At 71.4% G+C, this 57199-nt stretch carries 49 protein-coding genes and 1 tRNA gene (2 of these 50 only partly in view); 11 read left to right on the top strand and 39 right to left on the bottom strand.

The features are described from left to right. From ACFV3I_RS17845 to ACFV3I_RS17820, 6 genes are all read right to left on the bottom strand, one after another. On the bottom strand, nt 1–1025 hold the 5' portion of the coding sequence (locus tag ACFV3I_RS17845) for an FAD-dependent oxidoreductase (RefSeq protein WP_378823868.1). The gene continues 550 nt to the left of window position 1, outside the view; only the first 1025 of its 1575 coding nucleotides appear in the window; it begins with the start codon at nt 1023–1025; its stop codon lies beyond the left edge, outside the window. A 14-nt stretch (nt 1026–1039) separates the two neighbouring features. Then, complete coding sequence (locus ACFV3I_RS17840) at nt 1040–1918, bottom strand: FAD:protein FMN transferase (protein ID WP_378823866.1); 879 nt, start codon at nt 1916–1918, stop codon at nt 1040–1042. Nucleotides 1919–1933: 15 nt separating this feature from the next. Further along, complete coding sequence (locus ACFV3I_RS17835) at nt 1934–2404, bottom strand: FMN-binding protein (RefSeq protein WP_136036315.1); 471 nt, start codon at nt 2402–2404, stop codon at nt 1934–1936. 81 nt (nt 2405–2485) lie between these two features. Beyond that, nucleotides 2486–3520, bottom strand: coding sequence for a ribose-phosphate diphosphokinase (locus ACFV3I_RS17830; protein ID WP_378823863.1), 1035 nt, complete (start codon nt 3518–3520; stop codon nt 2486–2488). A 7-nt stretch (nt 3521–3527) separates the two neighbouring features. Continuing rightward, on the bottom strand, nt 3528–4958 hold the full coding sequence (gene glmU, locus ACFV3I_RS17825) for a bifunctional UDP-N-acetylglucosamine diphosphorylase/glucosamine-1-phosphate N-acetyltransferase GlmU (RefSeq protein ID WP_136030420.1): 1431 nt from the start codon (nt 4956–4958) through the stop codon (nt 3528–3530). Nucleotide 4959: 1 nt separating this feature from the next. After that, a tRNA-Gln gene (locus ACFV3I_RS17820) sits at nt 4960–5031 on the bottom strand. A gap of 114 nt (nt 5032–5145) precedes the next feature. Between ACFV3I_RS17820 and ACFV3I_RS17815 the strand changes: the two genes are divergently transcribed. From ACFV3I_RS17815 to ACFV3I_RS17800, 4 genes are all read left to right on the top strand, one after another. Next, entirely contained in the window at nt 5146–5658 is a 513-nt protein-coding gene (locus tag ACFV3I_RS17815) for a GNAT family N-acetyltransferase (protein ID WP_378823861.1), read from the top strand. Then, a complete protein-coding gene (locus ACFV3I_RS17810) occupies nt 5655–6149 on the top strand; it encodes a MarR family winged helix-turn-helix transcriptional regulator (protein ID WP_136030425.1) in 495 nt (164 codons plus the stop codon). The genes ACFV3I_RS17815 and ACFV3I_RS17810 overlap by 4 nt, the downstream gene beginning before the upstream one ends. A 73-nt stretch (nt 6150–6222) precedes the next feature. After that, nucleotides 6223–6972: an SDR family oxidoreductase gene (locus ACFV3I_RS17805; RefSeq protein WP_136030427.1), complete on the top strand. Its 750-nt coding sequence runs from the start codon at nt 6223–6225 to the stop codon at nt 6970–6972. Nucleotides 6973–7037: 65 nt separating this feature from the next. Beyond that, on the top strand, nt 7038–7961 hold the full coding sequence (locus ACFV3I_RS17800) for a pseudouridine synthase (RefSeq protein ID WP_247981952.1): 924 nt from the start codon (nt 7038–7040) through the stop codon (nt 7959–7961). An 18-nt stretch (nt 7962–7979) separates the two neighbouring features. Here the strand turns inward: ACFV3I_RS17800 and ACFV3I_RS17795 are convergent, their stop codons facing one another. The 6 genes from ACFV3I_RS17795 to ACFV3I_RS17770 all read right to left on the bottom strand — a co-directional run bounded on the left by ACFV3I_RS17795 (nt 7980) and on the right by ACFV3I_RS17770 (nt 15231). After that, nucleotides 7980–8639: a methionine ABC transporter permease gene (locus ACFV3I_RS17795; RefSeq protein WP_136030431.1), complete on the bottom strand. Its 660-nt coding sequence runs from the start codon at nt 8637–8639 to the stop codon at nt 7980–7982. Further along, on the bottom strand, nt 8639–9682 hold the full coding sequence (locus ACFV3I_RS17790) for a methionine ABC transporter ATP-binding protein (RefSeq protein WP_136030433.1): 1044 nt from the start codon (nt 9680–9682) through the stop codon (nt 8639–8641). Before ACFV3I_RS17790 ends, ACFV3I_RS17795 begins: the two co-directional genes overlap by 1 nt. A gap of 103 nt (nt 9683–9785) precedes the next feature. Next, a complete protein-coding gene (locus tag ACFV3I_RS17785; RefSeq protein ID WP_378823859.1) occupies nt 9786–10688 on the bottom strand; it encodes a MetQ/NlpA family ABC transporter substrate-binding protein in 903 nt (300 codons plus the stop codon). A gap of 125 nt (nt 10689–10813) precedes the next feature. Next, on the bottom strand, nt 10814–12580 hold the full coding sequence (locus ACFV3I_RS17780; protein WP_378823857.1) for a Na+/H+ antiporter: 1767 nt from the start codon (nt 12578–12580) through the stop codon (nt 10814–10816). A 41-nt stretch (nt 12581–12621) separates the two neighbouring features. Continuing rightward, entirely contained in the window at nt 12622–14445 is a 1824-nt protein-coding gene (locus ACFV3I_RS17775; RefSeq protein ID WP_378823856.1) for an ABC-F family ATP-binding cassette domain-containing protein, read from the bottom strand. Between the two features lie 45 nt (nt 14446–14490). Then, the gene (locus ACFV3I_RS17770) at nt 14491–15231 is read right to left on the bottom strand and encodes an alpha/beta fold hydrolase (protein WP_136045695.1); all 741 of its coding nucleotides are present in this window, start codon (nt 15229–15231) and stop codon (nt 14491–14493) included. A 102-nt stretch (nt 15232–15333) separates the two neighbouring features. Here ACFV3I_RS17770 and ACFV3I_RS17765 point away from each other — a divergent pair, with 102 nt between their 5' ends. Then, nucleotides 15334–16710, top strand: a complete 1377-nt coding sequence (locus tag ACFV3I_RS17765) for a DUF222 domain-containing protein (RefSeq protein WP_378823854.1) — start codon at nt 15334–15336, stop codon at nt 16708–16710. A 327-nt stretch (nt 16711–17037) separates the two neighbouring features. Beyond that, a complete protein-coding gene (locus ACFV3I_RS17760; RefSeq protein WP_378823853.1) occupies nt 17038–18285 on the top strand; it encodes an MFS transporter in 1248 nt (415 codons plus the stop codon). A gap of 152 nt (nt 18286–18437) precedes the next feature. Here the strand turns inward: ACFV3I_RS17760 and ACFV3I_RS17755 are convergent, their stop codons facing one another. The 6 genes from ACFV3I_RS17755 to mgrA all read right to left on the bottom strand — a co-directional run bounded on the left by ACFV3I_RS17755 (nt 18438) and on the right by mgrA (nt 25924). Beyond that, on the bottom strand, nt 18438–19556 hold the full coding sequence (locus tag ACFV3I_RS17755) for a sugar-binding protein (RefSeq protein WP_136028598.1): 1119 nt from the start codon (nt 19554–19556) through the stop codon (nt 18438–18440). A gap of 59 nt (nt 19557–19615) precedes the next feature. After that, complete coding sequence (mmsB, locus tag ACFV3I_RS17750; RefSeq protein WP_136028597.1) at nt 19616–20989, bottom strand: multiple monosaccharide ABC transporter permease; 1374 nt, start codon at nt 20987–20989, stop codon at nt 19616–19618. Continuing rightward, on the bottom strand, nt 20986–22506 hold the full coding sequence (mmsA, locus tag ACFV3I_RS17745; protein WP_241115732.1) for a multiple monosaccharide ABC transporter ATP-binding protein: 1521 nt from the start codon (nt 22504–22506) through the stop codon (nt 20986–20988). The genes mmsB and mmsA overlap by 4 nt, the downstream gene beginning before the upstream one ends. Nucleotides 22507–22784: 278 nt before the next feature. Further along, nucleotides 22785–23798: a LacI family DNA-binding transcriptional regulator gene (locus ACFV3I_RS17740; RefSeq protein ID WP_136028596.1), complete on the bottom strand. Its 1014-nt coding sequence runs from the start codon at nt 23796–23798 to the stop codon at nt 22785–22787. A 118-nt stretch (nt 23799–23916) separates the two neighbouring features. Beyond that, nucleotides 23917–24849 (bottom strand): 4-(cytidine 5'-diphospho)-2-C-methyl-D-erythritol kinase, encoded by a 933-nt coding sequence (locus ACFV3I_RS17735; protein WP_378823851.1) that lies wholly within the window; start codon nt 24847–24849, stop codon nt 23917–23919. A gap of 7 nt (nt 24850–24856) precedes the next feature. Beyond that, the gene (gene mgrA, locus ACFV3I_RS17730; protein WP_136036205.1) at nt 24857–25924 is read right to left on the bottom strand and encodes an L-glyceraldehyde 3-phosphate reductase; all 1068 of its coding nucleotides are present in this window, start codon (nt 25922–25924) and stop codon (nt 24857–24859) included. A 271-nt stretch (nt 25925–26195) separates the two neighbouring features. Between mgrA and ACFV3I_RS17725 the strand changes: the two genes are divergently transcribed. After that, nucleotides 26196–27017, top strand: a complete 822-nt coding sequence (locus ACFV3I_RS17725; RefSeq protein WP_378823849.1) for a carbonic anhydrase — start codon at nt 26196–26198, stop codon at nt 27015–27017. A 206-nt stretch (nt 27018–27223) separates the two neighbouring features. Here the strand turns inward: ACFV3I_RS17725 and rsmA are convergent, their stop codons facing one another. Beyond that, nucleotides 27224–28093, bottom strand: coding sequence for a 16S rRNA (adenine(1518)-N(6)/adenine(1519)-N(6))-dimethyltransferase RsmA (gene rsmA, locus ACFV3I_RS17720; protein ID WP_378803903.1), 870 nt, complete (start codon nt 28091–28093; stop codon nt 27224–27226). 54 nt (nt 28094–28147) lie between these two features. On the opposite strand from rsmA, the gene ACFV3I_RS17715 reads away from it, so the two are divergent. Continuing rightward, nucleotides 28148–29431 (top strand): MFS transporter, encoded by a 1284-nt coding sequence (locus tag ACFV3I_RS17715; protein ID WP_378803902.1) that lies wholly within the window; start codon nt 28148–28150, stop codon nt 29429–29431. On the opposite strand, the gene ACFV3I_RS17710 is transcribed toward ACFV3I_RS17715, so the two are convergent. The 12 genes from ACFV3I_RS17710 to ACFV3I_RS17655 form a co-directional block, all read right to left on the bottom strand. Next, the gene (locus ACFV3I_RS17710) at nt 29410–30303 is read right to left on the bottom strand and encodes a TatD family hydrolase (RefSeq protein WP_378803901.1); all 894 of its coding nucleotides are present in this window, start codon (nt 30301–30303) and stop codon (nt 29410–29412) included. The two genes, ACFV3I_RS17715 and ACFV3I_RS17710, sit on opposite strands and share 22 nt — an antisense overlap. 10 nt (nt 30304–30313) lie before the next feature. After that, complete coding sequence (gene metG / locus ACFV3I_RS17705) at nt 30314–31891, bottom strand: methionine--tRNA ligase (protein WP_136028589.1); 1578 nt, start codon at nt 31889–31891, stop codon at nt 30314–30316. A 48-nt stretch (nt 31892–31939) separates the two neighbouring features. Beyond that, on the bottom strand, nt 31940–33109 hold the full coding sequence (locus ACFV3I_RS17700) for a glycoside hydrolase family 1 protein (RefSeq protein ID WP_378823847.1): 1170 nt from the start codon (nt 33107–33109) through the stop codon (nt 31940–31942). 42 nt (nt 33110–33151) lie between these two features. Further along, entirely contained in the window at nt 33152–34879 is a 1728-nt protein-coding gene (locus ACFV3I_RS17695) for an ABC transporter ATP-binding protein (protein ID WP_247639073.1), read from the bottom strand. After that, entirely contained in the window at nt 34876–35790 is a 915-nt protein-coding gene (locus tag ACFV3I_RS17690; RefSeq protein ID WP_136028587.1) for an ABC transporter permease, read from the bottom strand. Before ACFV3I_RS17690 ends, ACFV3I_RS17695 begins: the two co-directional genes overlap by 4 nt. Nucleotides 35791–35845: 55 nt before the next feature. Further along, nucleotides 35846–36826, bottom strand: coding sequence for an ABC transporter permease (locus ACFV3I_RS17685; protein ID WP_136028586.1), 981 nt, complete (start codon nt 36824–36826; stop codon nt 35846–35848). Continuing rightward, the gene (locus ACFV3I_RS17680; RefSeq protein WP_378823844.1) at nt 36823–38487 is read right to left on the bottom strand and encodes an ABC transporter substrate-binding protein; all 1665 of its coding nucleotides are present in this window, start codon (nt 38485–38487) and stop codon (nt 36823–36825) included. Before ACFV3I_RS17680 ends, ACFV3I_RS17685 begins: the two co-directional genes overlap by 4 nt. Nucleotides 38488–38630: 143 nt before the next feature. Further along, nucleotides 38631–39740, bottom strand: a complete 1110-nt coding sequence (locus tag ACFV3I_RS17675) for a LacI family DNA-binding transcriptional regulator (protein WP_378823841.1) — start codon at nt 39738–39740, stop codon at nt 38631–38633. Between the two features lie 51 nt (nt 39741–39791). Next, the gene (locus tag ACFV3I_RS17670) at nt 39792–40418 is read right to left on the bottom strand and encodes a class I SAM-dependent methyltransferase (protein WP_136045274.1); all 627 of its coding nucleotides are present in this window, start codon (nt 40416–40418) and stop codon (nt 39792–39794) included. Between the two features lie 16 nt (nt 40419–40434). Next, the gene (gene rsmI / locus ACFV3I_RS17665) at nt 40435–41256 is read right to left on the bottom strand and encodes a 16S rRNA (cytidine(1402)-2'-O)-methyltransferase (protein ID WP_206253074.1); all 822 of its coding nucleotides are present in this window, start codon (nt 41254–41256) and stop codon (nt 40435–40437) included. A gap of 9 nt (nt 41257–41265) precedes the next feature. Continuing rightward, a complete protein-coding gene (locus tag ACFV3I_RS17660) occupies nt 41266–41502 on the bottom strand; it encodes a hypothetical protein (RefSeq protein ID WP_136028581.1) in 237 nt (78 codons plus the stop codon). Nucleotides 41503–41534: 32 nt separating this feature from the next. Next, on the bottom strand, nt 41535–41861 hold the full coding sequence (locus ACFV3I_RS17655) for a hypothetical protein (RefSeq protein ID WP_136028580.1): 327 nt from the start codon (nt 41859–41861) through the stop codon (nt 41535–41537). A 185-nt stretch (nt 41862–42046) separates the two neighbouring features. On the opposite strand from ACFV3I_RS17655, the gene ACFV3I_RS17650 reads away from it, so the two are divergent. Beyond that, complete coding sequence (locus ACFV3I_RS17650; RefSeq protein WP_378823838.1) at nt 42047–43600, top strand: dolichyl-phosphate-mannose--protein mannosyltransferase; 1554 nt, start codon at nt 42047–42049, stop codon at nt 43598–43600. Nucleotides 43601–43631: 31 nt separating this feature from the next. On the opposite strand, the gene ACFV3I_RS17645 is transcribed toward ACFV3I_RS17650, so the two are convergent. The 6 genes from ACFV3I_RS17645 to ACFV3I_RS17620 all read right to left on the bottom strand — a co-directional run bounded on the left by ACFV3I_RS17645 (nt 43632) and on the right by ACFV3I_RS17620 (nt 50915). Then, nucleotides 43632–44114: an Lrp/AsnC family transcriptional regulator gene (locus ACFV3I_RS17645; protein WP_136028578.1), complete on the bottom strand. Its 483-nt coding sequence runs from the start codon at nt 44112–44114 to the stop codon at nt 43632–43634. 4 nt (nt 44115–44118) lie between these two features. Next, a complete protein-coding gene (locus ACFV3I_RS17640) occupies nt 44119–45510 on the bottom strand; it encodes an amino acid permease (protein WP_136035929.1) in 1392 nt (463 codons plus the stop codon). Beyond that, nucleotides 45507–46619, bottom strand: a complete 1113-nt coding sequence (gene hisC, locus ACFV3I_RS17635) for a histidinol-phosphate transaminase (RefSeq protein WP_206253069.1) — start codon at nt 46617–46619, stop codon at nt 45507–45509. Before hisC ends, ACFV3I_RS17640 begins: the two co-directional genes overlap by 4 nt. A gap of 179 nt (nt 46620–46798) precedes the next feature. Next, nucleotides 46799–48601: a thioredoxin domain-containing protein gene (locus ACFV3I_RS17630; RefSeq protein WP_378823836.1), complete on the bottom strand. Its 1803-nt coding sequence runs from the start codon at nt 48599–48601 to the stop codon at nt 46799–46801. 242 nt (nt 48602–48843) lie between these two features. Next, the gene (locus tag ACFV3I_RS17625) at nt 48844–49683 is read right to left on the bottom strand and encodes an aldo/keto reductase (RefSeq protein WP_136037144.1); all 840 of its coding nucleotides are present in this window, start codon (nt 49681–49683) and stop codon (nt 48844–48846) included. Next, the gene (locus ACFV3I_RS17620) at nt 49680–50915 is read right to left on the bottom strand and encodes a heparan-alpha-glucosaminide N-acetyltransferase domain-containing protein (protein WP_378823833.1); all 1236 of its coding nucleotides are present in this window, start codon (nt 50913–50915) and stop codon (nt 49680–49682) included. Before ACFV3I_RS17620 ends, ACFV3I_RS17625 begins: the two co-directional genes overlap by 4 nt. 43 nt (nt 50916–50958) lie before the next feature. On the opposite strand from ACFV3I_RS17620, the gene hrpA reads away from it, so the two are divergent. Further along, nucleotides 50959–54888: an ATP-dependent RNA helicase HrpA gene (gene hrpA, locus ACFV3I_RS17615; RefSeq protein ID WP_378823832.1), complete on the top strand. Its 3930-nt coding sequence runs from the start codon at nt 50959–50961 to the stop codon at nt 54886–54888. Nucleotides 54889–55079: 191 nt separating this feature from the next. Then, nucleotides 55080–56024 (top strand): NADP-dependent oxidoreductase, encoded by a 945-nt coding sequence (locus ACFV3I_RS17610; RefSeq protein ID WP_136030971.1) that lies wholly within the window; start codon nt 55080–55082, stop codon nt 56022–56024. Nucleotides 56025–56059: 35 nt separating this feature from the next. On the opposite strand, the gene ACFV3I_RS17605 is transcribed toward ACFV3I_RS17610, so the two are convergent. Together ACFV3I_RS17605 and ACFV3I_RS17600 are read right to left on the bottom strand one after the other, a co-directional pair. Then, nucleotides 56060–56761 (bottom strand): alkylhydroperoxidase domain protein, encoded by a 702-nt coding sequence (locus ACFV3I_RS17605; protein ID WP_136030969.1) that lies wholly within the window; start codon nt 56759–56761, stop codon nt 56060–56062. Further along, a protein-coding gene (locus tag ACFV3I_RS17600; RefSeq protein ID WP_378823829.1) for a CMD domain protein crosses the window boundary here: on the bottom strand, nt 56758–57199 show its 3' portion. 218 nt of this gene lie beyond the right edge of the window; only the last 442 of its 660 coding nucleotides appear in the window; its start codon lies beyond the right edge, outside the window — the gene reads right to left on this strand; it ends in the stop codon at nt 56758–56760. The genes ACFV3I_RS17605 and ACFV3I_RS17600 overlap by 4 nt, the downstream gene beginning before the upstream one ends.

Genomic DNA, 57199 nt, shown 5'->3' with positions numbered 1-57199 from the left:
TCCCGTCGAGTGCCCCGCGCGTCGGGACGGCGGTGCGGCACGTCCAGCTCGAGGTACTGGCCGGCGAGGAACCGGACCCGCCCCTTCGCGCGGAACGTGAGCTCCTGCGCGGTCGGGGTGACGAAGGTGCGACGCTCCAGCACGAGCCGCACCGAGCCCCGCAGCGCGAACGCGAAGGCGAGCAGGTTGCCGATCAGCAGCGCCCGCTCCTGGCCGAGCGTGAACAGCCCGGCCACCGAGATCGGCCAGCCGGCGAGCACGCCGACCAGGACCGCGACCGCGAGCTGCTGTCGCCGTCGCGGCGGGAGCGTGAGCGGCTCGGACAGCATGAACGCGCCGAGGAACAGGAACGGCGACTGCAGCACCGCGAACGACAGCGCCGTGACGAGGTCGAACGGGATGTCGAACTGCGCCGCCTGCACGGCCTGGCGCACCAGGGACGTGGCCACCGCGGCCACGAGGAAGAGCGACACGACCCGGATCTTCTCGGTGCGCCAGAGCACGGCGAGCCCGAGCAGCACCACCGGCACGGCGAGCACCGGAGTGCCGACCCACCACGACGACGAGGTACCCAGCCACGCGAAGGCTCCGAACGCGCCGAGGATCGAGACGACCGCCGCACCGAAGGCCGCCGGGTTGAAGATGTGGCGGCCGCGCCAGGCGATCACGTACTTCGACACGCTCGCCACGGCGCCCGCGATCGCGAGCCCGAGCAGGGCTGCGGGCTCCACACCGGGACGCAGCACGAACAGCAGGATGAGCGCGGTCACCAGCGACGACTCGATCCGCCACGGCAGCTGGAGGATGCGCTGCGCCGCCGCGTCCACCGACGAGATCACGGCCGCGAGCACCGCGAAGGACACCACGAGCTCGACGGGCGTCGGCGACACGATCACCCCGAACAGCGACAGGACGAGGGCGATCGCGGCGAGGGCGATGAGGGCGAACAGCACCAGGCGGTACATCGACAGCGCGCCCAGCACGGCGAGGACGCGCTGGCGTGCAGCGGCGAATGTCGTGATCACGGTTCCACTCTTCCCTAGTCAGCGGCCGCCCGGCCAGGCCCGCCCACCGTGAACAGCTCGGCCGGACAGCCCGGCGACCGCTGCAGGCGCCCATCGGTGGTCATGCGCACCCACTCCACGCCCCAGGCCAGGGCGAGCGCCGGGCCCCCGTCGAAGAACAGCGCGGTGGCCATGGCGTCGGCGAGCATCGCGTCGGGCGCCAGCGCCCAGGTCGCCGCCCAGGTGCGCACGGGCACCCCGGTGCGGGCGTCCAGGACGTGATGCAGCCCGTCTCCCCACGCGCGGCGGTTCACGGCCGAGGCGCACAGCGCGCCGTCACGCACCTCGACCACGCCCACGGCCTTCCGCGGGTCGTACGGATGCTCCAGGGCGACGCGCTCACCGGAGCCGCGGACCCGGAGGTCACCGCCCGCGTCGACCACGACGTCGTCCGGCACCTCCGCCAGTTCCGTTGTCACCAGGTCCACCAGGCGACCCTTGCCGAGCGCGCCGACGTCGAGCAGGGCCGGAGCCGACGCGGTCACCCCGGTCGAGGTCCACGAGACCCGCTCCGTCCAGTCCGCGGGCGCGGCGAGCGGGTCCCGCGGCACGAGCGAGTACTCCCGGTCGTAGCCCAGGGCGGCGAGACTGTCGGCGACGAGAGGGTTGACGGCCCCGTCGGTCGCCGTGGTCAGCGCGCGATACGCGTCGAGCATGGGCGCCGCGTCGGCGGAGGCCAGCGTCCCGCCCTCGCGCCCGAGCCGCGAGACCTCCGAGTCGGCCCGGAACCGCGACCAGGCGCGGTCGAACCTCTCGATCACCGCCGACACGGCGGATCGGACGGGCTCCGGGAGCGGCGATGACGTCTCGATCTCCCAGTGCGTGCCGATCGCCTCGAAACGCCAACCCGCCATGACAAGGCCCCGCGCCTAGGAGGCGGCCTGCTCCTTGATCGACTCGACCGCGTCGTTGAAGCCGCCGCTGGTGAGCGACGACCCCGCGACGCGGCTCACGTTCAGCTCGTCGATGGGCTTGCCCACGACCTCGTCCGCGATACCGTCGATGAACTGGCCCTGATACTGCTCGGTCTCGGGTGCCTTCGGGTCGCCCGTCACCTCGACGTCGGTCACGACGCCGTCCGCGAGCGTGAGAGTGACCGAGATCTGCTCGACCGTCTCCGGGGTCTGGTACGACCCCTCGGCGGTGTAGGTGCCGTCGTTGTAGGAGCCCGCGGCGTCGCCCCCGCCGGATGACGAGCTCGAACCCGTCGGCGCCGTCGAAGCGTTCGACGAGTCGGCGGCGTCGGGGGTGCCCGCGCACCCCGCGAGCACGACCAGGCCGGCGACCCCGAGAAGCGCGGAACCGGTGCGGACGGACGTGGGTACGGTCGTGCGGATCATGGGGGCCTCCGTGGGTCGGGGTCTGTCGATCCTTCGACGGTAGGGACCGCGCCTATGCTCCGGCTGTGCTGTGCCGATGCGTCAGGCGTCGCCGCCGAACATGCTCGTCACGGAGCCGTCCTCGAACACCTCGTGGATCGCCCTGGCCAGCAGGGGGGCGATCGGCAGGATCGTGAGGTTGTCCCAGCGGCGCGACGCCGACAGCGGGATCGTGTCCGTCACGACGACCTCATCGATCGAGGCGTCCTGCAACCGCTCCGAGGCGGGGTCGCTGAAGATCGCGTGGGTCGCGGCCACGATCACACGGTGCGCGCCGTTGGCCTTGAGCGCCTGAGCGGCCTTCACGATCGTGCCACCGGTGTCGATCATGTCGTCGACCAGAAGGCACGTGCGCCCCTCGACGGTGCCGACGATCTCGTGCACCGACACCTGGTTGGCGACCTTCGGGTCGCGGCGCTTGTGGATGATCGCGAGCGGCGCACCGAGGCTGTCCGACCACGTGTCGGCGACGCGGACGCGGCCCATGTCGGGCGACACGACCGTGAGGATCTCGCGGTCCTCCGGGCTCAGCGTGCGCTCGAAGTGGTCGAGCAGCACCGGCTTGGCGAAGAGATGGTCGACCGGGCCGTCGAAGAAGCCCTGGATCTGCGCCGCGTGCAGGTCGACGCTCATGACGCGGTCGGCGCCGGCCGTCTTGAGCAGGTCGGCGACCAGGCGGGCGCTGATCGGCTCACGGCCGCGGCCCTTCTTGTCCTGGCGCGAATACGGATAGTAGGGGGCGACGACGGTGATGCGCTTGGCCGACGCGCGCTTGGCGGCGTCGATCATGATGAGCGTCTCCATGAGCCACTCGTTCACCGGTTCGCCGAAGGTCTGGATGAGGAAGAGGTCGACGCCGCGGATCGAGACCTCGAAGCGGGCGTAGATCTCCCCCGACGCGAACGTGCGGTGCTCCACCGGCGCGATCTCGGTGCCCAGGGCCTCGGCGACGGCCGCTGTCAGCTCGGGGTGGGAGCGCCCGCCCGCGACGACGAGCCGCTTCTTGGTCTTCGCGATGATCCCGGGGGCCACCCCGTTGTCGCGATCCAGGTCGACCGTCTTCTTCTTCCGGGCCATGCTCCGCCTATTCCGCCGTGTTCTCCCGGGCCGCGGCGTCCGCCGCCCCCGTGCCTGCTCTGTTCTTCTCGACCCACCCCTCGACGTTGCGCTGGGGGGCCACGCTCATGGCCAGGGCACCGGCGGGGACGTCCTTGCGGACGACGGCGCCGGCACCGGTCTTCGCACCAGCACCCAGCCTAACGGGCGCGACCAGGACCGTGTGCGAGCCGGTGTGGACCTCGTCGCCGATCTCGGTGCGGTGCTTGTTCACGTCGTCGTAGTTGGCGGTGATGGTGCTCGCGCCCAGGTTGACCCCGCGGCCGATCGTCGCATCCCCCACGTAGGAGAGGTGCGGCACCTTGCTGCCCTCGCCGATCTCGGCGTTCTTGGTCTCGACGTACGCGCCGATCTTGCCCTTGGCGCCCAGCACGGTACCGGGGCGGAGGAAGGAGAAGGGCCCGACGGTCGCCTCGGCGCCGATCACGGCCAGCGTGGCGTCGGTGCGCCGCACGACCGCGTCCTCCCCCACCTCGCAGGTCACGAGCGTCGTGTCGGGACCGATCGTGGCACCCGCGGCGACGGTGGTCGCGCGCAGGATCTGCGTGTTCGGCAGGAGCGTCACGTCGGGCGCCAGGGTGACGTCGTCGTCGATCCACGTGGTCGCCGGATCGATCACCGTGACGCCCTCGAGCTGCCAGCGGCGCACGATGCGGGCGTTCAGGCGGCGGCCGACCTCGGCGAGCTGCGCACGATCGTTCACCCCGAACGTGACCTCGACGTCGTCGACGACCGAGGCGGCCACGCGGTCGCCGTCACGGCGCAGCAGACCGGGCACATCGGTCAGGTACATCTCGCCCTGCGCGTTGTCGACGCCCACCTGCGGCAGGTACGTGCGCAGCGTCGCGGCACGGAACACGTACATGCCGGCGTTGATCTCGGTGACCGCGGCCTCCTCGGCCGTCGCGTCCTTCTGCTCGACGATGCGGTCGACACCGCCGTCCGCGTCGCGGATCACCCGGCCGTAGCCGGTGGGGTCGTCGACCAGGGCCGTCATGAGGGTGGCCGCCGCACCGGAGGCGCGGTGCTCCTCCAGGAACGCGGTGAGCGTCTCGGCGTCCGCGAGCGGGCAGTCGCCCGAGAGCACGAGCACATCGCCGTCGAAGTCGCCGGGCAGCGCATCGACCGCGACCTGCACGGCCCGCCCCGTGCCCGGCACCTCGTCCTGGTCGACGAACACCGCATCGGGGTAGTCCTCCGCGAGCGCGGCCACCACCTGGTCGCGCTCGTGACGCACGACGACCTCGATGTGCGCGGCCTGCAGCCGACGCGCCGTGGTGAGCACGTGCCCGACGAGCGGTCGGCCGCCGATGGGGTGCAGCACCTTGGGCAGCCGCGACTTCATGCGGGTGCCCTGACCTGCGGCGAGGACGACGATGGCGAGATTGTTCCCAGTCATGCTCCGCCGCCAGGACTCGAACCTAGACCTCACAGCTCCAAAGGCTGTCGTGCTGCCATTACACCACGGCGGACCGCGGCCCCCGCGTGGGCACCGCCCGACAAGTCTGCCACGTCCCCGCTCGTGTTCCGATGCACGCCCGGGTGGCCGACATCGGGACGAAACACGGCTCTGCGATGCTGGGGCCATGAGCGACGTCGTCATCACCCGCATCGCCTCCGCCACGCCGGACCTCGCGGCGTTCGTGTCCGCGCATCACGCCGAGATGCAGGGCACCGCGCCACCCGAGAGCCAGCACGCCCTGCCCATCGACGGACTCCTCGCACCGCACGTGCGCCTGTTCGCCGCCACCCTGGACGACCGCATCGTCGGCACGGGCGCCCTCGCCACGGTCGACCACGGGCACGAGGAGCTCAAGTCGATGCGCACCGACCCCGCACTGCGCGGCCGCGGCATCGGACGCACCCTGGTGCGGTTCCTCCTCGACGACGCCACCGCCCGCGGGGTGCGCCAGGTGTCGCTGGAGACCGGGCGCGACGACTTCTTCCTGCCCGCGGTCGCGATGTACACCCGCGCGGGCTTCCGCGAGTGCGCGGCGTTCGGCCGCTACCGGCCGGATCCGCACAGCGTGTTCCTGACCCTGGAGCTGCCCGCCCGCGGGACGGCGGACGACGGGGCGCACGCGATAATGAACGCATGAGCGAGGTGGATGAGGTCGACCGGATCGTCGGCGCGTGGAACACGCAGCGGCCCGACCTCGACTTCTCCCCGCTCGAGGTGCTGTCGCGGATGGACCGGCTGTCGCGTCACCTCGACCGCGCCCGCCGCGAGGTGTTCCGCCGCAGCGACCTCGAGTCGTGGGAGTGGGACGTGCTGTCGGCGCTGCGCCGCGCCGGCGCCCCCTTCCAGCTCTCCCCGAAGCAGCTGCTGCAGCAGACCCTCGTGTCCAGCGGCACCATGACCAACCGGATCGACCGGCTGGTCGGGCGGCGGCTGGTGCGCAGGGAGGCCGACCCCGGCGACGGCCGCAGCGTGCTGGTGACGCTCACCGACGACGGGCGTATCCGGGTGGACGCGGCGATCACCCGGCTGGTCGACGCGGAGGCCGAGCTGCTCAGGGCACTGTCGCGCGGCGACCGCGAACGGCTCGCCGGTCTGCTGCGCAAGCTCAGCCTGAGCTTCGACGCCTGACGCCGCTCACGCGTGCGCGGCGGATGTCGGCGGCCCGGGGCAGGATAGCCACGGATCACGACAAAGGAGCGGCATGCGCATCGCAGTGGCAGGCGGGACAGGACGGATCGGGCGGCTCGTGGTGGAGGAGGCGCGACGGCGAGGCCATGACGCGATCTCCCTCAGCCGCGGCGAAGGGGTGGACCTGACGACGGGCGAGGGTCTCGCGGCGCGACTCGACGGGGTCGACGCGGTGATCGACGCGACCAATCCCCCGGTGTCCGACGTGGCGGAGGCCGAGCGTGTGTTCGCGACGGTGACGCGCACCCTCCTGGTCGCCGGAGCCGCCGCCGGGGTCGCCCACCACGTGGCCCTGTCGATCGCGGCGCTCGATCGGGTGCAGGGCAACCCGCACTACTTCGGCAAGCGGGCCCAGGAGCGCGAGGTCGCCCGCGGCGCCGTGCCCTTCACGATCGTGCGCGCGACGCAGTTCCACGACTTCCCCGCCATGATCGCCGAGTGGTCGATCGTCGACGGCGAGGGCGTCGTCCCCCCGCTGCTGCTGCAGCCGATCGCCCCGGCGGACGTGGCGGTCGCCCTCGTCGAGGCGGCCGCTGCCCCCGCGCTGGGCGGATCCTTCGACATCGCCGGGCCCCGCACCGAAGACGCCGTCGACATGGCCAGGCGCACCCTCGCCGCCCGCGGACGAGAGCTTCCGCTGCGCGCCTCGTGGCGCGGTGCGGCTCTGGGCGTCGAGTTCGCGGGCGAGGTGCTGCTCCCCGCCGAGGGAGCCCGGCTCGCCCCCACCACGTTCGACGACTGGATCGCCGCCGGGGCGGACTGAGCCGAGCCGACCGGCGCCGTCGCCTAGGGTGGAGGGGTCCCGCCCCTCCTGCCGAAGGCCGAACAATGGGCATGCCCTCCCCGCTCCCCGTGCGCGACGGCGTCGGCGCCACGCGACTGCACGTTCCGCTGACCGGGGATTGGCCGACGATCGCGGACTACATGGTCGAGCGGTTCTTCCACCTCGACCCCGAGCGGCTGCTCGTGCGGTTCGACCGCGGCGAGATCGTCGCCCGCGACGGACGACCGCTCAGGCGGGAGACGCCGCTGGGCGCCGAGGAGTTCGTCTGGTACTACCGCGAGCCGCCCGTCGAGAAGGAGATCCCCTTCACCGAGGAGATCCTGCACGAGGACGACCACCTCGTCGTGATCGACAAGCCGCACTTCCTGCCCACCACCCCGGGCGGCAAGTACCTGCAGAACTCGGCTCTCGTGCGGTTGCGGAACCGGCTCGGCAACCCGGAGCTCACGCCGATCCACCGCCTCGACCGCGCGACCGCCGGGCTGCTGATGTTCTCCGTCCGCCCCGCCACCCGCGGCGCCTACCAGCTGCTGTTCGAGGATCGACGGGTCGAGAAGGTGTACGAGGCCGTATCGGCCCGGCCCGCCGGCTGGGATCCCTCCCGCTTCCCGCTGGTGTACCGCACCCACATCGAGAAGCACCGCGGAGAGGTGCGCGTGCAGGTCGACGACACCCGGGAGCCCAACTCGGAGACGCTCATCGACGTGATCGACGCCGACGACCGCGTGGTGCACACCCTGCTGCGCCCGCACAGCGGCAAGATGCACCAGTTGCGCGTGCACCTGGCCGCGCTCGGGCTCGGCATCCTGCACGACGGCTTCTACCCGGAGCTGCTGCCCGAGCAGCCCGACGACTTCTCCCGGCCCCTGCAGCTCCTGGCCCGGGAACTGCGGTTCCTGGACCCGCTCACCGGTGAGGAGCGCGTGTTCACCACCCGCCGGAGCCTGCAGGACGCCCCGGCGCGCTGACCCGCGCCCCACCGGGGGTCAGCGTCGCATGATCCTCCGGGCGAGCCGCGTGCCCAGCAGCTGCACCAGGTGCACGAACACCACGATCAGGATGATGGCGGCCCACATCACGATCGGCTCGAACTGCCGGAAGCCGTAGATCTGCGCGAACGCACCCAGGCCGCCGCCGCCGATCAGACCGGCCATCGCGGTCATGTCGATGAGCGCGACCACGATGAACGTGTAGCCGAGGATCAGCGGTCCGAGGGACTCCGGGATCGCGACCGTGAACAGGATGCGCCACGGCCCCGCCCCCATCGCCCGCGCCGCCTCGATCACGCCGGGCGACACCGACACGAGGTGCTGCTCCACGATGCGGCCGATCGCGAACGCCGCCGCGAGCCCGATGATGAACGCGCCCGCCGTGGTGCCGATGCCCGACCCCACCACGAGCCGCGCGAACGGCTGCGCGACGGCCATGAAGATCACGAACGGGATGGGTCGGAAGAAGTTGACCCCCAGGTTCACGAGCACCGAGACGACCCGGTTCTGCAGGAGTCCACCGGGGCGCGTGATGTAGAGGATGATGCCGATCGCAAGACCGAGGATCCCGCCGAGCACGAGCGCGAACGACGCCATGTACAGCGTCTCCAGTGCGGCCGACCAGAACTCGGGCCACAGTTCGTTCAGACGATCCATCAGCGGGCCTCCTCTGCGGCGATCACGGTCACGTCCACGCGCTCACCGATCGTCGTGAGCGCCCTGTCGATCGCGGAGGAGTCGCCGCGGATCGCGAGCGTCAGGTGCCCGAACGCCCTGCCCCGGATGTCGTTGATGCCGCCGTACACGAGCTCGAAGTCGAGTCCGGCGGCCGCGAGGTCGAGGAACACCTGCGCCTGCGACGAGTCGCCGTCGCGGAACGAGAACGTGACGAGGCGCCCGCGATGCCGCTCGCGCAGCACGGCGAGCTCGGACGGCGACGGCACGCCCTTCACGACCGTGCCGACGAAGCGCTGCGACGCCGGGTTCTGCGGCGCCGAGAACACGTCGAACACGTCGCCGCGCTCGATCACGCGACCGTTCTCCATCACGGCGACCTTGGTCGCGATCGTCTGGATGACGTCCATCTCGTGGGTGATGACCACGATGGTGACGCCCTGCTCCTCGTTGACCCGCTTGAGCAGGTCGAGGACCTCGTGCGTGGTCTGCGGGTCGAGGGCGCTGGTGGCCTCGTCGGCGAGCAGGATCGCGGGCTTGGTGGCCAGGGCCCGGGCGATGCCGACGCGCTGCTTCTGGCCGCCGGACAGCTGCTCGGGGTAGGCCTTCGCCTTGTCGGACAGCCCCACGAACGACAGCAGCTCGGTCACCCGCGCCTCGATGTCGGGCTTCGACCAGCCGGCCAGCGTCAGCGGGTAGGCCACGTTCGACCGCACGGTGCGCGAGGAGAACAGGTTGAACTGCTGGAAGATCATGCCGATGCCGCCGCGCACGCGGCGCAGTTCGCGTTCGCCGAGCGTGGTGAGATCGACGCCGTCGACCGTGATGGTGCCGCTCGTCGCCGGCTCCAGGGCGTTGATCAGGCGCACCAGCGTCGACTTGCCGGCGCCGGAGTAGCCGATGATGCCGTACACGTCGCCCTGGTCGATGTCGAGGGTCACGTCGTCGACGGCGACGACCTCCGGTTCACCGTGACTGCGGGAGGGGTAGGTCTTGGACACGTTCGTCAGGGAGACGATCGGCATGTGCTGCTCCGGTCTGGGTCTCGGGAAACGGAGAATCGGGCGACGCGAGAGGCGCCACCCGATTCTCCCTCACGGGGTGGGGGTGCCCCGCACCCCCACTGCGTCACTTCTTCGCGTCGGCGTCCTTCTGGACCTTCTCCAGCGAGGCCACGAGGTCCTTCACCGGGGTCTGCAACGCCACCGCCGTGCCACCGGAGGACTCGAGGAGTCCCGCCTGCACGTCCTCGTTCGTCTGGAAGATCTCGACCAGCTTGTTGTAGGTCTCGTTGTCGGCATCCTCCGCGCGGGCCGCGAAGATGTTCACGTACGGCAGGGCGCTCGGGTCCTCGGGGTCGTCCTGCGCGATCGCGTCGTCGAACGTGAGCCCGGCGTCCTCCACGAAGTCGTTGTTGATGATCGCAGCGGCGACATCGGGCAGTGAGGTGGGGATGAGCGCCGCCTCCAGCGCCTTCACCTGCACCTTCGACTTCTCGGTGTCGACGTCGGCGAGGTCGGAGTAGGGCGTGCCGCCGCTCTTCAGCTCGACGAGGCCGGCCTGCTGCAGCACGTTCAGCGCGCGGGCCTGGTTCGACGCGTCGTCCGGCACGGCGACGGTCTCGCCCTTGGGGATGTCGTCCATGTCGTCGTACTTCTTCGAGTACAGGCCGAGCGGGTAGATCGCGGTGGAGCCGATCGGCGTGAGGTCGGAGCCCGAGGCGTTGTTGTACTCGGCGAGGTACACGATGTGCTGGAACTGGTTGAGGTCGATCTCGCCCTCGCTCAGCGCGGGGTTCGGCTGCTCGTAGGAGCCGAAGTCGACCAGCTCGACCGTGATGCCCTCGTCGGCGGCAGCCTCGACGAAGGCGGGCCACTGCGCGTCGCCCTTGCCGACGACCCCGATCTTGACGGTCTCGTTCTCCGCGTCGCCGGAACCGGCGTCGGAGGAGGCCGTCGCGCATCCGGAGAGCGCGACGAACAGCGGGACCGCGGCGAGCGCGGCGAGGACGGTGGTGGTGCGGCGGGACATGATGAGGGGGTTCCTTCCTGGCGGGACCCGACTACGTTAGGCAGGTCCGGCGCAGGCGGCGGAATCGCGCCGTCACACGGCGTCACAGGTCCCGGCGGCGCCCGGGGCGGACCACCGGGTGAGGGTCAGTCGAACTCCTCGATGCCCTGCAGACGCACCTGTTCGAGGTCGAGCCGGGCCGAGATGCGCCGCACCACCAGGTCGTCCACGGTCCCGGCGCTGCGCAGCCCGAGCAGCACCTCGCGCTTGCGGTCGAGCAGCGCGAGCTTGAGTCGCGTGTGCTCCTCGTGCCGGATGAGCGGAGAGCGCTGGGCCAGGTCGACGTCGGCCGAGGTCGCGATCATCTGCAGCACCGTGCCGTCGCTCGACTCGGGGTCGACCGCGCCGCCGACGCCGCCGTCGGCTTCCGGCTCCCCGGTGCCCTCCTCCCCGCCGATGCCCAGGGGGTCGGGCTCGCCGAGCATGTCGTCCAGCGCCTCGGCCTCCGCGTCGATCAGGGCCTGCTCCCGCGCCAGGGTCCGGGCGTTCGCGAACTCCAGGTTGCGATACCCCTCGGCCCGCACGTGATCGCGCACCTCCGCGCCGACGCCGTGCTCGGCGGCCAGGTCGTCCAGCGCGGCCAGAGCGGCGCCGGAGATCGCGCGCTCCGCGAGCTCGAACTCCTCGGCCTCCGCGTGGTCGACCGGGAACCGCGCCCAGCGCACCAGGGCCGGCAGCATGGGGGCCTGCGCGAGCAGACTGAGCAGGATCACCCCGGCCGTCACGAGCACGATCTCGTCGCGGCCGGCGATCGCGCCGCCCTCGGTCACGGTCGTGGGCACCGACAGGGCGATCGCGAGCGACACGGCTCCGCGCATCCCCGCGACGGTGGACACGAGGCGCGCACGGGAGCGCGAGCCAGGGGCCGGGCGGGCGGACGGCCTGCCCTGGAACAGCACGTTGAGCAGCTGGAACAGGTAGCGCACGACCAGCAGCGTGGCCCACACCGCGAGCGTGATCAGCACCAGTCGCCCGATCACCGACGGCGGCACCTCGTGCACCACGTACTGCACCTCGAGCCCGATGAGCACGAACAGCGCGCCGTTGAGGAGGAACACGCCGAAGGGCCACGCCGCGTCCGCCTGGCGCCGCGACGCCGCAGTCGTCACGCGCGGCGACACCCAGGCCACGATGAGTCCGGCCACGACCACGGCCAGCACCCCCGAGGCGTGCACCATCTCGGCGACCAGGAACGCCGAGAACGGCACGAGCAGCAGCGTCACGTTGATGACGATGGTCGACGACATGCGACGCAGCAGCAGGTACGCGATCGCGGCGACCGCGACGCCCGCCGCGACCCCGCCGACGTACGACACCAGCACGTCCCACGTGACGGAGAGCGGCGTGACCTGGCCGCCGAGCGCGAGCGACACCGCGATCGCATACAGGACGAGCGCGGTGCCGTCGTTCGTGAGGCTCTCCGCCTTCAGCTTCATGAACATGCGTCGCGGCAGCAGACGTCCGAGCGCGGCGACCGCGGTGGCATCGGGCGGGGCGACGGCGGCGCCCAGGACGAGCGCGACCTCCCACGGCATCCCGAACAGCACGCCGATGCCCGCGACCGCGAACGCCGAGGCCACCACGAGCAGGGTGCTCATCGGCAGGATGTAGCGGAAGTCGCGGCGGATCGAGCGCAGCGACGTGGTGAGGCTCTCCCAGAACAGGATCACGGGCAGGAACAGCAGCAGCACGGTCTCCGGCGGCAGCTGCACCTCGCGCAGCTCGGGCACGAAACCGAGCAGCAGTCCGAGCAGGACGAGGACGAGCGGGAGCGCGAGACGCACGCGCGGGGCGATCAGGGTTCCGACGAGGATCGTGAGTCCGAGCAGGACGGTGACTTCAAGGCCTTCCATCCCTACCTCCCAACGCTATGGGGAGAAGGATATTCCTGGTCTCAGCCGATCTGTTCGGTGAGTTCGAACCAGCGCAGCTCGAGCTCCTCGATCTCGGCCTCCTGCGCCGAGATCTCCTTCATCCGCTCCCCCAGTCCGGCGTAGTCGGACTGGTCGTGGTCGGCGAGCGCGTGCTTGGCCGCGTCGACCTGCGCGGTGAGCTTCTGGATGCGTCGTTCGAGCGCCGCGACCTCCTTCTGCGCCGTGCGGAGCGCGGCACCGTCGAGGCCGGTCGGTGCCGCCGCAGCGGCACTCGCGGAGGGCTTCGACCCCTCGGCCTCCACCCGCTCGCGCAGCCGCAGGTACTCGTCCACGCCGCCGGGGAGGTGGCGCAGCCGTCCGGCGCCGTCGGGTCCCGGGAGGATCGCGTACTGCTGGTCGGTCACGCGCTCCAGGAAGTACCGGTCGTGGCTGACGACCAGGAGTGTGCCCGACCAGGAGTCGAGGAGGTCCTCGATCGCGGCGAGCATGTCGGTGTCCATGTCGTTGGTCGGCTCGTCGAGGATCAGCACGTTGGGCTGGTCGAGCAGCACGAGCAGCAGCTGCAACCGGCGCTGCTGGCCGCCCGAGAGGTCTTTGACCGGTGTCGACAGCTGCGCCGACGAGAACCCGAGCCGCTCCAGCAGCTGACCGGGCGTGAGGTCTTGCGCCTTCGACCCGGCGCCGAGCGTGTAGGAGGTGCGCAACCCGGAGATCACCACGCGCACCGGGTCGTTCCAGTGCGGCGTGAGCTCGTCGAGGCGCTGCGTGAGGGTGCGCACCTGCACGGTCTTGCCGCGCTTGACCCGGCCCTCTGTCGGCTCGACGGCACCGGAGATCAGCCCGAGCAGCGTGGACTTCCCCGCCCCGTTCACCCCGAGGATGCCGGTGCGCTCCCCCGGTGCGATGCGCCACTCCACGTCCTTCAGCACCGTTCTGGTGCCGCCGTCCTCGGTCGGGTAGGTCACGCCGACGTCGAGCAGGTCGACCACGTCCTTCCCGAGCCGCGACACCGCGAGCGACTGCAGCGACACCTTGTCGCGGATCTCCGGCACGTCCGCGATCAGCTCGTTGGCCGCGTCGATGCGGAACTTCGGCTTGCTGGTGCGCGCGGGGGCGCCGCGGCGCAGCCACGCGAGCTCCTTGCGGGCGAGGTTCTGCCGCTTCGCCTCGGTCGCCGCGGCCATGCGGTCGCGCTCGACCCGCTGCAGGATGTACGCCGCGTAGCCGCCCTCGAACGGCTCGACGATGCGGTCGTGCACCTCCCACGTCTCGGTGCAGATCTCGTCGAGGAACCAGCGGTCGTGCGTGACGACCAGCAGCGCCCCGGCGTTCGGGGACCAGCGCTTCTTCAGATGACCGGCGAGCCAGGTGATGGCCTCGACGTCGAGGTGGTTGGTGGGCTCGTCGAGCGCGATCACGTCCCAGTCGCCGGTCAGGAGCTTGGCGAGCGACACACGCCGCCGCTGGCCGCCGCTGAGCGATCCGATCCGCGCGTCCCACGGGAGCTCCCGCAGCAGCCCGTCGATCACATCGCGCACCCGGGCGTCGCCCGCCCACTCGTGCTCCGGCACGTCGCCGACCACGGCCGCGCCGATCGTGAGGTCGTCCGGGAGCGTATCCGCCTGGGTCAGCACACCGATGCGGGTGCCGCCGCGCACGGTCACCCGGCCGGAGTCCGGCTCCTTGGTGCCGGCGAGCATGCCGAGGAGGCTGGACTTGCCGTCGCCGTTGCGGCCGACGATCCCGATGCGGTCCCCCTCCTCGATGCCGAGGGTGACGGAGTCGAAGACGACGCGGGTCGGGTATTCGAGGTGCAGGGCTTCGGCCCCGAGAAGATGTGCCATGTCCTCTCCAGGGTAGTCCCGGATCGCCGGCCGCCCGCCCTGTCGTCAGCGGGAGCCGAAGAGCTCCGGCAGCGCCGCGGTGAACACGTCGAAGTGGCTGTACCAGACGGTGTGCGCCGCGCCAGGGATGCTCCGCACGCGGACGCCCTCGTGCTCGAACCGGCGCGCGTCCTCGTCGGTGACCCACGCGCTGGGGTCGGCGCGGACGACGATCGAGCCCGGTGCGGCGCTCCAGTGCCCATCGGAGCCGCACGACACGGACGCGGCCGTCGCGGCATCGAACCGCTCGGCCGCGCGGGCCTCCGCCTCGGCATCGGCGACCGAATAGAACGGACGCGCGCGGCGCAGCTCGGTCGGCGACAGGCGTGCACGCCGGTCGTGTTCGTACTGCGACACCAGCGCCGCGCGATCCTGACCGCCCTGCAGGGTTAGCGCCGCGTCGACGTAGACGGCGAGCGCCGGTTCGAGTCGCGGGGCGGCCGCGGCGAGGACCGTGGCACCGAAGGAGTGTCCCATCGCGGCGATCAGGGGCGGGCCGGGGGTGGCGGACGGGGGCTCGAGGAGGCGCACCAGGGTCTCGACGACCGCGTCGGCCGCGCTCTCGATCGTGAGCTGCGGATCGCGCGGCGAGAGTCCGTGACCGGGGAGATCGAGCGCGAGTACGCGGAAACCGCGCTCCGTCAGCGCGGGCACGACGCGGTGCCAGCTCTCGGCGGAGCCCATCATGCCGTGGAGGAGCACGACCGTGTGCTCGCCCGAACCGGCTTCGACGACGTTGAGAAGCATCGCGTCAGTAAACCACGACCGTTACCTTTCCGTGACCTGACTTTCGTCCACACTCGTTCGATCCTTTGTTCGAATGTCGGTGGTCAGTGATGGAGTGAGGTCATGACCGCGCTGCTCGACGCCACCGACTCCCAGCGGGCGATGCTCGCCGAGCTGGTCGCGGGCCTGGTCGCGGCGGAGCAGACGCTGAGCAGCATGCAGGCCGCCCGCGACGGCTTGCTGGCCCTGGCCGGGCGCCTCGCGGTCGACATCGCCCGGCAGGGGCGCCACCCCGACCACGGCGACCTGGCGATCCGCACGGTCGCCGCCGAGATCGGCGCGGCCCAGCGCGCGAGCGATCGCGCGGTCGAACGGCGCATGTCCGAGGCGTCCTGGCTGGTCGAGCGCTTCCCCGCGGTGTGGGAGGCGCAGGGCCGCGGGCTGATCAGCGCGGCGCACGCGCGCGCGATCCTCGACGCGGGCGCGCATCTCCACGACGCTTCCGAGCGGTCGGCCTTCGCCGACGACGCCGTAGCCCTCGCGCAGACCACCTCGCCCAACCGGCTGCGGCCGCTCGTGCGACGCCTCGCCGAACGCTTCCAGGAGCGCACGGTCACCGAACGGCACCGCGACGCCCGCGAGCAGCGGCGGGTCTGGGTGAAAGACGCAGGCGACGGGATGGCCGACCTGGGCATGCACGGACCGGCGGCACTCGTCCACGGCATGTTCGACCGGCTGTCGCAGATGGCTCACGCCGTACAGCAGGAGAACGCGCGCGCGGAGCGGGGCGCGACCGAGCCCTCCCCTGCCACACCCGACACCCGCACGGTCGACCAGCTGCGAGCCGACCTGCTCTCCGATCTGGTGCTGACTGGCACCCCGGCCGGCCACGACACGGCGGACGGTCTGCTGGGCGAGCTGCGGGCGCGCGTGGAGGTGACGGTGCCTGTGCTGACCCTTCTTCGTGACGATCACCCCACGGCGGTGGGCGCTCCGGCTGAGCTCGACGGTCAGACGCCGATCGATGCGGAGACCGCCCGACATCTGACCGGCGGCGCCGCGGGGTGGGACCGGGTGCTGACGCATCCGATCAGCGGCGCGACGCTCGCGGTCGACCGCTACCGGCCGAGCGAGGAGCTCCGCCGGCACCTGCGAGCGCGCGACCAGCGCTGTCGTTTCCCCGGATGCGGCCTCGCGGCGCGGAAGAGCGACCTCGACCACAGCCACGATGCGGCCCGCGGCGGGAAGACCGAGCACCGGAACCTGGCGACCCTCTGCCGCAGACACCACACCCTCAAGCACCACTCCCCGTGGCAGGTGCGGCAGCGGCCGGGCGGCCTTCTGGAGTGGACGAGTCCGGCCGGACGGAGCTACCTCGACCGCCCGCCGCCTCGGCCATCGGTGGTGTTCGCGGAGGCGGGTGTGCAGGATGGCCGCGGCGCGGGGACCGGTGGAGGCGCATGGGACGCGGGTGCGGACATGGGCGCGGCACCGTTCTGAGTCGCGAGGCTGCGAGCGCATTGACGATGCCGGCGGGTGCGGCGAGCGGTGGGTGCAGCGAGTGCGGCGGGTGCGGCGAGCAGTGGGTGCAGCGAGTGCGGCGGGTGCGGCGAGCGCGGCAGGTACGGCGGGTGCGCCTCCCCCTAGAGTGGAAGCATGTCGAGCCCCGAATCAGACAGGTCGGGGGCTGCCGGTCGCACCGCCAGCCCCGACACTCGCTGACTCGTCGCATCCGCCCCCAGGCGGGCGCTCCCCCGTCGCACCCGTCGCACCGGGCTGACCGTGGTGACCAGAAGACCCCTTCTGCTCTCTCACCTCGGAGTCTCGATGCCTCTTGCCCTCTACTCCCTCGCCCTGACGGTGTTTGTCATGGGCACGTCCGAATTCATGCTCGCCGGGCTCCTCCCCGCGATCGCCGACGACCTCGCCATCCCCGTCGGATCAGCGGGATTGCTCACCTCCGCCTTCGCGATCGGAATGGTCGTGGGCGCCCCGGTGATGGCGGCCTTCGCGCGCGGATGGCCGCCTCGCCTCACCCTGCTCCTGTGCCTGCTCGCGTTCGGCGCGTGCCACGTGCTCGGCGCCCTCACCACGTCGTTCGAGGTCCTGCTCCTCACGCGGGTGGTGAGCGCGATCGCCAACGCCGGCTTCCTCGCCGTCGCCCTGCGCACCGCGACGTCGCTGGTGCCGCCCGGCCAGACCGGGCGCGCGGTCTCGGTGCTCCTGGCCGGCACCACCGTCGCCACGGTCGCGGGCGTTCCCGCGGGCACCGTGCTGGGCGCGGCCTGGGGGTGGCGCGCCACCTTCTGGGCGGTCGCGCTGCTCTGCGTGCCCGCCCTCCTCGGGATCGTCCGCGGCGTCCCAGCGCGCGTGATCGCTCCATACCGGCCAGAGTCCACATCCATACCCACACCAGCGCCCACACCCACACCCACACCCACACCCACACCCGCGCCCGCGCCCACACCCACACCCGCGGCCGCGCCGACCCTGCGTGCCGAGCTGCGCGTCTTCGGCACCCGACCGGTCGCCATCGCTCTGGCGCTCGCGGCGCTGATCAACGGCGGCACGTTCGCCGCCTTCACGTTCCTCGCGCCGATCGTGACCGAGACCGCGCACCTGGCCGAGGGATGGGTGGCGATCGTCCTGGTGCTGTTCGGCGTCGGGTCGTTCGTCGGTGTGACCGTCGCTGGGCGACTCTCCGACCGGCACCCCGGGCTGGTGGTCGGCATCGGCGGACCGCTGCTGCTCGCCGGCTGGACGGCGTTCGCGCTCCTCGCGATCCACCCCGCGGCTCTGCTGGCCGGCGTGCTCGTGCTGGGAGTGCTGTCGTTCGGGGTGGGCAGCACCCTGGTCACACGGGTGCTGTACGCCGCGACCGCGGCGCCGACCATGGCCGGCTCCGCCGCGACCGCAGCCCTGAACGTCGGAGCGGCCGCGGGCCCCGTGCTCGGAGCTGCGGCACTGGAGACCGGCACCGGACCTCTCGGACCGGTCTGGGTCGCGGTCGCCCTCACCGGGATCGCCCTCGCCCTCCTGTTCCTCACCCGCGCCTCCATGACGCGCACCTCGTGACGCGACCTCGTGATCGGCGCCGGTGCGCTGGCGTCACGGGCGCCGCGACCGACACAGCCCCGTGACGCGGGCGCCGGACAGACACGGGTCCCCATGCGGACGAGCCGCCCGCCCCGGAAGGGACGGACGGCTCGTGCGCGGTGCGAATCGTGTTACTGGTACGACTTCACGATCTCGAGGAGGCTCGGCACGTTGGCGTATGCCTCGGCCGCGTTCTCCTTGGTCACGATGACCGGCGGGAGCAGGTAGGCCGGAACGACCTTCTTGCCGTTGTCGTACTGGTCGGTGTCGTTGACGTCGACCTCCTCGCCCTTCTGCAGTTGGCCGACCATCTTGATGGCCTGCTCCACGAGCAGCGTGGTGTCCTTGTTGATCGTGGAGTACTGGACGCCCTCCATGATCGACTTCACCGACTCGACCTCGGAGTCCTGACCGGTGACGACCGGGACGGGCTTGCCGGCTTGCTGCGCCGAGGTGATGATGGCGCGCGCGAGCGTGTCGTTCGGGGACAGGACGCCGTCGAGCGTCTCCGAGCCGTAGCTGGACGTGAGGATCGAGTCCATGCGGCGCTGGGCGTTCTCCGGCTTCCAGCCCTCGGTCGCCGTCTGGGAGATCTCGGTCTGCCCGGAGACGACGTTCAGCGTGCCGTCGTCGATCTTCGGCTGCAGCACCTCCATCGCACCGTTGAAGAACACGGCGGAGTTGGCGTCGTCCGGCGAACCCGAGAACAGCTCGATGTTGTACGGCGCCTCGTGGCCCGCGCGCTCGGCGAGACCGTCGAGGAGCGCCTGACCCTGGAGCTTGCCGACCTCGAAGTTGTCGAACGCGACGTAGTAGTCCACCGCGTCGGTGTTCTCGATCAGGCGGTCGTACGCGATGACGGCGACACCGGCGTCGCGCGCGGCCTCGACCTGGGTGGTGAGCTGCTTACCGTCCTTCGCGCCGATGATGATCACCTTGGCACCGCCCGTGACGAGCGCCTGGATCTGGTTCTGCTGCTCGGCGACCGTGTTGCTGGCCGGCGCGTACTGCACGTCGGCCTTGAATCCCGCCTTCTCGAGACCGGTCTTGAACAGGTCACCGGCCAGGACCCAGTTCTCCGAGGTCTTGTCCGGGAGGGCGACACCGATCGTGGCGTCGGCGGCGAAGCCCTTCGTCGCTTCATCGCCGGAACCCGATCCCGTGTCACCGCCGCGCTCCGAGGAGCAGCCGGTGAGGGCGAATGCGCCCGCGACGACAAGCGCTGTCGCCGACAGAAGAATCTTCTTCATGTGATCTCTTTCTCTGGTGTGTGCAGGTCTCGTCGCGCGTGCGCTGCGCGACGCGGCCCTTACTTTCCGCGCGTCTCCTCGACGGCGGGGGCTTCGTACTTCTGGCTGGTGGGGTAGTTCGTCTTCGTCGGATCGAAGGTGTCGGTGGCCGGGTCCTGCTTGCGGCCGAAGCGACGCGTGAGGAAGCCGGTGATCGAGGGGCGTCCCTGCTGCTTGTTCCACACGTCGATGCCGACCGCGAACAGCAGCACGAGGCCCTTGATCATCGACACGACGTCGGCGCCGGCGCCGAGCAGGGCGAGGCCGTTGTTGAGGAACGCCATCACGAGACCACCGATGATCGACCCGATCACGGTGCCGATGCCGCCCGAGACGGCCGCACCGCCGATGAAGACCGAGGCGATCGCGTCGAGCTCCCAGCCGTTGCCGTCCTGGGGACCGGACGCGGTCGCCCTCGCGACGTAGATCATGCCGGCGAGCGAGGCCAGGACCGACATGTTCATCATCACGAAGAAGTCGACCCAGCGGTCCTTCACGCCCGACAGGCGCGCCGCCTGCCGGTTGCCGCCGACCGCGTAGATGTGCCGGCCGAACACGGTGTTGTTCGTGATGAACGAGTACAGGATGACCAGGGCGAGCAGGATGACGCCCGAGATCGGGAAGCTGGTGCCCTCACGGCCGGTGGCGAACAGCCAGCCCGCGATGAGGATGACCGCCGAGATCAGCACGACCTTGGTGACGCTGACCCACAGCGGCGCCATGTCGGAGCCCATCTTGCGCTGCACGCGACGCGTACGGATCTCCCAGAACACGATCCACGCCACGCCGGCGAGCGCCAGCAGCATGGTCGGGATGTTGAACGGCAGCGGCAGCGCGATCTCCGGCAGGTACCCCGCGCCGATGATCTTGAAGCCCTCCGGAACGGGCACGGACTGCGAGTCGCCGACCCACTGGTTCGCCCCGCGGAAGAACAGCATGCCGGCCAGCGTCACGATGAACGCCGGCACTCCCACATAGGCGACCCAGAAGCCCTGCCAGGCTCCCACGAGCACACCGACCCCCAGTCCCAGCAGGATGCCGAGCGGCCAGGGAAGGTTCCAGTCCTGCATCGCCTTCGCCACCACGATGCCCGTGAACGCGGCGACCGAGCCGACCGAGAGGTCGATGTGCCCCATGATGATGACCATCACCATGCCGATCGCCAGGATCAGGATGTACGAGTACTGGTTGACGACGTTGATGAGGTTCCCGGACGACAGCGTGAGTCCGGTGCCCTTCACGATCCACGTCAGCACCTGGAAGACGACGAGGATGACGACGAGGCTGCCGAGGATGCCGAACTGGCGCAGCGTGGAGGTGCCGCCGCCGCCGAACATCTTCGTGATGTCCTTGAAGTGGAAGCCGCGCTTCGCGGTGGTCGAGTCGGTGGTCATGCGGATGCTTTCTGGGTCGCGGAGGTCATGCTGCGCATGAGGTCCTCGGGGGTCGCCTGGTCGGCCGGGATGCAGTCGGTGACCCGGCCTTCGAACACGGTGTAGATGCGGTCGGAGATGCCGAGAAGCTCGGGCAGCTCGCTGGAGATCACGATCACGCCCTTGCCCTGGGCGGCGAGCTCGTTGATGATCGCGTAGATCTCGTACTTCGCGCCGACGTCGATGCCGCGGGTCGGCTCGTCGAGGATCAGCAGGTCGGGGTCGGTGAACATCCACTTCGCGAGGACGACCTTCTGCTGGTTGCCGCCCGACAGCTTGCCGACGCCCTCCTCCACCGAGGGGGTCTTGATGCGCAGCGCCTTGCGGTAGCGTTCGGCGACCGCGAACTCCTCGCGCGCGTCGACCACCCCGTTGTGCGCGATCTTCGACAGCTTCGCCGCCACGATCGACCGTTTGATGGTGTCGAGCAGGTTGAGCCCCAGCACCTTGCGGTCCTCGCTCACGTAGGCGAGGCCGTGCTTGATGGCCGCAGCGACATCGGGCAGTTCGATCTCCTGCCCGTCCTTCACGAGCGTGCCGGAGAGGTAGGTGCCGTAGGAGCGACCGAAGATGCTCATGGCGAGCTCGGTGCGCCCCGCGCCCATGAGCCCGGCGATGCCGACGACCTCGCCGCGCCGCACGTTCAGGTTCGAGCCCTTCACGACCATGCGCTCCGGCACCGTCGGGTGCTGCACCCACCAGTCCCTGACCTCGAAGAACACCTCGCCGATCTCGGGCGTGCGGTCGGGGTAGCGGCTCTCCAGCGACCGGCCGACCATGCCGCGGATGATGCGGTCCTCGTTGATCTCGCCGCGGGAGATGTCGAGCGTCTCGACCGTGCGGCCGTCGCGGATGATCGTGATCTCGTCGGCGATCTGCTCGATCTCGTTGAGCTTGTGGCTGATCATGATCGACGCGATGCCCTTGGCCTTGAGCCCCAGGATCAGGTCGAGCAGGTGCTGGGAGTCGTTCTCGTTCAGGGCCGCGGTCGGCTCGTCGAGGATCAGGAGCTTGACGTCCTTGTTGAGGGCCTTGGCGATCTCGATGAGCTGCTGCTTGCCGACGCCGAGGGTCTTGATCGGCACGTCGGGGTCTTCGCTCAGCCCGACGCGGGCGAGCAGCTCGATCGTGCGCTCCTTCTGCGCCTGCCAGTCGATGCGGCCGAAGCGGCGGATCTCGTTGCCGAGGAAGATGTTCTCGGTGACGGACAGCTCGGGGATGAGCGCCAGCTCCTGGTGGATGATGACGATGCCCGCCTGCTCGCTCGCGGCGATGTCCTTGAAGCGCTGCTCCTCGCCGTACAGCAGGATCTCCCCGTCGTAGCTGCCGTACGGGTACACCCCGGAGAGGACCTTCATCAGCGTCGACTTCCCGGCGCCGTTCTCGCCGCAGATCGCGTGGATCTCGCCGGCGCGAACGGTGATCGAGACGTCGGCGAGCGCCTTGACCCCCGGGAACTCCTTGGTGATGCTGCGCATCTCCAGGATCGGGCCTGACACGGTCGGCAACGTTGCAGTGGTGCTCACGGATCTTCCTCGCGACGTGCGGTCACCTTCGATGTGACCGTTCACATCGATACATCGTCGTCTCCCGCGGGAGCGGTGTCAAGTCGGCGCGGGCATTCCGTGTCGCGACCGTGATCTCCTCGCGATCCGCAGGAACATGGGCATCCCGGCGGCGCGGCGGATCGAAAGGATTCGATCCGTGGAGGGGCGCGGCCCGCGGGAATCGAGTGCCCCGAGCGCGCCGGATCGGCTCAGCGGGCGGCGGCCGACTCGCGAGCCCGCAGCAGCGTCTGCAGCGCCCCGAACGCGGGCGGATCCTCACCGCGGATCTGCGCCAGCAGGATGCGCACCGCGCGGCGGCCCAGCTCCGGGAAGTCCTGGTGCACGGTGCTCAGCGTCGGTGCCACGTGGGCCGCGACCGGGATGTCGTCGAAGCCGATCACGCTCACGTCATGCGGCACCCGCACCCCCGCGTCGCGGAAGCCGTGCAGCAGTCCGATCGCCATCAGGTCGTTCGCCGCGAACACCGCCGTGAAGTCGCGGCGGTGCGACAGCTCCTTGCCCGCGAAGTAGCCGAAGTCCGCCGTCCAATCCCCGCGGATGGGCGGGAACGTGGGCAGATCGGCATCGCGCAGCGCGTCGAGGTAGCCCCGCATGCGCGACTCCGCCTCGATCCAGTCCTGCGGTCCGGCCAGGTGCAGGATGTCGCTGTGCCCGAGCGAGATGAGGTGCTCCGTCGCGGCTTTGGCACCGGCGACCTGATCGGCCGACAGGCTCACGCCGTCCGAGCCCGACGCCGTCTGCAGAGTGACGAAGGGCATCGCGCCGGACATGCCGCGCAAGACATGGAACACGCGCACCTGTGGCGCGAGCACCACGATCCCGTCGACCTGCTCCCGCTCGAGCTGGCGCACCGCGTTGCCGATGGCCTCCGGCGTGGTCGAGGGGAGGTTGAGCGTGGAGACCGAGTAGCCCTCCTCGCGCGCCGCATCCTCGATCCCGGCGATGGACGAGGTGGGGCCGAACTCGCCGATCGTGGCGGACAGGATGCCCAGCATGTTCGACTTGCTCGTCACCAGCGCGCGCGCCGCGAGGTTCGGCCGGTAGTCCAGCACGGCGATCGCGTCGAGCACCTTCGCCTTGGTCTCCGGCCGGATGCTGGGGTGATCGTTCAGCACGCGGGACACCGTCTGGTGCGACACCCCCGCGAGCCGGGCGACGTCGCGGATGCTCGGCAGGCGGGCACGCTCGGAGGACGTGGACATCACTGCCTCCTCGCGTGTGCACGGTCACATCGTCACTTCATTATGTCTGCCACGACCGCGCCGTGCATCCCGAAGGCGTCAGGGACCGGTGGGCCGGAGGACGTCGCGGCGGGAGACCTCAGCCGAGGATGCGGGCGCCGGGCACCGGCCCGTGCACGTGCAGCGGGTCCAGCCCCTCGTCCCGCAGCCGGGTCTGCACGTCCTGCGCGGTCTCGGGATCGGGGCACAGCAGCGCGACCGTGGGACCGGAGCCCGAGACGATCCCGTGCAGGGCACCCGCCGCGATCCCGCGGTCGATCGTGTCACCCAGATCGGGCCGCTCGTGCAGCGCCGCCGCCTGCAGGTCGTTGTGCAAGGCATCGGCGAGCTGGCGCGGGTCTCCGGTGCGCAGCGCCTGGAGCACCGGGATCGGCACGTCGAGCGACAGCGGCGGGTCATCGGCGAGCGCACCCTCCTCCTCGCGCAGCAGGTCGAGCCGCTCGTACACCACCGGGGTCGACAGGCCCTGCTCGCTCGTCACCAGCAGCCAGTCGAAGCGGCCACGCGCGAGCGCGGGGTTCAGCTGATCACCGCGCCCCGTGCCCACCGCCGTGCCGCCGTGCAGGGCGAACGGGACGTCGGCGCCGAGCCGCGCCGCCAGGTCGTGCAGACGCGCGGGCGACAGACCGGTCCGCCACAGCGCATCGCACGCGACCAGGGCCGCGGCGGCGTCGGCCGATCCGCCCCCCATGCCGCCAGCGACCGGAACGCTCTTGCGCACCTCGAGCGCCACCCCGCCGGTGTGCTCGGTGGCCGTGGCGAGCAGCTTCGCCGCGCGCATCGCCAGGTTGCGGTCGTCGAGCGGCACGGAGCCGTCGTCCTCGACCCCGGACACCGTGATCGAGAAGTCGTCCGCCGGCCGCGCGATCACGTCTTCGTACAGCGACACCGCCTGGAACACCGTCGCGAGGGCGTGGTAGCCGTCGTCGTGGCGGCCGCCGACCCCCAAGTAGACGTTGATCTTCCCCGGCGCGCGCACGTGCACGGATCCGGCGGCCGAGGCGAGGCTCATGACCGGGTCACAGATCCGAGGAGGTGGCCCAGAGGTTCACGTCGATCCCCCCGGACAGCTCGTCGATGCGGGCGAGCTCCTCCGCGGTGAACTCGGGCCCGTCGAGCGCGGCGAGGTTCTCGTCGAGCTGCTCGGGCCGGGACGCCCCGATCAGGGCCGAGGCGACCACCGGGGTGCGCAGCGTCCACTGCAGCGCCAGCTGGGCGAGCGACTGTCCGCGGCCCTTCGCCACGTCGTTCAGCGCCCGCAGCGTCTGCACGGCCTCGTCGGTGAGCTTGCCCTTCGGGAGCGAGCCGCGCTGCTGCGCCCGGTCGGCGGTGCCGTCGCCCAGGTACTTGTCGGTGAGCAGTCCCTGCGCGAGCGGCGTGAACGCGATGGCCCCGAGACCCGACTCCTCGAGCGTCGTCGTGAGGCCGTCCTCGATCCACCGGTTCAGGATGGAGTACGCGGGCTGGTGGATGACCAGCGGGGTGCCGAGATCCTTCGCCACGGCGACCGCCTCGGCCGTGCGCTCGGCGCTGTACGACGAGATGCCCACGTAGAGCGCCTTGCCCTGCCGCACGAGCGTGTCGAGCGCGCCCACGGTCTCCTCGATCGGGGTGACCGGATCGACGCGGTGCGAGTAGAAGATGTCGACATAGTCCAGGCCCATGCGCGTGAGCGACTGCTCGGCGCTGGCGAGGATGTACTTGCGGCTCGCGTAGTCGCCGTACGGGCCCGGCCACATGTCCCAGCCGGCCTTCGACGAGATGATGAGCTCGTCGCGGTAGGGCCGGAAGTCCTCCGCGAAGATGCGACCAAAGTTCTTCTCGGCGGAGCCGTAGGGCGGGCCGTAGTTGTTCGCGAGATCGAAGTGCGTGATACCGCCGTCGAACGCGTGACGCAGCAGTGCGCGCTGGTTGTCGAGCGGGATGTTGTCGCCGAAGTTCCACCACAACCCGAGCGAGATCGGCGGCAGGTAGAGGCCGGACGACCCGACCTGACGGTAGGCGAACCGTCCGTAGCGGCCCTCGTCGGCGGCGTACGGGCGGTGGAGCTCGGGGACATCGGGACGGAAGCGCGGGGAGTCGGTCACGGTGCCAGATTACCGGGCGGTGTGGGATCCGGGATCGCCGTTGCGTGGCGCCCGATGCGCTGGTAGGCGGGGACAACGGGCGGTGCGGGACAACGGGCAACTCCGGGTTTCGTCGCCTACACTCGTGCCGCTCGGACGCCGCGGGGCAGTGACAACTGGCCGTCCGGGTGATCACGCAGTCCGCCAGGGCATCGTCCCGATGGCGTCGCGGTGTGGTGCGCGGCGATCCGCTGTGCCTGCAGCGCGCGCCGCACACTCCGAAGGAAACAACATGAAGATCCGCCCCGCTCTCGCTCTGTCCACCGCGGCCCTCGCGATCGGCGCTCTCGCCGGCTGCGCACCCGCCGCCACGACCCCCGCCGCGTCTGCGTCGCCCTCGCCCGGCGCCTCCGCGGACGCCGAGTGGTCGTACCGCGGCTCCAACGGCCCCGAGCACTGGGGGAAGTTCGGCGCCGCGTGCGAGAACGTCGACAGCTCCCACGAGTCCCCCATCGCCATCGACACCTCGACGGTGCAGATGGGGACCGCCGCGCAGAAGGTCGTGACGCACTACGCCCCCGCCGCGTTCGACATCGAGAACAACGGCCACACCATCGAGGCGATCCCCGAGGACCCCGCGGCCGACTCGATCGAGGTGGACGGCAAGACCTACGAGCTGCAGCAGTTCCACCTGCACGCGAGCAGCGAGCACACGATCGACGGACGCACGGCCCCCGCCGAACTCCACCTGGTGCACAAGGCCGAGGACGGCTCGGTGCTCGTGCTCGGCGTGATGCTGCAGGCAGGGGCGGCCAGCACGGCGCTCGACGAGTTCTTCTCCTCGATCACGCCCACGGTGAGCGAGAAGGGCACGCCGCTGAGCCACGAGATCGACCCGAGCGCGCTCATCCCGGCGGACGGCATGAGCGTGCAGTACGACGGCTCGCTCACCACGCCGCCGTGCACCGAGGGCGTGCGCTGGAACGTCTACCTCACCCCGGTGACGGTGTCGGCGGAGGAGCTCGCCGCGTTCACCGACGTCTACCCCGACAACCACCGACCCGTGCAGCCCCTGCACGACCGCACGCTCACCGAGATCCCTTCGGGGGTCTGAGCTCCGCGTCCTGCCCGCACCTCCGCCGGGCTCCCGCCGCGACGGCGGGAGCCCGGCGGTGTCGAGGGGCAGAACCCCGGGCCGCGCGCGGGGCGTCAGGCGGCGGTGTCTAGGGGCAGAACCTCGGGCCGCGCGCGGGGCGTCAGGCCGCGCAGGGCGTCAGGCGGCGGTGTCGAGGGGCAGAGCCTCAGGCCGCGCGCGGGGCGTCAGACCCCGGCCGCCGCGTCCGGCGCCGCCGGTGCCTGCTGCGCGATGCGCTGGTAGTCGTCGACCGTGAGGTCCTCGCCGCGGGCGGTCGGGGCCACGCCGGCGGCCGTCAGCACCTCGGTCGCAGCGGCCGAGCTGCCGAAGACGCCGGACAGCGCCTGGCGGAGCATCTTGCGGCGCTGGTTGAACGCGGCATCGACGATCTCGAAGGTGCGGCGACGCTCGGCCTCGGAACCGCGCTCGCCCTCCGACCGATCGAAGCCGACGAGCAGGCTGTCGACGTTCGGAACGGGCCAGAACACCTGCCGCGACACCGTGCCGGTGAGCCGCCACTCGCCGTACCACGCGGCCTTCACGCTCGGCGAGCCGTAGATCTTCGACCCCGGCTTCGCCGCCAGGCGCTCGGCCACCTCGGCCTGCACCATCACGACGCCCCGCTGCAGATAGGGGAAGGTCTCGAGGAAGTGCAGCAGCACCGGCACCGACACGTTGTACGGCAGGTTCGCGACCAGGACGGTCGGCTCGCCGGGCAGCTCGGCCACCCGCAGCGCGTCGGCATCGACCACCGTGAGCGCCCCCTCGGGCACGCCGTGCTCGGCGGCGGTCTGCGGCAGGCGGGCGGCGAGGCGGTGATCGATCTCCACGGCGGTGACGGCGGCCCCGGTCTCCAGGATCGCGAGCGTCAGCGAACCCAGGCCGGGCCCCACCTCGACCACGCGCTCGCCCGGCTGCACGCGCGCGGCCTGCACGATCTTGCGGACCGTGTTCGCGTCGGTGACGAAGTTCTGGCCCAGCTTCTTGGTGGGGGTGACATCGAGCTCGGCGGCCAGTCGGCGGATCTCGGCGGCTCCGAGCAGGGTGACGGTCATGCGTCCATTCTCGCCGAAAGCCCGACCGTCCCCGGCACTCGCTATCCTGCGGGGATGCCCTCCCTCGGTGAACTGATCGCTCCGCGGCGCATGGGCAGGGACTTCCGCTGGCTGCTCGCGTCGTCGTGGACGAGCAACATCGGCGACGGCGTGGCGCTGGCCGCCGCTCCCCTGCTCATCGCCTCGATGACCTCGTCGCCGATCCTCGTCGCCTCCGGCGCCGTCCTCCAGTTCCTGCCCTGGCTGCTGTTCGGCCTGCACGCGGGGGCCATCGCCGACCGCTTCGACCGTCGGCGCCTGGTGATGATCGCGAACGCCGCGCGGGCGGTCGTGCTCGCGGCGCTGTGCGTGTTCCTCGTGACGGGCACCGCGAACATCGGCATCGTGCTCGCGGTGGCCTTCCTGTACGGCTCGGCCGAGGTGTTCGTCGACACCGCGAGCAGCACGCTGCTGCCGATGATCGTGAAGCCGGACGACCTCGGCCTCGGGAACGCCCGGCTCCAGGCCGGCTACCTCGTGGCCAACCAGTTCGCCGGTCCTCCCCTCGGGGCGTTCCTGTTCGCCGCGGGGCACGCCTGGCCGTTCCTGGTCGAGGTGCTGTGCGTCAGCCTCGCGGTCGTGCTGATCTCCCGCATGGCCCGCACGCCCGTGCCACCCCGGGCGGACGCCGCCGCGCACCCGCCCGTGCACACCGACATCGCGGAGGGGCTGCGCTGGCTGTGGCGCAACCCGCCCGTGCGCATGCTGGTGATCATCATCCTCGTCTTCAACGTCACGTGGGCGGCGCCGTGGGGCGTGCTCGTGCTGTACGCGACCGAGCACCTGCAGATGGGCCCGGTGGGGTACGGCGCCCTCACCACGGCGTCCGCGGCCGGCGGCATCCTCGCGACGTTCAGCTTCGGGTGGCTCGAACGGCACGTGTCGTTCGCGACCCTCATGCGCATCGTGCTCTCGCTGGAGGTGCTGATGCACCTGGCGTTCGCGCTCACCACCGCCGGCTGGGTGGCGCTGATCATCATGTTCTTCTTCGGCGCGTACGCCTTCGTGTGGGGCACGATCTCCACGACTGTCCGGCAGCGCCTCGTGCCCGCCGAGCTGCAGGGACGCGTCGCCTCGGTCAACATGGTCGGGGTGTTCGGGGGCATGATCGTCGGCCAGGCGCTCGGCGGAGTGATCGCCCAGCTGTGGGGGCTCACCGCACCGTGGTGGTTCGCGTTCGGCGGCGCAGCGATCACGCTGCTGCTGGTGTGGAGGCCGATCTCGCAGATCGTGAGCGCGAGACCGGTCGCCCAGACCGGCCCGGACGACGTGGACGCTCAGTCGGTGAACGAGCCGTAGACCCGCAGGGTGTTCTCGGCGAGCTGCGCGGACAGCTCGTCGACGCCGATGCCGAGCTCGGCGGCCAGGAAGCGGACCGTGATCGGCACGAGGTAGGGCGCGTTCGGGCGTCCCCGCAGCGGCGTCGGCGTGAGGAACGGGGCGTCGGTCTCCACCAGAAGTCGGTCGAGCGGCGTGACCTTCAGCGCGTCGCGCAGGTTCTGCGCGTTCTTGAACGTGACGTTGCCCGCGAACGACAGGTGGTAGCCCGCGTCGGCGCACACCCGGGCCATCGCGGCGTCGCCGGAGAAGCAGTGGAACACCGTGCGATCGGGAGCGCCCACACGCGACAGGGTCTCCAGCACCGCGTCGTGCGCGTCGCGGTCGTGGATCTGCATCGCGATGCCGTGCTTCTTCGCGAGCGCGATGTGCGCCTCGAACGACTCGAACTGCGGCCCGCGGCGCTCCGGCTCGGTGCGGAAGAAGTCGAGCCCGGTCTCGCCGATCGCGCGGGTGCGCGGATGCGCCGCCAGCTCGTCGATCACCGCGAGGGCCTCGTCGAGACCGGCACCGCCGCGACGGCCCTGCTCGGCATAGGTCGGCGCGTCGTTCGGGTGGATCGCCACCGCGGCGAGCACGCGGGGGTCCGAAGCCGCCGCCTCGACCGCCCAGCGCGACGACTCGATGTCGCCCGATGCCTGCACGACCCCGGCGATGCCCACGGCCTCGGCGCGGTCGAGCTGCTCCGTCAGGCTCAACGGCTCGTCGCCGTCCATGATCTCCAGGTGCGCGTGGTTGTCGTACACCGGGACGGCGAGGGGCTCAGGGGCTGCGGGATACCGCAGGTCTTTGCGCCCGTCGCCGTCTCGGCGCTGCACGTACGTCTCGGTCATGGGGTGTCGGTCAGGCCGTCGACTCCACGCGCGGGAACAGCGGCGCCAGGCCGTTGACACTCGTGCCCGGCTTCAGCACGCCCCACGCCCCCGCCTCACGGATCGGCTGGTCCTGCAGACGACCCAGCGTCTCGGCGGCGCCCAGTGCGATCCACAGCTTCTCGGTGGACTGGGGCATCACCGGCGACAACAGCACCGCCAGGGCCCGCAGGCCCTCGGCACACGTGTACAGCACCGTGCCCAGACGCTCGCGCTTCTCGTCGTCGCGGGCCAGCGCCCACGGCTCGTTCTCGGTGATGTAGCCGTTGAGCGCGTCGACGATGGTCCAGATCGCGGAGATCGCCTCGTCGATGCGGAACTGGCCGATCGCGGCATCCGCCTTCGTCGCGGCGTCGGCGACGATCTTCTGGATCGCGAGGTCCGCCTCGGTGTACTCGGCCGCCGGCGGGACGATGCCCTCGAAGTACTTCTCGATCATCGCGGTCGTGCGGGAGGCGAGGTTGCCGAAGCCGTTCGCGAGCTCGGCCTGGTAGCGGGCGGACAGGTCCTCCCAGGAGAACGAGCCGTCCTGGCCGAACGCGATCGCCGACAGGAAGTAGAAGCGGTAGGCGTCGGAGCCGAACACGTCGGTGATCTCGGTCGGCGCGATGCCGGTCAGCTTCGACTTCGACATCTTCTCGCCGCCGACCAGCAGCCAGCCGTGCGCGAACACGCCCTTGGGAACGTCGAGCCCCGCCGCCATCAGCAGCGCGGGCCAGATCACCGCGTGGAAGCGCAGGATGTCCTTGCCGACCACGTGGTACGCGGGCCAGCGGCGCGCGAACGTCTCCTCGTCGGAGCCGTAGCCCACGGCGGTGGCGTAGTTGAGCAGCGCGTCGACCCACACGTAGATCACGTGCGACTCGTCCCACGGCAGCGGGATGCCCCAGTCGAACGTGGAGCGCGAGATCGACAGATCCTTCAGCCCCTGGCTCACGAACGACACGACCTCGTTGCGCGCCGAGTCCGGCCGCACGAAGTCGGGCTCGGTCTTGTACAGCTCGAGCAGCCGGTCCTGGAACTCGCTCAGCTTGAAGAAGTAGTTCTTCTCCTGCAGCAGCTCCAGCGGCTTGGAGTGGATCGCACACACCTTCAGCCCCTCGAAGGGACCGGTGCCGTCGACGATCTCGGACTCCGGCTTGAACTCCTCGCAGCCCACGCAGTAGAGCGCCTCGTACTCGCCCGCGTAGATGTAGCCGCGGTCGTACAGGCGCTGGAAGAACGTCTGCACGTTGGTCTCGTGGCGCTCCTGCGTCGTGCGGATGAAGTCGTCGTTGGCGACATCGAGGGTCGTCAACAGCGGGAACCAGCTCTCGCTGACCAGCTTGTCCACCCACTCCTGCGGCGTCACGCCGTTGGCCGCCGCCGCCCGCAGCATCTTCTGCCCGTGCTCGTCGGTGCCCGTGAGCATCCAGGTGTCATCCCCCGCCTGGCGGTGCCACCGCGCGAGCGTGTCGACCGCCACCGTCGTGTACCCGTGGCCGATGTGGGGCACGTCCGACGGGTAGTAGATGGGCGTGGTGATGTAGAAGGATTCGCCTGCGGGCATGGGGACAATTCTAGGTGCCCCCATGCCGCAGGTTACGCCGGTGCGCGCTCAGAGCGCGTTGCGTCGCGCGACCTCGCCCAGCCACGCCAGCGACGGCTTCGGGAACCGCTCGAACGTCTCGTGGTCGAACCCGATCAGCCCGAAGGTCGGCCGGAAGCCGCTCGCCCACTCGTAGTTGTCCAGCGCGCTCCAGTGCTGATACCCGCGCACCTCGATGCCGTCCGCGATCGCGCGGTGCAGGCCCTCCAGTGCGCCCTGCGTGTAGGCGATGCGGCGGGTGTCGTCGGCCGTGGCGATGCCGTTCTCGGTCACGATCACCGGCACCCCGCCACTGCGCTCCCACGCGCTGCGTACCCCCAGCTCGAGCGCGGGCGGGTAGAACTCCCACCCGGTCAGCGTCGTCTCCACGTCGTCGGCGACCGGCCGCGGGCCCTCCGGACCGATGAACGTGCGCGTGTACGCCTGCACGCCCACGAAGTCGTCACCGGCCGACTGCTCCAGGTACCAGTGGTCGCGCGGGTCGCCGTAGGCCGCCAGCATCTCGTCGGCGCCCGGCTCGCCCGTCGAGTGGAAGGCCTGGGTCGCGATGGTCCACCCCGCCTGCGCGCCCGGCACGGTGTGCACGAGTTCGGAGGCCCGGCGGTGCGCGGCCAGCAGTGTGTCCGCCACGGCGAGGTCGGGATTGGGCAGGCCGTAGGCGACGAGGTTGGCCGCGTCCTCTCCCCCGGCCAGCATCGCGGCGATGTTGGGCTCGTTGATCGTGCACACGTAGCGCACGCCGTCGAGGATGGGCAGCACGGTCTCCACGTAGCGCGAGAACAGGTCGACCGCGTCGTCCGCGCGCCAGAAGCCGTCGCGCTGGAACCACTGCGGCACCGTGAAGTGCATGAGGGTGACCGTCGGGTCGAGCCCGTGCTCCCGCGCGGTGTCGATCATGCGGCGGTAGTGGTCGAGCATCGCCCGTGACACGAAGCCGCGCTCCGGCTCGATTCGCGCCCACTCGACCGAGAAGCGGTAGGAGTTCAGCCCCGCCTCGGCCAGCAGCCGCATGTCCTCCGGGTAGCGGTGGAAGTGGTCGGCGGCGTCGCCGGAGGGCTCGACCATGGGCGAGTCGGGGGCGTGCTCCATCGCCCACCAGTTGCTCGTGGTGTTGTTGCCCTCCACCTGATGGGCGGCGGTCGCGGCGCCCCAGAGGAAGCCGTCGGGGAATGCGAGCACGGATGCGCTCCTCTCTCTTTCTTGCAGATCTCCCGGCGCGGTTCAGCGCGCGCGGGAGGGGTTGGGCACGGCGTCGAGCAGCTCGACCGTGTACGGGTCCTCGGGGTGCTGGAGCACGTGCGAGGTCTCGCCGCGCTCCACGACCCGTCCTCCGTTGAGCACCAGGATGTTCTCGGTGACCAGGCGCGCGCTCAGCAGGTCGTGCGTGATGTAGAGCATGCTGATGCCCCAGCGCTCACGCAGGTCCTCCAGCAGCGCGAGCACGCCGGCACGCAGCGACACGTCGAGCATCGACACGGGCTCGTCGGCGATCAGCACCTGCGGGTCGCTCGCGAGCGCACGGGCGATCACGACGCGCTGCCGCTGTCCGCCGGAGAGCTGGTGCGGCAGCTTGGCCGCGAACTGCTCGACGGGCGTGAGGCCGACGGTCTCCAGCAGTTCGAGCACGCGCGCCCGCGCCTCGGTGCCGCGCAGCGTCGTGTAGTTGCGGATCGGGCGGGACAGCGCATACTCGACCGTGTGCAGCGGGTTCAGGGCCGCGTACGGGTCCTGGAACACCATCTGCACGTCCTTGCGGAGGTCGCGCAGGCCCCGGCGCTTCAGCGCGGCGACGTCGGTGTCGCCGAAGCGGATCGTGCCGGCGGTGGGCTTCTCGACGCCGGTGAGCATCTTCGCGATCGTCGACTTGCCTGACCCCGAGGCGCCGACCAGCGCGAGGGCCTCCCCCGGCTCCAGCCGGAAGGACACGTCGTCGACCGCGACCACCGGCTCCTGCCCGCGCCGTGGCGCCGGGTACCGCTTGGTGACGCCGTCCACCACGATCGCCGCGTCCGCGCGCCGGGTGTCGCGCGCAGACACGGTCGGCAGGGTCTCGGTGACGTCGGTGCGGCTGCGGCCCTCGCGGCGGCGGGTGCCCACATCGAGGAACCCGGGGATCTCGATCTTCTCCGCCCGGGGGTCGGCGTAGTGGCTCAGCAGCATGCGCGTGTACTCGTCCTGCGGACGGTGCAGGATGTCGTGGCTCGGGGCGTCCTCCACGATGCGGCCCTCGTGCATCACCATGACCCGGTCGGTGGCCTCGAGCACGATGCCGAGGTCGTGGCTGATGAGGATCGCCGTGAACCGTTCCGACCGCTGCAGCTCCTGGATCGTGTCCATCACCGCGTGCTGCACGAGCACGTCGAGGGCCGTGGTCGGCTCGTCGAACACCATGAGCTGCGGCTCCAGCGACAGCGCGAGGGCGATCGAGGCGCGCTGCCGCATGCCGCCCGAGAGCTCCCCGGGGTAGCGGTCGAGCACCTCGGGCTTCAGGCCGACCTTCCCCACGAGCTCGCGGGCCCTGGCCTCACGGGCCTCGCGGGGCACATGCCCGTGCGCGGCGAAGATGTCGCGGAAGTGACCTGCGACCGTGCGCACGGGGTTGAGCGCGTTCATGCCCGACTGCAGCACCATCGCGAAGCCGCCCTGCCGCTGGCGGCGCAGTCCCTCGGCGTCGAGCTCGCGGATGTCGCGCCCGTCGAACAGGATGCGACCGCCGCTGATGCGCGCCGGGGGCTTCTGCAGCCGGGTCAGCGCGAACCCGAGCGTGGACTTGCCCGACCCGGACTCGCCGACGAGTCCGACGAACTCGCCGCGTCGCAGCGTGAACGACACGTCGTGCACGGCCTGCACGGGCTGCTGCCCCGGGGAGGCGTACTCGACGGACAGGTTCTGCACGTCGAGGAGGATTCCGGCGTTGCGATCCGAGGTGTGCGCGGTCATGGCGCTCATCGCCCCTTCCCTTCCCGCAGGCGCGGATTGGAGATGCCGTCCACGCCGAAGTTGATGAGTGTGAGGCTGAGGGCCAGCAGGGCGATGCACAGACCGGGGGCGAACAGCAGCAGCCACTGCCCGGTGAGCAGCGAGTTGGAGTTCTGCGCCCAGTAGAGCATGGTGCCCCAGCTGACGATGCTGGAGTCGCCGAGGCCGAGGAACTCCAGGCCTGCCTCCGCCAGGATCGCCGCGGTGGCCGCGCCGAACAGGGTCCCCGCGATGATCGAGGTCATGTTCGGGAGGATCTCGCGGAACACGATGCGGGCCCTGCTGTCGCCGGAGAACTGGGCCGAGGTGACGAAGTCGTTGCCGCGCAGCGACTGGGTCTGGCTGCGCAGCACGCGCGCGCCCCACGCCCATCCGGTGACCACGATCACGGCGATGATCATGAGGATGCCGCCGTTCTGCAGGTACGCGGCGATCACGATCATGAGCGGCAGGCCGGGGATCACGAGGAACAGGTTCACGATGAACCCGACGACCTCGCCGGCGAAGCCGCGCATGTACCCCCAGCTCAGGCCGATCAGCACCGCGACGATCGTGGACAGGATGCCGGCGGCGAAGCCGACCAGCAGGCTCACCTGCGCGCCGTAGATCAGCTGGCTGAGCACGTCCTCGCCCGCGGCGGTCGTGCCGAGCCAGTGCTCCCACGACGCGTCGGCGTTGCGCTCGAAGCCGTTCTCCTTCGGGCCGTACGGCGCGAGGAGCGGCGCGAACACCGCGACCAGGACGAAGAAGGCGAGGATGCACAGCCCGAGCCGTGCCTTACCGTTGGCCCACAAGGTGCCGACCATGCGCCCGAAGGAGCGCCACGGGCTGGGGGCCGCGATCCGATCGGCCGGGATCTTGACGTTCATGGTGGAGGTCATCGTCTGGTCCTCGGGTCGAGCACGCAGTGCAGGCGGACAGGGAAAGGAGGGATCATCATCGGCGCGTCCTCGGGTCGAGCACCCCGTAGAGGATGTCCACGAGGAAGTTGGCGATGAGCACGCTCACGGTGATCATCAGGAACAGCGCCTGCATGAGCGGGTAGTCCTGCCCGATCACGGCGTTGAACAGCAGGTAGCCGATGCCCGGATAGCCGAACACCTGCTCCACGAGGATCGACCCGCCCACCACGCCGCCGAGCGTGAGCCCGAAGCCGGTGAGGTTCGGCAGGATCGCGTTGCGCGCGGCGTAGCGGAGCGCGATCGTGCGCCCGCGCAGCCCGTTGGCCTCACCGAAGGTGATGTAGTCCTCGCCGAGCGTGTTGATCATGGCGTTGCGCATGCCGATGATCCAGCCGCCGAGCGACGTGAGCAGGATCGTCAGCGCCGGCAGGAACGCGTGGCGCACCAGGTCGACGATGAAGTCCCACGTGAACCCGGGCGTCGTGGTCGCCGAGTAGGCGCCGGTCGTCGGGAACCAGTGCAGCACGTACCCGAGGAAGAACAGCAGCAGCAGCGCGGTCCAGAAGTACGGGAACGTGCTGAGGAACGAGCCGGTCAGCGTCGGCAGCGAGTCGAGCCACGTGCCGCGCCGCCACGCGGCCATCACGCCGATGAGGGTGCCGATCACGAACGCGAGGATCGTGACGATGCCCACCAGGCCCAGCGTGTACGGCAGCGCCGTGGACACCATGCTCGACACCGACTGCGGGTAGAACGTGTACGAGACGCCGAAGTCGAGCCGTACGACCTGACCGAGGTAGGCGACGTACTGGTCCCACAGCGAGCCGGTCGGCACGCCGAGCTGGGCCTCGATCGCGGCCCTGGTCGCATCCGACACGGGTCCGTTCTGCGAGAGCTTGGCGATCGCGGCGTCGGCGGGCGAGCCGGGCATCATGCGCGGGAGGAAGAAGTTCAGCGTGACCGCGGCCCACAGGGTCAGCACGAACAGGCCGAGTTTCTGGGCGACGTACTTCACTGGTCGTCTCCGTTCACTCGCTTCAGGTGGGTGAAGATCATCAGAGGCGCCGAGTCGTAGTTCTGCGGGATCATGTACGGGTCGTCGGCGGACGGCCACCCGGTGAACTTCGCGTCGTTGAACAGGCCCCAGATGCCGCCGTAGTACATGCCGATCACGGGCAGCTCGTCGTACACGATGTTCTGCAGCTCGTGCACGATCTCGCCCTGGCGCCGCGGGTCGACCGTCGCGCGGTACTCCGCGAGCAGCGCATCGGCCTCCGGCGAGCGGTAGCGCTCGAAGTTGTTCGTGGTCGACTCCCCGGACGGCACGTAGAAGTCGCTGGAGAGCAGGCTGTTGAACGCCTGGTAGACGTCGCCGTTGCCCATGCCGCCGATCGCCATCTCGAAGTCGCCGTTGCCGATCGCGCTCTGGTAGCCCGCGGGCTGCGGCAGCTTCAGCGAGACCTTGATGCCGATGTCTCCGAGCTGGCGCTGCACGGTCTGCGCGGCGCGGGTCCAGTCGGAGAAGCCGTTCGCGGTGGTGAGCGAGAACTCCAGCTGCTCGCCGTCCGGCCCCACCAGCCGATCGCCGTCGAGCGTGTAGCCGGACTCGGCGAAGGCGGCGAGCGCGGCGTCCTCGTCTTGCGCGATCATGCCCGCGTCGGGGATCTCGGGGTCGAGGTACTGCTCCTGGTTCGGCAGGATCAGGCCGGTCTGGCCGGCGGGCTTCATGTAGCCCTCGGACGCGGTCTCGGCGATCTCCTCGCGGTCGAGCGCGAGCGCGATGCCGCGGCGCACGTTGACGTCGTCGAACGGGGCGACCTCGAGGTTCGGCACCAGCGAGATCACGCCGCCCGGCGGGAACCACCAGGTGTTGTCGGGGCTGGCCGCGCCCCACGTGCCCTCCACGTCGGAGATGAACGCGTACGCCCAGTCGTAGCCGCGCGTGACGGTGTCGAGCTGGCTGTTGGTCGCCGGGAGGATGATGTGCTCGATCTCGATCCGGTCGGCCTGCCAGTAGTCGGGATTGCGGTCCATCGAGTACTGCTGGTCGTTGTAGTTGCCGAGCACGAACGGGCCGGTGCCGACCGGATCCTCGTTGCGCCAGGTGCCCGGATCCTGCACGTCCTTCCAGATGTGCTCCGGCACGATCATGGTCTGGCCGAGGATCGACAGCGACGGGGCGTCCTCGCTCTGCAGGTGGAAGATCACGTCGGAGCCGTCGACCTCGACCGAGTCGATGTGCTGCCAGGCGCCCTTGATGTCGAGAGACGGCTCATCCTTCAGCAGCTGGAACGTGAAGGCGACGTCGTCGGCCGTGAAGTCCTCGCCGTCGCTCCACTCGACCCCGTCGCGCAGCGTCATCACGATCGTGCGGGCGTCGGGCTGCGACCACGCGGAGGCCAGCCACGGGTTGAGCTCGCCGTCGAGGGGGTTCACCAGGATCAGCGGCTCGTAGATCCACCGCGAGGCGGTGCGCGTGTTGGTCAGGTACGGGTTGAAGTTCTTCGTGAAGAACGGGTTGCCGTGGTCGGCGTTGATCAGCATCGTGTCCTCGCCGATGGAGGGGTCGGGCTGGGAGCTGATCTGGATGCTGCAGCCGCTGAGCGCGATCGCCGCGGCCGCGAGCCCCACGACGGCGGCTCTGCGCCAGCGTCGGAAGGTGTGCGTCTCTGCCACTGGGGGACCTCATGTCGTCTCTGTCATGATGGGCGCCCCACGGGTCGGAGCGTCCGTCGGCCGAAGCCGCATGAGCGAGTGTAAGCGCATACATTTGTGATCGGCAACCCCTTGACACCGCGCTCCCGTCCGTTCGAGGCGCGTCAGGAGGGTCGCGCGGAGCTCTCCCGCAGGAGGATCTGCAACGGCAGCCGCACCACCGCGGGCGGGGCCTCCGGCTCCTCCAGCCGGCGCGCCAGCACCTGCACCGCGGCGCGGCCCAGCTCGATCATCGGCTGCCGGATCGTCGTCAGCGGGGGGACGGAGAGGGCGGCGGCGTCGATGCCGTCGAACCCGGTCACGAGCACGTCGTCGGGCACGCGCACGCCCGCGCGGTGCAGCACGTCGACGACCCCCAGCGCCATCTGGTCGTTCGCCGCGATCACCGCGGACGGGGGTGCGCCGTCGCGCAGCAGCTCCTCGGCCGCGCGCCGCCCCGATGCCCGCGTGAAGTCGCCGCGCAGCAGCCGCAGCTCCTCGGTCGCCCGGCCCGACGCCGCCACGGCCGCCACCACGCCCTCGCGCCGCTGCTCCGCGTCGGGCGAGTCCGCGGGACCCGCGAGGAACGCGACCGCACCCTCCCCGACCTGCGCGAGAACGTGCCGCGTGAGCTCGCCCATCGCCTCGGCGTTGCTGACCGTGACGTGGTCGTAGTCGTCGCCGCGCGGCGGACCGGACAGGACCACGACCGGAATGCGGCGCGCGAGCCGCGCCAGCACGTCATCCGGCACGCTGCTCGCGAGCACCATGAGCCCGTCGACACGACCGGCCATGTCCCGCACGGTCGACCGGTCGGGGTCGTCGCGCCCCACGCCCACCATCAGCACGAAGCCCTGCTTCCACGCCTCCAGCTCGGCCCCGCGCAGCACCTCGTCCAGGAACAGCATCGAGGTGACAGGAGCGCCGGGCTCGCCCTCGTCCTCCACCACCGTGAACGGCGGGGCCGCGGCTCCCGCACTCGACAGGACGTCGAGCGCGGGGGCGTCCTCCGCCGCGTCGAACCCCGGGAAGTACAGGCCCAGCACGCCCGTCCGGCGCTCGGCCAGCCCGCGCGCGCTTCCGCTCGGGACGTAGCCGAGAGCCGTGACCGCATCGAGCACCCGCTCGCGGGTCGCCGGTCGTACGGCATCGGGCGACCGCAGCACCCGCGACACGGTGGCGATCGAGACGCCCGCGTGCGCGGCGACGTCGTACACGGTCGCGGCCTTGCTCACGGCGGATCCCCCAGGGTCGAGTCGTCGGATCGGGTGTCAGGACAGCGTAGATCAGACCCGGCGGGCGATCAGCGCACCGTGCGGGCGCGTGCTCGCCTCCCCGGGCACGCGGGCGCGGGTCTCGGTCCCCTCGACCTCGAGCCCCGCGGCGGCGAGCAGCGGCGTGAGCGCCTCCGCCGACCAGAAGTACGCGGTCGTGATCGCGTGGTCGAACGGCGCGCGCGGCTCGCCGTCGAAGAAGCCCAGCAGCAGTCGTCCCCCTGGCGCGAGCACGCGCGCGAACTCGGCGAGCGCGGCGGGCACCTCGGTCGGCGGCGTGTGGATGAGCGAGTACCACGCGAGGACGCCGCCCAGCGACCCGGCGGGCTGCGGCAGCGCGAGGAAGGAGCCCTGGGTGACATCGAGGCCGGGGTGCCGCGTGCGGGCCTCCGCGACGAACTCCGCCGACAGGTCGATGCCCGACACGTCGTGCCCCGCGTCGTGGAGGAACCGCGTCCACAGCCCGGGACCGCACCCGGCGTCGAGCAGGGCACCCGAGGTGGCTCGGCGCCAGCGATCGATCGTGTCGCGGTCGCGGGGGTCCAGCTGCTCCACCGTGCCGGCGATCGCGACGTACTCCGCGGCGCGGCGGTCGTAGGCGGCCGCGATGGCGTCGTGCGCCTCCGCCGGTGTCGTCACCGGGTGCCCCCCGAGCTCATCGGGTACGGGCGGCGAGGGCGGCCTGGTAGAGGTCGCGCGTGGAGAGGCCGGTCTGCGCCGCCACCTCGGCCGCGGCCTCCTTCAGGCGCGTGCCGTCCGCGACCAGGGCCTGCACCTGGGCCAGCGCGTCGTCGGCCGACACCGCGCGGCGGGGCGCGCCCTCGACCACGACCACGATCTCGCCCTTCACGCCGTCGGCGGCCCAGGCGGCGAGCTCGGCGGCGGTCCCGCGGCGCACCTCCTCGTACAGCTTCGTCAGCTCCCGGCACACCGCGATCCGGCGGTCCTCGCCGAACGCCGCCCCCATGTCGGCGAGCGTCGCGGCCAGGCGCGACGGCGACTCGAAGAACACCATGGTGCGCGGCTCCGCGGCGAGCGCCGTCAGGGTCGCCCGGCGCTCCCCCGGCTTGCGCGGCAGGAACCCCTCGAACGTGAAGCGGTCGGTCGGCAGACCCGAGATCGCCAGCGCCATGAGCACGGCGCTCGGACCGGGGATCGCGGTGACCGTGACCCCCTGCGCCACGGCCTCGGCCACGAGCCCGTAGCCCGGGTCGCTCACGGTCGGCATCCCCGCGTCGCTCATCACCACGACATCGGTGTCCGCGGCGAGGGCCGCCAGCTCCGCGGCCTTCTGCTTCTCGTTGTGGTCGTGCAGCGCGATCAGGCGCGGGCGGTTGGCGATCTGCAGCGCCTGCAGCAGCCGCTGCGTGGTGCGGGTGTCCTCCGCGACCACGACCTCCGCGTTCTCCAGCACCTCCACCAGACGCCGGGACGCGTCCCCGAGATTCCCGATGGGCGTGGCGGCGAGGATGATCACCCGCCCAGCTTAGGCGGGCGGGTGACCATCCTGATCGTCGCGACCGCCCCCGCGATACCAGCGGATGACCATGGAGATCACGCCCACCACGAGCACCACCCCGCAGGCGACGAAAAAGATCCGGAAAGCGATCTCGGTCGCAAGAGCTGCGTTGAGGAAAGCCAGGCCGGCGCAGAACAGAGTGGCGATCCACCCAGTGATCCGTGCCCCACTGGGCTGCGCCTTCGTCGTCGGACTCTGATCCATGGGGGAGCTCTTTTCCGTCTCGACAGGATGGGTCAACATGCGAAATCCCCGGTGCTCGTGCGCTTCTCCTGCGCAACCTGTCCCAGATACGCCGCCCATGCGGCGACACTCCAGCCGGGACTGACGATAGTCGCACCGATCGATCCGAAAAAGCCACCGACAACTCTCCCGGCTTGCGCCCAACACGGACCGAGGTCGCGCGACGGCACGGCGCGACCCACGACCGCGACTTCAGAGACCGCCACCCCTCGCTCCGTCGGCGCTTCAAAGCTTGCTGACGCCGAAAGCGGGAAAACCAGGGCGGATGCGACGGTCAGTGCCGCGGCCGCGGTGAGTCGTGCGGAGAACTGAATGATCATGAACGTGTCCTATCTGTCCTCAAATGCGGACAGATACACGCTACGGTGCCAGACACTCGGCTGCTATCCCTCCAGCTCTCGAACTTCTAGAACATCGGCATTCGTGCTCTGACGCGGCGCGGGGCGAAACCGCGGCGAAGCGCACACTTCCGAGCACACGGAAGCGGGGTGTCTAGGCTGGAGCGGTGACCGCGCCCCAGCCCCTGCTGCCTCCCCCCGAGGCGCGGGCGACGCGCTACGAGCGCCTGCGCGACCGCGTGCTGCACGCCCCCGACTGGGGACGGGCCATCGGGTGGCTCGCACCGCTCGTGGTCACGGCGCTCGCGGCGGTGCTGCGGCTCGTGAACGTCGGGCACCCCCACCAGCTGGCGTTCGACGAGACCTACTACGTCAAGGACGCCTGGTCGCTGTGGACCCTCGGCTACGAGGGCGTCTGGGGACAGGGCGCCGACGAGGCCTTCCAGACCCTGCAGGAGCTGCCGCTCACGAACAAGGGCGCCTTCATCGTGCACCCGCCGCTGGGCAAGTGGCTCATCGCACTCGGCATGGCCATCGGCGGCCCCGACAACAGCGCCGGCTGGCGGCTGGCCACGGCCCTGCTGGGTGCGGGCTCCGTGCTGCTGGTGTACCTGATCGCCCGCCGGCTGACCGGATCCGTGGTCGCGGCCACCGTCGCGGGCACCCTTCTCGCGATCGACGGACTGAGCATCGTGCTGAGCCGCATCGCGCTGCTCGACGGCATCCTCACCTTCTTCGTGCTGCTCGGCGTGCTGTTCGTGCTGCTCGACCGGCAACGCACCATCCCCCTCCTGGAGCGTCGCGACCCCGACGCCCCCGACCCGCTGTGGGGTCCGGTGCTGTGGCGCCGCCCGTGGCTCGTCGCCGCGGGTCTCGCGCTGGGGGCGGCGTGCGCGGTGAAGTGGTCCGGCTTGTACGTGCTGGCCGGCTTCGGGCTGTACGTGGTGGTCACCGATGCGCTGGCCCGGCGCCGCGGCGGTGTGGTCGTGTGGCCCGCGTCCGCCGTGTTCCGCCAGGGGCCCGTGTCGTTCGTGCTGCTGGTGCTGCCGGCCGCGGCCGTGTACCTCGCAAGCTGGACCGGGTGGCTCGTGACCGACAAGGGCTACGACCGCGGCAGCGACGCGAACCCCCTGCTCGCGCTGTGGAACTACCACCAGGCGATGCTGGGCTTCCATGTGGGGCTCAGCCGCGGGCACCCCTACGCCAGCCCCGCGTGGGAGTGGCCGTTCCTGCTGCGACCGACCGCCGTCTGGGTCGACCCCGATCCGACCGCGTGCGGGGTCGACCACTGCATCGGCGTGATCTCCGCGATCCCCAACCCGCTGATCTGGTACGGCGGCGTCGCCGCGAGCGTGTACCTGCTGTACCGCCTGGTGCGCGCGTGGATCGCCCGTCAGCCGATCGAACCGGCGCTCACGCTGCCGCTCGTGGGGCTCGCCGTGACCTACCTGCCCTGGCTGATGTTCCCCGAGCGGACGATCTTCCAGTTCTACACGGTGGTCATGATGCCGTTCCTGGTGCTCGCGCTGACGATGACGCTGCGGATCATCGCCGGGACACGCGACGATCCGCTGCACCGGCGCCAGTCCGGACAGCGCACCGTGGTGGTGTTCCTGACCGTGGTCGTGCTCGTGTCGGCGTTCTTCCTGCCGCTGTGGCTGGGGATCAGCGTGCCGTACGACTTCTGGCGGCTGCACAACTGGCTGCCCGGCTGGATCTGAGCACGGGAGCCCCCGACGGCGAGGCCGGTGCTCAGCCGGCGTCGTCGGTGGCCACGTGCTCGACCAGCGGCAGCACGCGCCCCGACAGGTGCGTACGCATCGCGATGGACGACGCCGTGCGCGCCACCCCCGGCACGACGGCGACCCGGTCGAGCACCTCCTGCAGCTGCGTGGCATCGCGCGCGACCAGGCGCAGCTGCATGTCGCTCGCCCCCGTCACGGTGTGCATGTCCACGATCTCCGGCACCGCGTCCGCGAGCGCGGCGGCCACCTCGTCGTGCCCCACCTTCTGATCGATCTCGACCAGGCAGAACGCGACCATGCCGTATCCGAAGCCGGCCGGGTCGACGCGCGGCACGATTGCCTCGATCACCCCGCCCTCGTGCAGTCGCGCGAGCCGGCTGGTGGCGGTGCCGCGTGCGATGCCCAGCCGCCGCGCACACTCCAGGATGGGCAGCTGCGGCGACTCGGTGAGCAACCGGATCAGCGCGGCGTCCAGCCGGTCGATGCGCACGCCGCTACTCCCGCACCACGCCGGGACGGGACACACCACGGGTGAGCCGCGCCACCACCAGCAGCACGACCGTCAGCCCGAGGGTCAGCAGCAGCTGCGTGCGCGCCGCGGGGTCGATCATCGCGAGGGCGATCACCCCGGCGAGCAGGGCCAAGCACAGCCACGAGATCCACGGGAAGCCCCACATCCGCATCGGCATCGCCTCGCCGGCGCGGTCCGCCCGGCGCCGCAGCACGATCTGCGAGACCGCGGTCGCCGTCCAGATCACCAGCAGCGTCGAGCCCACCACGTTCAACAGGGCGGGGAGCACCACATCGGGGAACGCCCAGTTCAGCCCGACCGTGACGAACCCGAACGCGACCGACGCCAGCACCGCCAGGTACGGCACGCCCGTGAGACTCGTGCGGGTGACCGCCAGCGGCGCCAGTCCGCGCTCCCCCAGCGAATACGCCATGCGGGAGGCGCCATAGATGTTGGCGTTCATGGCCGACAGCAGCGCGACCACGACGATGAGGTCCATCACCAGACCGACACCCGGCACATGGAGCGTGTCGAGCACCGCCGAGAACGGACCGGCCTCCACCGCGGGGTCGTCCCACGGCAGCACCGCGACGATCACGAAGATCGAGCCGACGTAGAAGATGAGGATGCGCACCAGCACCTCGCGCACGATGCGGCGGATGTTGCGCGCCGGGTCGTCGGACTCGGCCGCCGCGATCGCCACGACCTCGGTGCCGCCGAACGCGAACACCACGATCAGGAGCGCCGCCGCGATGCCGGTGATGCCGTTGGGCGCGAAGCCGCCCTCGTCCACGAGGTTCGACACACCCGTGGCCGGAACACCGGGGATGAGGCCGACGATCGCGCACACGCCGACCACGAGGAACGCGATGATCGCGGCGACCTTGATCGCCGCGAACCAGAACTCGAAGGTGCCGTAGTTGCGCACCCCGAACAGGTTCACCGCGGTGAGGGCGACCACGAACACCAGCACCCACACCCACGCGGGCACGCCGGGGATCCAGCCGGCCACGATGCCCGCCGCCCCGGTCGCCTCGGCCGCGATCACCACGATCAGCTGGATCCAGTAGAGCCAGCCGACCGCGCTGCCGGCGCTGCGCCCCATCGCCTTCTGGGCGTAGGAGCTGAACGCGCCGGAGCTGGGGCGTGCCGCGACCATCTCGGCCAGCATCGCCATGACCAGCACGACGATGCCGCCGGCGACCAGATACGAGATGAGGACCGCGGGACCGGCGATCCCGATCGCCTGGCCGGAGCCGACGAACAGCCCGGCGCCGATCGCGCCGCCGAGCCCCATCATGGAGATCTGGCGCCGGGTGAGCCCGGGATGCAGGCCCTTCGTGGTGGTGGTCGTGACCGGGACCTCGACGCTCACGCGGACACCCCCATCAGGTCGGAATCGCGGTCGGAATCGTGCGCGGCGTCGCCGCCGGAGACCGCGGCAGCGAGGGCGGCCTCGACCCTGTCGATGTCGGCGGCGGAGCCGGACGAGATCCGGATGCCCTCGCCGGGGAAGGCGCGGGCGACGACACCCCCGGCGTGCAGGAGGGCGTCGAGCTCGGCGGTGCGCTCCCCCGACGGGACCCAGACGAAGTTGGCCTGTGACGGGACGGCGGGCCAGCCCGCGGCGGTGAGCACGGCGTACAGGCGCTCGCGCTGCGCGACCACCTCGTCGATGCGGATGGCCAGCTCCTCCTCCGCCGCGAGCGACGCGAGGGCGGCGGCCTGCGCCAGGTCGGTCACACCGAACGGCACGGCCACCTTGCGCTGCGCCTCGGCGATCTCGCGCGGGGCGATCGCATAGCCGATGCGCAGGCCGGCGAGACCATAGGCCTTGGAGAACGTGTGGAGCACCGCGACGTGCGGGTGGCGGCGGAACAGCTCGATGCCGGCGCCGCGGCTCGCCGTGCGATCGAAGTGCACGTACGCCTCGTCGATCACCACGAGCACGTCGCGCGGCACGGCGGCCACGAAGCGCTCGAGCGCGTCCGCGTCGACGACCGTGCCGGTGGGGTTGTTCGGGTTGCACACGAACACCAGTCGGGTGTGCGGGGTGATCGCGGCGAGCATCGCGTCGAGGTCGTGGCCGTGCTGCGCGTCGAGCGGAACGGGCACGGGCGTGGCCCCCGCGATGCGCACGAGCGAGGGGTACGCCTCGAATGACCGCCACGCGAACACGACCTCGTCACCCGCGCCGGCGACCGCGTGGATCAGCTGGGCCGCGATCTCCACCGATCCGGCTCCCACCGTGACCTCGTCGACGTCGACGCCGTAGCGCGCGGCGAGCGCCTGCCGCACGGCCGCGGCACTCATGTCGGGATAGCGGTGGATGCCGGCGACGCGCTCCTGGACGACCTGCACGACGGAGGGCAGGGGCGGATGCGGGGACTCGTTGGACGAGAGCTTCGAGGCACCGGCGGGGGCCGAGCGGCCCTGACGGTAGGCGGGGACGGCGTCGAGGCCGGGACGGGCGGAGAGGGGCATCGTCAGAGCATCCTTGCTGTGATCCGGGTGGTGTCGCGCCACCCTAGAACGCACGTCGCCCCCTGGGCAATCGGTGCAGCGAATGGTGGGCATCGCGCGCAATCGAACGCCCGGCGCGCTGTCCACCCTGGGCAGATTGCCCAGTCGACTCCGGGAGCGGGCGGAGGGCAGGGTGAGCGTCAGCGTTCCCTCGTGACCTCGGCGGGGTCGGCGGTGGGAAGCCGGCACACGAACGCCCGGCAGTCGTACAGGCGCTCGGGCGTTGCGGCCTTGCCCTCGAACAGCTCGAAGCCCGCCGCGGCGAACGCGGCGGCCTGGGCGGGCGACACCACCGCGAGCACGTCGGCGTCGGCGTCCCGCGCGGCGCGGGCGAGCGCCCCGTCGCGGTCGTCGGTCACGACCACGAGCTGACGGGGCGGTGCGACCAGCCCCGCGGCCACCCGGAGCAGGCTCCCGTGCGCGAACGGCTGACCGAGCGCACGCGCCGCCAGCATCCGCACCCGGGCGACCGCCTCCTCGCGGTACCGGTCCCCCGCACCGAGCCGCCACGCCGCCAGCGCAGCGCCCGCCACCGCCGCCGCGTCGGAGGGGAGGTCGCCGTCGGTGTGGTCGGGCGAGGTCGCGATGCCCTGCGCCGCAAGCAGCGGGTCGGCGCCGGCGGCACCGTCGAGGGCCGGGTCGAGCAGCCGCAGCGCCGTGACCGCCCACTGGGCCTCCCCGGTCGCGGCGGCGAGGCCCAGCAGTCCCTCAGCGAACAGCGCGAGGTCGGCCGCGGTCGCCGGGGCTGCCGAGGCACGGTCGTCGAGCGACGCCCGGGTGAGCGCGCCGTCGTCGCCGCGGTTGACGCGCAGCACGTGATCGGCCGCCGCGGCCGCCGCCTCGACCCAGTCGGGCTCGCCGAGAGTCGTCCCCGCCCTGGCCAGCGCCCCGACCGCGAGGCCGTTCCAGCCCGTGATGACCTTGCCGTCCACCGCGGGAGGCTCCAGCTCGCCGCGCGCGGATACCGGGCGCTGGTAGTACCCGCCCTCGCTGCGCACCCCGTCGATCCACGACTCCGAGTCCTGCGCGGCGCCGAAGCCGCCGCCGTCGCGTCGCAGCACGCCCAGGAGGAAACCGGCGATGCCGCGGGCGGTGCCCGTATCCCCCTCGTCCAGCGCGACCTCCAGCAGCTGCGCGTTGTCGGTGAGCATGCGCTCGTAGTGCGGCACCGTCCAGTCCCGCTGCGTGGCGTAGCGGAAGAAGCCGCCGTCCTCGTCGCGCAGGTCGGAGCCGGACATGGCCGCGAGCGCCCGCGTGGCCGCTGCCCCGGCGTCGGGAGAACCCGCCCGCACCAGCGGATGCTGCAGCAGCCGCAGCGTGGTCGCCACCGGGAACTTCGGCGCCCCGCCGAAGCCTCCGAACAGCCGGTCCTCCCTGGCCGCGATCCCGTCGGCGGCGGTGACGATCGCCGCCGCGTCGGGCAGGTCGGACGGCGCGGACTCGGCGGCCCTGGCGAGGGCCTCGGTCACCGCGTCCGCCGACTCCTCCGCCTGCGCGCGCCGCACCGTCCACGCCTCCCGCACGGCCGCCAGCACCTCGCGGAACGCGGGCATCGGCGGCCGGGGCTCGGGCGGCCAGTAAGTGCCGGCGAAGAACGCGCGGCCACTCGGCGTCGTGAACACCGTCAGCGGCCAGCCGAGGTTCTGCGTGAACGCCGACGCCGCGGCCATGTACGCCGCATCGACGTGCGGGTGCTCTTCGCGGTCGACCTTGACCGCCACGAAGCCCTCGTCGATCAGCGCGGCCGTGACGGGGTCGGAGAACGACTCGCGCGCCATCACGTGACACCAGTGGCACGTGGAGTAGCCGATCGAGATCAGCAGCGGCACGTCCCGCCGTCGTGCCTCCGCGAACGCCTCCTCGCCCCACGGATACCAGTCGACCGGATTCTCGGCGTGCGACCGGAGGTAGGGGCTGAGGGTGTCCGCGAGCCGGTTGGTCATGCCGTCCACGCTACGCCGCGCGGCGGGACGGCGGGCTGCGGCGGTGAGCACGGGATCGCGGCTCCCACGCGAACGCCCCGCGTCGCGAGCGGCGACACGGGGCATCCGGGTGCGGGGGGGTGGTGGGCGGGGTCAGCCGGTCCGTTGCGTGACCGGTCGATCGGGGCGACTCCGTGGGCGGGGTCAGCCGGTCCGTTGCGTGACCGGTCGATCGGGCCGACTCCGTGGGGCGGGGGTTCCCGTCAGTTGACCTCGTCGGGGTGCGAGCCGACACGACCCGAACCGTCGAGCGGGTCGAGGGCGTCGATCGCGGCGATCTCCGCGTCGGTCAGCTCGAAGCCGAACACGTCGAGGTTCTCGCGCAGACGCTCGGGGCGCACCGACTTCGGGAAGACGATGATCCCCTTCTGCAGGTGCCAGCGCAGCACCGCCTGCGCCGGGGTGACGCCGTGGGCCGCGGCCGCGTCGGCGACCGCCGGGATGCCGAACAGGTCGTACTTGCCCTGACCGAGCGGACCCCACGCCTCGATGCGCACGTCGTTCGCGTCGGCCCACGCGACCTCCTCGCGACGCTGGTACGCCGGGTGCAGTTCGATCTGGTTCACGGCCGGGACGACGCCGGTCTCCTTCACGGTGCGCTCCAGGTGCGGCACGAGGAAGTTCGAGACGCCGATGCTGCGGGTCAGTCCGGCCTCGCGCAGCTCGATGAGCTTGGCGAACGCGTGCACGTAGTCGTCCTTCGCCGGGGTGGGCCAGTGCACGAGGTACAGGTCGACCCGGTCGAGCCCGAGCTTCTCGAGGCTCTCGCCGATCGCCGCACGCGGCTCGTCGTCGTGGTGGCGGTCGTTCCAGAGCTTGGTGGTGATGAACAGCTCGTCGCGCGGGATGCCGGAGGCGGCGATCGCGGCGCCCACGCCCTCCTCGTTGCCGTAGATCGCGGCGGTGTCGATGTGGCGGTAGCCGATCTCCAGCGCTTCGCTCACTGCGCGCTCGGTCTCGGCCGGCGGCACCTTGAAGACGCCGTAGCCCAGCTGCGGGATGGAGTTGCCGTCGTTGAGTTCGAGAGAGGGAATGGTGGTCATGGGTCCAGCCTATGACCTGTGATGACAGGTGTGGCGGGATCGTGTCTTTCCGTGTCGGCGGAGGCACCGCGTCGGTCGACCGGCACCGAGGCCATGGCCTGCGCCGCCCGACCCACGAGGCGCTCGAGGGGTCCGCGGCCGAAGAGGATCGACCACAGTGTCGCGGCCACCACGAGTGCGATCGCGGTGAGCAGCCAGAAGGCCGTGCTCTGCACGAAGCCGCCGGGGCCGACCAGCACCACGATCGACACCACGTGCACCGTGTATGCCGTGAGCGGCATGGAGCCGAGTGCCGCGAGCGGCAGGAACACCCACCGCAGCGGCCGGCTCAGCAGCAGGCACAGCGCGACCACCGCGAGCGCGAAGCCCCCGGAGCCGAGGATCTCGGCCGTGCCCCCGGAGTGCGGTTCCACGCCGAAGAACGCCGACAGCACCGACCGCAGCGGGTCCAGCCCCGCGAGCGCCGCGGGGTACGCGTCCCACCCGGAGCCGAATCCGAAGCCGCCGTCGCCGGAGCCGATGCCACCGTCGTCGCCCCCGACTCCGGCCGCCTGGCCGACCGCGCCGAGCCCGTATCCGATGACCGCGAGCAGCACGCCGACAGCGAGCGCGACGACCGCCGTGCGGAGTCGCTCCACGTGCAGCCGGCCGAGCGCGAGGCCGCCCAGCACGAACGCGAGCCACGCCGTCAGCGGGTACACGCCGTACAGCGCGAAGCCGAGCCCTGCGCCGTAGGGCTCCAGCGCGAGCGCGCTCAGCAGCGCGAGCGCGGCGGGGGCCACGAGCGCGAGCACCCCGGCCGCGAGGAGCAGCTGCCACGCCCGCCACCGCAGGAACGGGATCACCGCGACGTAGAGCAGCCCGTAGAGGGTGAGGATCACCGCGATGGGCGTGTTCAGCATCTCGAGCGCGAGACCTATCAGGAAGATCGCCGCGCCCCGGCCCACCAGGTTCAGGCGCAGCGTCGGCATGCGCTCGGGAGCGGGCAGCGTGCTGCGCCCCGTCATCAGCGCGATCGACACCCCGGCGAGCAGTGCGAACAGGATCGAGGAGCGGCCGTTCACCAGGTCGGTCCAGGTGGACGGGTCGCCCCACGCGAAGGGCCGGAGCTCGCCGACGTGGGCGGCGGCCATACCCAGGATCGCGAGGGCCCTGGCCACGTCGAGGCCGAGGATGCGCGGTGGCCGGCCGAAGTCCCGGAACCAGCGGGTGGGCGCGAGGGGGGAGGTCACGAGTTGATCGTAGGGCGCGCATCCCGGCATACGATGGAGGGCTATGTCCTCCCCCGTGATCTCCTATCCCCCGGAGCTGCCCGTCAGCGCCGCGCGGAAGGAGATCGCCGACGCCGTGCGCGACCACCAGGTCGTGATCGTCGCGGGCGCGACCGGTTCGGGCAAGACCACCCAGCTGCCCAAGATCGCGCTCGAACTCGGCCGCGAGCGCATCGCCCACACGCAGCCCCGACGCCTGGCCGCCCGCACGATCGCGGAGCGCGTCGCGGAGGAGCTGCACGTCGAGCTCGGCACGCTCGTGGGCTACAAGGTGCGCTTCACCGACAAGGTCTCCGATGCCACGCGCATCGCGCTGATGACCGACGGGATCCTGCTCAACGAGATCCACCGCGACCGGCTGCTCACGCGCTACGACACGATCATCATCGACGAGGCGCACGAGCGCTCCCTCAACGTCGACTTCCTGCTCGGCTACCTCGCCCGCATCCTCCCGGAGCGCCCCGACCTCAAGGTGATCATCACCTCGGCGACCATCGACCCGGAGAGCTTCGCGCGGCACTTCGCCGCCGCCGACGGCACCCCCGCCCCGATCATCGAGGTCTCCGGCCGCACGTACCCGGTGGAGGTCCGCTACCGGCCCCTCGTGGACGACGCGGACGAGGAGGCATCGGCATCCGGCGACCCGGAGGACGAGGTGTCCGCGATCGTCGCGGCCCTGCGCGAGCTGGACCGTGAAGCCCCCGGCGACGTGCTGGTGTTCCTGCCCGGCGAGGCCGAGATCCGTGATGCGGCCGATGCGGTGCGCGGCGCCTACGGGAAGGACCGCTCCCCCACCGAGGTGCTGCCGCTGTTCGGACGGCTCTCGGCGGCTGAACAGCACCGGGTGTTCGAGCGGAGTCGCGTGGCGGGGGTGCGACGGCGGGTCGTGCTCGCCACGAACGTCGCCGAGACCAGCCTCACCGTGCCGGGCATCAAGTACGTGATCGACACCGGCACCGCCCGCATCTCCCGGTACAGCAACCGCTCCAAGGTGCAGCGCCTGCCGATCGAGGCGATCTCCCAGGCCTCAGCGAACCAGCGCTCGGGGCGCGCCGGCCGCACGAGCGAGGGCATCGCGATCCGCCTCTATTCGGAGGAGGACTACGACCGGCGCCCGGAGTACACCGAGCCGGAGATCCTGCGCACCTCGCTCGCCTCGGTCATCCTGCAGATGCTGTCGCTGGGGTTCGGCGACATCGAGGCGTTCCCGTTCCTCACCCCGCCCGACTCCCGCGGCGTGAAGGCCGCGTTCGACCTGCTCACCGAGCTGGGCGCGGTCGAGCCGTCGCGGCGGGACGGCTCGACGCATCTCACGCGCGTGGGCCGCGACATCGCCCGCATGCCGATCGATCCGCGGTTCGCGCGCATGCTCCTCGAGGCGGGACGCGACCGCAGCGGCGCCGTCCTGCGCGACGTGCTCGCGATCGTCGCCGGACTCACGATCCAGGATGTGCGGGAGCGGCCGGAGGAGCGCCGCGAGGAGGCCGACCGCCTGCACGCGCGCTTCGCCGACCCCACGAGCGACTTCCTGACCCTGCTGAACCTGTGGAACCACCTGCGCGAGCAGCAGCGCGAGCTGGGGTCGAGCGCGTTCCGCCGGCTGTGCCGCGCCGAGCACCTCAACTACGTGCGCGTGCGCGAATGGTTCGACGTGCACCGCCAGCTGCGCACGCTCGGCAAGAACCCGGAGCGCGGCGCGGAGGCGGGTGGCGCGGCCGACCCCGACGCGATCCACCGCGCCCTGCTGTCTGGTCTGCTGTCGCAGATCGGCATCCTCGACGAGCGCACGGCCCCGGCCGGCAAGAGCCACTCCCCCGCGAAGGACCCGAAGCGCCGGGTGACCGAGTACCGCGGGGCCCGCGGCATCCGGTTCTCGATCTTCCCCGGCTCGGCGCTGCGCAAGAAGAGCCCGCGGGCCGTGATGGCGGCGGAGATCGTGGAGACCTCCCGCACCTTCGCCCGCACGGTCGCCCAGATCGACCCCGCGTGGGCCGAGCCGCTGGCCGGTGACCTCGCGAAGCGTCAGGTCACGGAGCCGCACTGGTCGAAGGATGCCGGAGCCGCCGTCGCCTTCGAGAAGGTGACGCTGTTCGGGGTGGAGATCATCCCCCGCCGGCGCGTGCAGTTCGCCCGCATCGACCGGGCCGCGTCGCGCGAGCTGTTCGTGCGGCACGCGCTCGTGGAGGGCGAGTGGGATCCGTCGCGCATCGACAAGCGGGTGAGCGCGTTCTGGCGCAGCAACGCCGAGCTGCGCCGCCGCCTGGAGAAGCTGGAGGAGCGGGAGCGCCGCCGCGACATCCTCGCCGGCGACGAGGCCGTGTTCCGCTTCTACGACGAGCGCATCCCCGCCGACGTGTTCGATGTGCGCTCGTTCGAGAAGTGGTGGCGCGAGGCGCTCACGACCGCGCCGAAGCTGCTCGTGATGCGCGAGAGCGACCTGGTCGACGAGGCCGACCGCGCCGACCAGCGCGAGTTCCCCACGCGGTGGACGCAGGGCGACCAGGTGCTGGGGCTCGCCTACCGCTTCGAGCCCGGAGCCCCCGACGATGGCGTGAGCGTGGTGCTGCCCCTGCCGCTGCTCGCGCAGATCGAGGACCGCGGCTTCGACTGGCAGGTGCCGGGTCTGCGCGCCGAGCTCGTCACGGGACTGCTGCGCGCGCTGCCCAAGGCCATCCGCCGCCACGTGGTGCCCGCCGCCGACTGGGCGGAGAAGTTCGGCGCCGAGCTGGCCGACCAGGGCCCGGAGTCGCACGAGGGCCTTCCCCCGCGCACGCTCAAGGAGGCACTGGCCCGCCTCATCCAGCCTCTCGCGAACCAGCTCGTGTCGGCCGCGGACTTCGAGGACGACCGCGTGCCCGCGCACCTGCGCATGAACTTCCGCGCCGTGGACGAACGCGGCCGCGTGGTCGGCTCGGGGCGCGACCTCCGGGCACTGCAGACCGAGCTGTCGGACCGCGCCCGCAGCAGCGTCGCCCGCTCCATCGCGGCGCCGTCACGACGCGCGAGCCCGACCGCGGCGGGCGCCGAGCGCGTCGCGGCCGCCCCGGTGGAGCAGACCGGGCTGACCGCGTGGACCTTCGGCGACCTGCCCGAGGTGCTCGACACCCGGGTCGCCGGCGGCGTCGTGCGCGGCTACCCGGCGATCGTCGACGCGGGCAAGAGCGTCTCCGTACGCGTGGAGGCGACCGCGGAGGCCGCCGCGACCGCGACCAGGGACGGCGTGCTCCGGCTGGTGCTGCTCACGGTGCCCTCGCCGTCGTCGTACGTGCAGGAGCATCTGACGAGCCAGGAGAAGCTGGCGCTCGCGGCGTCGCCGTATCCCTCCGCCGCGGCGCTGATCGAAGACGCCAGGGCCGCGGTCGCCCGCCGCGTGATCGACGCGTCGACGGGCGGGCCGGACGGCGCCGGTCGCGGCATCGTGCGCACGGAGGCCGAGTTCGCCCGCGTCCGGGAGGCGGTGTCGGCGGTGCTCGTGGACGAGCTGTTCGCCGCCGTGTCCCTGGTGGCGCGGATCCTGGTCAAGGCGCGCGAGGTCGAGCGGGGCATCAAGGCGCAGAACTCCCTGGCGCTGCTCGGACCGCTGAACGACATCCGCACGCAGCTGAGCGGTCTGCTGCACCCCGGGTTCGTGTCGGCGGCGGGCATCGACCGGCTCGCGCACTACCCCCGCTACCTCGACGGCATGCTCGACCGCCTGAAGACGCTGGCGAACGAGCCGGGCAAGGACCGGGCGCGGCTGACCGAGTTCGAGCGCATGGCGACCGCGTTCACCGAGGCGGGCGGCACGATCCCGCTGCCGCCCGACGCGCCGCCGACGCTGGTGGAGGTGCGGTGGCTGCTGGAGGAGTACCGCGTGAGCGTGTTCGCGCAGCGCCTCGGCACCGCGCAGCCGGTCTCGCCGCAGCGGATCATGAAGGCGCTGTCCGGGCGCTGATCCTGCCCCGGCGCTGACGGTGTCCTCCCCGGGCGGTGATCCTGTCCGGGCGCTGACCGTGTCCTCCCCGGGCGGTGATCCTGACCGGGCGCTGATCCTGTCCCGGCGCTGATCCTGCCCCGGCGCTGATCCGGTCCGGGCGCTGATCCTGTCCGGGCGCTGACGGTGTCCTCCCCGGGTAGCCTGGGGACATGGCCAGCGCGATCGTCTACACCGAGTTCGGCTCCCCCGATGTCCTGCACCTGATGGAGGTGCCCGATCCCGTCGCCGTGCGCGGCGAGGCCGTGGTGCGCATCGAGGCCGCCGGCGCGAACCCCATCGACGCGAAGCTGCGCAGCGGCAAGCGTCCGTCACCGCCGATCACCGAACCGCGGGGCGTCGGCTTCGACGGCGCGGGCGTGGTGGAGGTGCTCGGCGAGGGCGTCGACGGGCTGGAGGTGGGCGACCGCGTCGCGATCCGTGACACGGTCGGCACGTACGCCTCGGCGCTCGCGGTCGAGGCCGACAAGCTGGTGAAGCTCCCCGACGCGGTGACCGCGGCCGAGGGCGCCGCGATCGGCATCCCCGCCGGCACCGCGTATCAGGCGCTGCGCTCGCTCGGCGTGACCGCGGGCGACGTGCTCCTGGTGCACGGCGGCTCCGGCTCGGTGGGTCAGGCGGCGGTGCAGTTCGCGGTGGCCGGCGGCGCGACCGTGATCGCCACCGCGAGCCCCGCCCGGCACGAGCAGCTGCGCGAGCTCGGTGCCCTCCCCGTCGCATACGGAGACGGCCTGCTCGACCGCGTGCGCGCGGCCGCTCCGTCGCCCGTCACGGTGGCGCTCGACTGCGCGGGCACGGACGAGGCCATCGAGACCTCGCTCGCCCTGGTGCCCGACCGCGACCGCATCGCCACGATCGTGCGCGGCCCCGACGCGGCCGACTTCGGCATCCGCGCGTTCTCGGGCGGCTCCCCCGTCCCGCTCACGGAGCAGGAGCTCGCCTGGCGCGCCGAAGCCCTGGAGAAGACCGTCGAGCTGCTCGCATCGGGCGACTTCACGATCGAGCTCGGCCCGGAGCTCCCGCTCGCCGAGGCGGCCCGGGCCCATGAGCTCATGGAATCCGGCGCCGCCTCCGGCAAGATCATCCTGGTGCCGTAGCCATCACCCTGGTGCCGGAGCCGGGGCCGTCCGGCTCAGGCCGGAGCCACGGGTCGACCGAGCGACAGCATCAGCCGGTTCGCCCAGTTGAAGAACGCGGCGCCGTGCACCACGTCGGCGATCTCGCCGTCGTCGAGCCCCGCGGATCGCAGGAGCGCGATGTGGTCGGGCCCGAACGCGCTGGGCGTCTCGGTCAGCGCGACGGAGGCCGCGACGATCGCGTTCCACCGCTCGCCGAGGTGGGCGGACACGCCCTCGTCGAGCAGCCGGTCCACGTCGTCCGGCCGCTTGCTGTGATGCGCCGCGAAGCGCGAGTGCACCGAGGCGCAGAACACGCAGCCGTTGCGCCGCGAGGCCGCGGTGGCCGCCAGCTCACGATCGGCCCTGGGCAGTCCGTCGGCGACGTTGTAGAAGATGTCCTTGTCGACCAGGGTGCGCGCCCGGAGCACCTCGGGGTCGCGCGCGAGCAGACGGAAGTAGTCGTTCTTGGCGCGAGCGGTGTCGACCAGGCCGTCATAGTGCCGCTCGGTCAGCTCGTCCTCCGCGAGCGGGGGCAGGTGCGGCGTCCACCCGACCTCGGCGCGCGTGAACCCGTGCGGGTGCGGGGCGTCGTCGTGTCGGAGCACGGTGTCGGCGGTGTCGGTGGTGTCGGTGGTGTCGGGCTCGGTGGTGGTGTCGGGATCGGTGGTGTCGGTGGTGTCGGGCTCGGTGGCAGCGGTGGCGTCGGCGGTGGTCATGCGGCCTCCTCCTCGGTGGACGCGGCGGTGGGCACGGTCGTGGCGGTGGTGGCGGCGGTGGTGGCGGTCGCGAGTCCGGCGGCGGCGAGCACGCGGAGCCCGGTCACGACGCGCTGCTGGAACGCCAGGAACGACACGAGCTGCGACACCGTGACGATGCCGTCGGGCGTCCACCCCGCGTCGAGCAGGCGGCCCAGGTCGGCGGCCGAGGCCTCGCGCGGCCGCAGCACCAGCAGGTGCGCGTGGGCGAGCGCGGCGGCCATTCGCCCGCCCAGAGCGTCCGTGGCGGTGGCGTCCGGCGCATACCTCAGCCCGTCGGTGCTCTCCCCCTGGAGCCCGGCCTCGGTGTACGCGCCGAACGGACCGGTGGCGGCGGCCCCGGCCAGCTCGGCCCTAACCACCGCGGCGCGCTCGGGATCGGCGGCCTCCGCCCGGTCG

The sequence above is a fragment of the Microbacterium sp. NPDC059771 genome (assembly GCF_042732495.1).
Lineage (GTDB): Bacteria > Actinomycetota > Actinomycetes > Actinomycetales > Microbacteriaceae > Microbacterium > Microbacterium sufflavum.
This window is presented reverse-complemented; position numbering and strand designations above follow the sequence as displayed.

What these genes read in the sequence shown, in the direction of transcription:
- hrpA (WP_378823832.1), top strand. Translation starts at nt 50,959, where the DNA reads ATGTCCTCCCCCGTGATCTCCTATCCCCCGGAGCTGCCCGTCAGCGCC.
- ACFV3I_RS17840 (WP_378823866.1), bottom strand. Translation starts at nt 1,918, where the DNA reads ATGGCGGGTTGGCGTTTCGAGGCGATCGGCACGCACTGGGAGATCGAG.
- ACFV3I_RS17655 (WP_136028580.1), bottom strand. Translation starts at nt 41,861, where the DNA reads ATGATCATTCAGTTCTCCGCACGACTCACCGCGGCCGCGGCACTGACC.
- ACFV3I_RS17625 (WP_136037144.1), bottom strand. Translation starts at nt 49,683, where the DNA reads ATGACCACCATTCCCTCTCTCGAACTCAACGACGGCAACTCCATCCCG.
- ACFV3I_RS17815 (WP_378823861.1), top strand. Translation starts at nt 5,146, where the DNA reads ATGAGCGACGTCGTCATCACCCGCATCGCCTCCGCCACGCCGGACCTC.
- ACFV3I_RS17690 (WP_136028587.1), bottom strand. Translation starts at nt 35,790, where the DNA reads ATGACCTCCACCATGAACGTCAAGATCCCGGCCGATCGGATCGCGGCC.
- rsmA (WP_378803903.1), bottom strand. Translation starts at nt 28,093, where the DNA reads ATGACCGTCACCCTGCTCGGAGCCGCCGAGATCCGCCGACTGGCCGCC.
- ACFV3I_RS17775 (WP_378823856.1), bottom strand. Translation starts at nt 14,445, where the DNA reads ATGGCACATCTTCTCGGGGCCGAAGCCCTGCACCTCGAATACCCGACC.
- ACFV3I_RS17605 (WP_136030969.1), bottom strand. Translation starts at nt 56,761, where the DNA reads ATGACCACCGCCGACGCCACCGCTGCCACCGAGCCCGACACCACCGAC.
- ACFV3I_RS17725 (WP_378823849.1), top strand. Translation starts at nt 26,196, where the DNA reads ATGAAGATCCGCCCCGCTCTCGCTCTGTCCACCGCGGCCCTCGCGATC.
- ACFV3I_RS17715 (WP_378803902.1), top strand. Translation starts at nt 28,148, where the DNA reads ATGCCCTCCCTCGGTGAACTGATCGCTCCGCGGCGCATGGGCAGGGAC.
- ACFV3I_RS17660 (WP_136028581.1), bottom strand. Translation starts at nt 41,502, where the DNA reads ATGGATCAGAGTCCGACGACGAAGGCGCAGCCCAGTGGGGCACGGATC.
- ACFV3I_RS17770 (WP_136045695.1), bottom strand. Translation starts at nt 15,231, where the DNA reads ATGCTTCTCAACGTCGTCGAAGCCGGTTCGGGCGAGCACACGGTCGTG.
- ACFV3I_RS17630 (WP_378823836.1), bottom strand. Translation starts at nt 48,601, where the DNA reads ATGACCAACCGGCTCGCGGACACCCTCAGCCCCTACCTCCGGTCGCAC.
- ACFV3I_RS17740 (WP_136028596.1), bottom strand. Translation starts at nt 23,798, where the DNA reads ATGTCCACGTCCTCCGAGCGTGCCCGCCTGCCGAGCATCCGCGACGTC.
- ACFV3I_RS17785 (WP_378823859.1), bottom strand. Translation starts at nt 10,688, where the DNA reads ATGTCCCGCCGCACCACCACCGTCCTCGCCGCGCTCGCCGCGGTCCCG.
- ACFV3I_RS17695 (WP_247639073.1), bottom strand. Translation starts at nt 34,879, where the DNA reads ATGAGCGCCATGACCGCGCACACCTCGGATCGCAACGCCGGAATCCTC.
- mmsB (WP_136028597.1), bottom strand. Translation starts at nt 20,989, where the DNA reads ATGACCACCGACTCGACCACCGCGAAGCGCGGCTTCCACTTCAAGGAC.
- ACFV3I_RS17760 (WP_378823853.1), top strand. Translation starts at nt 17,038, where the DNA reads ATGCCTCTTGCCCTCTACTCCCTCGCCCTGACGGTGTTTGTCATGGGC.
- metG (WP_136028589.1), bottom strand. Translation starts at nt 31,891, where the DNA reads ATGCCCGCAGGCGAATCCTTCTACATCACCACGCCCATCTACTACCCG.
- ACFV3I_RS17780 (WP_378823857.1), bottom strand. Translation starts at nt 12,580, where the DNA reads ATGGAAGGCCTTGAAGTCACCGTCCTGCTCGGACTCACGATCCTCGTC.
- ACFV3I_RS17755 (WP_136028598.1), bottom strand. Translation starts at nt 19,556, where the DNA reads ATGAAGAAGATTCTTCTGTCGGCGACAGCGCTTGTCGTCGCGGGCGCA.
- ACFV3I_RS17830 (WP_378823863.1), bottom strand. Translation starts at nt 3,520, where the DNA reads ATGGCCCGGAAGAAGAAGACGGTCGACCTGGATCGCGACAACGGGGTG.
- mmsA (WP_241115732.1), bottom strand. Translation starts at nt 22,506, where the DNA reads ATGCGCAGCATCACCAAGGAGTTCCCGGGGGTCAAGGCGCTCGCCGAC.
- ACFV3I_RS17710 (WP_378803901.1), bottom strand. Translation starts at nt 30,303, where the DNA reads ATGACCGAGACGTACGTGCAGCGCCGAGACGGCGACGGGCGCAAAGAC.
- hisC (WP_206253069.1), bottom strand. Translation starts at nt 46,619, where the DNA reads ATGCCCCTCTCCGCCCGTCCCGGCCTCGACGCCGTCCCCGCCTACCGT.
- glmU (WP_136030420.1), bottom strand. Translation starts at nt 4,958, where the DNA reads ATGACTGGGAACAATCTCGCCATCGTCGTCCTCGCCGCAGGTCAGGGC.
- ACFV3I_RS17810 (WP_136030425.1), top strand. Translation starts at nt 5,655, where the DNA reads ATGAGCGAGGTGGATGAGGTCGACCGGATCGTCGGCGCGTGGAACACG.
- ACFV3I_RS17795 (WP_136030431.1), bottom strand. Translation starts at nt 8,639, where the DNA reads ATGGATCGTCTGAACGAACTGTGGCCCGAGTTCTGGTCGGCCGCACTG.
- ACFV3I_RS17835 (WP_136036315.1), bottom strand. Translation starts at nt 2,404, where the DNA reads ATGATCCGCACGACCGTACCCACGTCCGTCCGCACCGGTTCCGCGCTT.
- ACFV3I_RS17735 (WP_378823851.1), bottom strand. Translation starts at nt 24,849, where the DNA reads ATGAGCCTCGCCTCGGCCGCCGGATCCGTGCACGTGCGCGCGCCGGGG.
- ACFV3I_RS17610 (WP_136030971.1), top strand. Translation starts at nt 55,080, where the DNA reads ATGGCCAGCGCGATCGTCTACACCGAGTTCGGCTCCCCCGATGTCCTG.
- ACFV3I_RS17790 (WP_136030433.1), bottom strand. Translation starts at nt 9,682, where the DNA reads ATGCCGATCGTCTCCCTGACGAACGTGTCCAAGACCTACCCCTCCCGC.
- ACFV3I_RS17765 (WP_378823854.1), top strand. Translation starts at nt 15,334, where the DNA reads ATGACCGCGCTGCTCGACGCCACCGACTCCCAGCGGGCGATGCTCGCC.
- ACFV3I_RS17805 (WP_136030427.1), top strand. Translation starts at nt 6,223, where the DNA reads ATGCGCATCGCAGTGGCAGGCGGGACAGGACGGATCGGGCGGCTCGTG.
- ACFV3I_RS17800 (WP_247981952.1), top strand. Translation starts at nt 7,038, where the DNA reads ATGGGCATGCCCTCCCCGCTCCCCGTGCGCGACGGCGTCGGCGCCACG.